Source organism: Micromonospora sp. NPDC005173 (assembly GCF_040608515.1).
Taxonomy (GTDB): Bacteria; Actinomycetota; Actinomycetes; order Mycobacteriales; family Micromonosporaceae; genus Micromonospora.
Map to the genome: position 1 here is coordinate 1 of NZ_JBEXIK010000049.1, position 49,414 is coordinate 49,414.

At 69.6% G+C, this 49,414-nt stretch carries 48 protein-coding genes and 2 pseudogenes; 25 read left to right on the plus strand and 25 right to left on the minus strand.

Annotated elements, in window-relative coordinates; genetic code table 11:
* Together ABZV00_RS31860 and ABZV00_RS31865 are read right to left on the minus strand one after the other, a co-directional pair.
* Positions 1 to 347 (minus strand): hypothetical protein (locus tag ABZV00_RS31860; protein ID WP_355613116.1); only part of this gene is annotated, 347 nt, incomplete at its 3' end.
* Positions 344 to 757: a hypothetical protein gene (locus ABZV00_RS31865; protein WP_355613118.1), complete on the minus strand. Its 414-nt coding sequence runs from the start codon at positions 755 to 757 to the stop codon at positions 344 to 346. The genes ABZV00_RS31865 and ABZV00_RS31860, both read right to left, overlap by 4 nt.
* Before the next feature lie 23 nt (positions 758 to 780).
* Between ABZV00_RS31865 and tnpA the strand changes: the two genes are divergently transcribed.
* The gene (gene tnpA / locus ABZV00_RS31870; RefSeq protein ID WP_355613120.1) at positions 781 to 1,212 is read left to right on the plus strand and encodes an IS200/IS605 family transposase; all 432 of its coding nucleotides are present in this window, start codon (positions 781 to 783) and stop codon (positions 1,210 to 1,212) included.
* A gap of 133 nt (positions 1,213 to 1,345) precedes the next feature.
* Here tnpA and ABZV00_RS31875 read toward each other — a convergent pair whose 3' ends face one another.
* The 4 genes from ABZV00_RS31875 to ABZV00_RS31890 form a co-directional block, all read right to left on the minus strand.
* Positions 1,346 to 2,080, minus strand: coding sequence for a zinc-binding dehydrogenase (locus ABZV00_RS31875; RefSeq protein ID WP_355613122.1), 735 nt, complete (start codon positions 2,078 to 2,080; stop codon positions 1,346 to 1,348).
* 166 nt (positions 2,081 to 2,246) lie between these two features.
* Positions 2,247 to 2,546 (minus strand): hypothetical protein, encoded by a 300-nt coding sequence (locus ABZV00_RS31880; protein ID WP_355613124.1) that lies wholly within the window; start codon positions 2,544 to 2,546, stop codon positions 2,247 to 2,249.
* A 30-nt stretch (positions 2,547 to 2,576) separates the two neighbouring features.
* Positions 2,577 to 3,119 carry a TetR/AcrR family transcriptional regulator gene (locus ABZV00_RS31885; protein ID WP_355613126.1) on the minus strand — a complete coding sequence of 181 codons (543 nt, stop codon included), beginning with the start codon at positions 3,117 to 3,119 and terminating at the stop codon, positions 2,577 to 2,579.
* 401 nt (positions 3,120 to 3,520) lie between these two features.
* A complete protein-coding gene (locus tag ABZV00_RS31890; protein ID WP_355613128.1) occupies positions 3,521 to 4,000 on the minus strand; it encodes a MarR family winged helix-turn-helix transcriptional regulator in 480 nt (159 codons plus the stop codon).
* A gap of 147 nt (positions 4,001 to 4,147) precedes the next feature.
* Here ABZV00_RS31890 and ABZV00_RS31895 point away from each other — a divergent pair, with 147 nt between their 5' ends.
* Positions 4,148 to 5,059 carry an NADP-dependent oxidoreductase gene (locus ABZV00_RS31895; RefSeq protein WP_355613130.1) on the plus strand — a complete coding sequence of 304 codons (912 nt, stop codon included), beginning with the start codon at positions 4,148 to 4,150 and terminating at the stop codon, positions 5,057 to 5,059.
* A gap of 117 nt (positions 5,060 to 5,176) precedes the next feature.
* Here ABZV00_RS31895 and ABZV00_RS31900 read toward each other — a convergent pair whose 3' ends face one another.
* Complete coding sequence (locus tag ABZV00_RS31900; RefSeq protein ID WP_355613132.1) at positions 5,177 to 8,011, minus strand: BTAD domain-containing putative transcriptional regulator; 2,835 nt, start codon at positions 8,009 to 8,011, stop codon at positions 5,177 to 5,179.
* A gap of 192 nt (positions 8,012 to 8,203) precedes the next feature.
* Here ABZV00_RS31900 and ABZV00_RS31905 point away from each other — a divergent pair, with 192 nt between their 5' ends.
* The 5 genes from ABZV00_RS31905 (at position 8,204) to ABZV00_RS31925 (ending at position 11,407) form a co-directional block, all read left to right on the plus strand.
* Positions 8,204 to 8,674: a PLAT/LH2 domain-containing protein gene (locus ABZV00_RS31905; protein ID WP_355613134.1), complete on the plus strand. Its 471-nt coding sequence runs from the start codon at positions 8,204 to 8,206 to the stop codon at positions 8,672 to 8,674.
* Positions 8,675 to 8,853: 179 nt separating this feature from the next.
* Positions 8,854 to 9,282 (plus strand): hypothetical protein, encoded by a 429-nt coding sequence (locus ABZV00_RS31910; protein WP_355613136.1) that lies wholly within the window; start codon positions 8,854 to 8,856, stop codon positions 9,280 to 9,282.
* Positions 9,276 to 9,509 carry a helix-turn-helix transcriptional regulator gene (locus ABZV00_RS31915; protein ID WP_355613138.1) on the plus strand — a complete coding sequence of 78 codons (234 nt, stop codon included), beginning with the start codon at positions 9,276 to 9,278 and terminating at the stop codon, positions 9,507 to 9,509. Before ABZV00_RS31910 ends, ABZV00_RS31915 begins: the two co-directional genes overlap by 7 nt.
* Complete coding sequence (locus tag ABZV00_RS31920) at positions 9,506 to 10,477, plus strand: NAD(P)-dependent alcohol dehydrogenase (RefSeq protein WP_355613140.1); 972 nt, start codon at positions 9,506 to 9,508, stop codon at positions 10,475 to 10,477. Before ABZV00_RS31915 ends, ABZV00_RS31920 begins: the two co-directional genes overlap by 4 nt.
* Before the next feature lie 78 nt (positions 10,478 to 10,555).
* Positions 10,556 to 11,407, plus strand: coding sequence for an SDR family oxidoreductase (locus ABZV00_RS31925; RefSeq protein WP_355613192.1), 852 nt, complete (start codon positions 10,556 to 10,558; stop codon positions 11,405 to 11,407).
* 147 nt (positions 11,408 to 11,554) lie between these two features.
* Here ABZV00_RS31925 and ABZV00_RS31930 read toward each other — a convergent pair whose 3' ends face one another.
* A complete protein-coding gene (locus ABZV00_RS31930; RefSeq protein WP_355613142.1) occupies positions 11,555 to 11,947 on the minus strand; it encodes a nuclear transport factor 2 family protein in 393 nt (130 codons plus the stop codon).
* Positions 11,948 to 12,202: 255 nt separating this feature from the next.
* Here ABZV00_RS31930 and ABZV00_RS31935 point away from each other — a divergent pair, with 255 nt between their 5' ends.
* Entirely contained in the window at positions 12,203 to 14,050 is a 1,848-nt protein-coding gene (locus ABZV00_RS31935) for a glycoside hydrolase family 15 protein (RefSeq protein WP_355613193.1), read from the plus strand.
* Positions 14,051 to 14,127: 77 nt separating this feature from the next.
* On the opposite strand, the gene ABZV00_RS31940 is transcribed toward ABZV00_RS31935, so the two are convergent.
* Entirely contained in the window at positions 14,128 to 14,832 is a 705-nt protein-coding gene (locus tag ABZV00_RS31940; RefSeq protein ID WP_355613144.1) for a GntR family transcriptional regulator, read from the minus strand.
* Positions 14,833 to 14,988: 156 nt separating this feature from the next.
* Here ABZV00_RS31940 and ABZV00_RS31945 point away from each other — a divergent pair, with 156 nt between their 5' ends.
* Genes ABZV00_RS31945 through ABZV00_RS31965 form a run of 5 tightly spaced genes read left to right on the plus strand, consistent with a single transcriptional unit; the run spans position 14,989 to position 21,666 of the window.
* The gene (locus ABZV00_RS31945) at positions 14,989 to 16,188 is read left to right on the plus strand and encodes a CoA transferase (RefSeq protein WP_355613146.1); all 1,200 of its coding nucleotides are present in this window, start codon (positions 14,989 to 14,991) and stop codon (positions 16,186 to 16,188) included.
* Positions 16,189 to 16,197: 9 nt separating this feature from the next.
* A complete protein-coding gene (locus tag ABZV00_RS31950) occupies positions 16,198 to 18,273 on the plus strand; it encodes a hydantoinase/oxoprolinase family protein (RefSeq protein ID WP_355613148.1) in 2,076 nt (691 codons plus the stop codon).
* 2 nt (positions 18,274 to 18,275) lie between these two features.
* Positions 18,276 to 20,147, plus strand: coding sequence for a hydantoinase B/oxoprolinase family protein (locus ABZV00_RS31955; protein WP_355613150.1), 1,872 nt, complete (start codon positions 18,276 to 18,278; stop codon positions 20,145 to 20,147).
* On the plus strand, positions 20,144 to 20,770 hold the full coding sequence (locus ABZV00_RS31960) for an isochorismatase family protein (protein WP_355613152.1): 627 nt from the start codon (positions 20,144 to 20,146) through the stop codon (positions 20,768 to 20,770). The genes ABZV00_RS31955 and ABZV00_RS31960 overlap by 4 nt, the downstream gene beginning before the upstream one ends.
* Positions 20,771 to 20,775: 5 nt before the next feature.
* Positions 20,776 to 21,666: a hydroxymethylglutaryl-CoA lyase gene (locus ABZV00_RS31965; RefSeq protein ID WP_355613154.1), complete on the plus strand. Its 891-nt coding sequence runs from the start codon at positions 20,776 to 20,778 to the stop codon at positions 21,664 to 21,666.
* 55 nt (positions 21,667 to 21,721) lie between these two features.
* Here the strand turns inward: ABZV00_RS31965 and ABZV00_RS31970 are convergent, their stop codons facing one another.
* From ABZV00_RS31970 to ABZV00_RS31995, 6 genes are all read right to left on the minus strand, one after another.
* Positions 21,722 to 24,223 carry a DUF4132 domain-containing protein gene (locus tag ABZV00_RS31970; RefSeq protein WP_355613156.1) on the minus strand — a complete coding sequence of 834 codons (2,502 nt, stop codon included), beginning with the start codon at positions 24,221 to 24,223 and terminating at the stop codon, positions 21,722 to 21,724.
* A gap of 6 nt (positions 24,224 to 24,229) precedes the next feature.
* On the minus strand, positions 24,230 to 24,658 hold the full coding sequence (locus ABZV00_RS31975) for a hypothetical protein (RefSeq protein WP_355613158.1): 429 nt from the start codon (positions 24,656 to 24,658) through the stop codon (positions 24,230 to 24,232).
* Positions 24,659 to 24,813: 155 nt separating this feature from the next.
* On the minus strand, positions 24,814 to 26,427 hold the full coding sequence (locus ABZV00_RS31980) for an FAD-binding oxidoreductase (RefSeq protein ID WP_355613160.1): 1,614 nt from the start codon (positions 26,425 to 26,427) through the stop codon (positions 24,814 to 24,816).
* Between the two features lie 137 nt (positions 26,428 to 26,564).
* Positions 26,565 to 28,070, minus strand: coding sequence for a tripartite tricarboxylate transporter permease (locus ABZV00_RS31985; protein ID WP_355613162.1), 1,506 nt, complete (start codon positions 28,068 to 28,070; stop codon positions 26,565 to 26,567).
* Positions 28,071 to 28,090: 20 nt separating this feature from the next.
* Positions 28,091 to 28,552 carry a tripartite tricarboxylate transporter TctB family protein gene (locus tag ABZV00_RS31990; protein WP_328418183.1) on the minus strand — a complete coding sequence of 154 codons (462 nt, stop codon included), beginning with the start codon at positions 28,550 to 28,552 and terminating at the stop codon, positions 28,091 to 28,093.
* A gap of 1 nt (position 28,553) precedes the next feature.
* On the minus strand, positions 28,554 to 29,576 hold the full coding sequence (locus ABZV00_RS31995; protein WP_355613164.1) for a tripartite tricarboxylate transporter substrate-binding protein: 1,023 nt from the start codon (positions 29,574 to 29,576) through the stop codon (positions 28,554 to 28,556).
* Positions 29,577 to 29,721: 145 nt separating this feature from the next.
* Here ABZV00_RS31995 and ABZV00_RS32000 point away from each other — a divergent pair, with 145 nt between their 5' ends.
* Together ABZV00_RS32000 and ABZV00_RS32005 are read left to right on the plus strand one after the other, a co-directional pair.
* The gene (locus ABZV00_RS32000) at positions 29,722 to 30,405 is read left to right on the plus strand and encodes a response regulator transcription factor (RefSeq protein ID WP_355613166.1); all 684 of its coding nucleotides are present in this window, start codon (positions 29,722 to 29,724) and stop codon (positions 30,403 to 30,405) included.
* 6 nt (positions 30,406 to 30,411) lie between these two features.
* Positions 30,412 to 31,893 (plus strand): HAMP domain-containing sensor histidine kinase, encoded by a 1,482-nt coding sequence (locus tag ABZV00_RS32005; protein ID WP_355613168.1) that lies wholly within the window; start codon positions 30,412 to 30,414, stop codon positions 31,891 to 31,893.
* Between the two features lie 26 nt (positions 31,894 to 31,919).
* On the opposite strand, the gene ABZV00_RS32010 is transcribed toward ABZV00_RS32005, so the two are convergent.
* The 4 genes from ABZV00_RS32010 to ABZV00_RS32025 all read right to left on the minus strand — a co-directional run bounded on the left by ABZV00_RS32010 (position 31,920) and on the right by ABZV00_RS32025 (position 37,066).
* The gene (locus ABZV00_RS32010; protein ID WP_355613170.1) at positions 31,920 to 32,954 is read right to left on the minus strand and encodes a TAXI family TRAP transporter solute-binding subunit; all 1,035 of its coding nucleotides are present in this window, start codon (positions 32,952 to 32,954) and stop codon (positions 31,920 to 31,922) included.
* A 115-nt stretch (positions 32,955 to 33,069) separates the two neighbouring features.
* On the minus strand, positions 33,070 to 35,103 hold the full coding sequence (locus ABZV00_RS32015; RefSeq protein WP_355613172.1) for a hypothetical protein: 2,034 nt from the start codon (positions 35,101 to 35,103) through the stop codon (positions 33,070 to 33,072).
* A 104-nt stretch (positions 35,104 to 35,207) separates the two neighbouring features.
* A complete protein-coding gene (locus ABZV00_RS32020) occupies positions 35,208 to 35,867 on the minus strand; it encodes a response regulator transcription factor (protein ID WP_355613174.1) in 660 nt (219 codons plus the stop codon).
* Positions 35,858 to 37,066, minus strand: a complete 1,209-nt coding sequence (locus ABZV00_RS32025) for a histidine kinase (RefSeq protein WP_355613176.1) — start codon at positions 37,064 to 37,066, stop codon at positions 35,858 to 35,860. The genes ABZV00_RS32020 and ABZV00_RS32025 overlap by 10 nt, the downstream gene beginning before the upstream one ends.
* A gap of 262 nt (positions 37,067 to 37,328) precedes the next feature.
* Between ABZV00_RS32025 and ABZV00_RS32030 the strand changes: the two genes are divergently transcribed.
* Positions 37,329 to 38,030: an ABC transporter ATP-binding protein gene (locus ABZV00_RS32030; RefSeq protein ID WP_355613177.1), complete on the plus strand. Its 702-nt coding sequence runs from the start codon at positions 37,329 to 37,331 to the stop codon at positions 38,028 to 38,030.
* Complete coding sequence (locus ABZV00_RS32035) at positions 38,027 to 40,585, plus strand: FtsX-like permease family protein (protein ID WP_355613179.1); 2,559 nt, start codon at positions 38,027 to 38,029, stop codon at positions 40,583 to 40,585. Before ABZV00_RS32030 ends, ABZV00_RS32035 begins: the two co-directional genes overlap by 4 nt.
* A 40-nt stretch (positions 40,586 to 40,625) precedes the next feature.
* On the opposite strand, the gene ABZV00_RS32040 is transcribed toward ABZV00_RS32035, so the two are convergent.
* Positions 40,626 to 41,069, minus strand: coding sequence for an OsmC family protein (locus ABZV00_RS32040; protein WP_355613180.1), 444 nt, complete (start codon positions 41,067 to 41,069; stop codon positions 40,626 to 40,628).
* Between the two features lie 232 nt (positions 41,070 to 41,301).
* Positions 41,302 to 41,925 carry a hypothetical protein gene (locus tag ABZV00_RS32045; RefSeq protein ID WP_355613182.1) on the minus strand — a complete coding sequence of 208 codons (624 nt, stop codon included), beginning with the start codon at positions 41,923 to 41,925 and terminating at the stop codon, positions 41,302 to 41,304.
* A gap of 261 nt (positions 41,926 to 42,186) precedes the next feature.
* On the opposite strand from ABZV00_RS32045, the gene ABZV00_RS32050 reads away from it, so the two are divergent.
* Genes ABZV00_RS32050 through ABZV00_RS32060 form a run of 3 tightly spaced genes read left to right on the plus strand, consistent with a single transcriptional unit; the run spans position 42,187 to position 43,633 of the window.
* On the plus strand, positions 42,187 to 42,537 hold the full coding sequence (locus ABZV00_RS32050) for a helix-turn-helix transcriptional regulator (protein ID WP_355613183.1): 351 nt from the start codon (positions 42,187 to 42,189) through the stop codon (positions 42,535 to 42,537).
* Positions 42,534 to 43,010 (plus strand): SRPBCC domain-containing protein, encoded by a 477-nt coding sequence (locus ABZV00_RS32055; protein WP_355613184.1) that lies wholly within the window; start codon positions 42,534 to 42,536, stop codon positions 43,008 to 43,010. Before ABZV00_RS32050 ends, ABZV00_RS32055 begins: the two co-directional genes overlap by 4 nt.
* Positions 43,007 to 43,633 (plus strand): dihydrofolate reductase family protein, encoded by a 627-nt coding sequence (locus ABZV00_RS32060; protein WP_355613185.1) that lies wholly within the window; start codon positions 43,007 to 43,009, stop codon positions 43,631 to 43,633. The genes ABZV00_RS32055 and ABZV00_RS32060 overlap by 4 nt, the downstream gene beginning before the upstream one ends.
* 9 nt (positions 43,634 to 43,642) lie before the next feature.
* Here ABZV00_RS32060 and ABZV00_RS32065 read toward each other — a convergent pair whose 3' ends face one another.
* From ABZV00_RS32065 to ABZV00_RS32075, 3 genes and pseudogenes are all read right to left on the minus strand, one after another.
* On the minus strand, positions 43,643 to 44,296 hold the full coding sequence (locus tag ABZV00_RS32065; RefSeq protein ID WP_355613186.1) for a methyltransferase domain-containing protein: 654 nt from the start codon (positions 44,294 to 44,296) through the stop codon (positions 43,643 to 43,645).
* 460 nt (positions 44,297 to 44,756) lie between these two features.
* The gene (locus tag ABZV00_RS32070; protein ID WP_355613194.1) at positions 44,757 to 45,506 is read right to left on the minus strand and encodes a TetR/AcrR family transcriptional regulator; all 750 of its coding nucleotides are present in this window, start codon (positions 45,504 to 45,506) and stop codon (positions 44,757 to 44,759) included.
* A gap of 6 nt (positions 45,507 to 45,512) precedes the next feature.
* Positions 45,513 to 45,722 (minus strand): annotated as a pseudogene (locus tag ABZV00_RS32075) (winged helix-turn-helix domain-containing protein); the annotation flags it as partial.
* A gap of 138 nt (positions 45,723 to 45,860) precedes the next feature.
* On the opposite strand from ABZV00_RS32075, the gene ABZV00_RS32080 reads away from it, so the two are divergent.
* The 5 genes from ABZV00_RS32080 (at position 45,861) to ABZV00_RS32100 (ending at position 49,098) form a co-directional block, all read left to right on the plus strand.
* Positions 45,861 to 46,472 carry a GNAT family N-acetyltransferase gene (locus ABZV00_RS32080; RefSeq protein ID WP_355613187.1) on the plus strand — a complete coding sequence of 204 codons (612 nt, stop codon included), beginning with the start codon at positions 45,861 to 45,863 and terminating at the stop codon, positions 46,470 to 46,472.
* Positions 46,473 to 46,510: 38 nt separating this feature from the next.
* On the plus strand, positions 46,511 to 47,389 hold the full coding sequence (locus tag ABZV00_RS32085; RefSeq protein WP_355613188.1) for an alpha/beta fold hydrolase: 879 nt from the start codon (positions 46,511 to 46,513) through the stop codon (positions 47,387 to 47,389).
* A 42-nt stretch (positions 47,390 to 47,431) separates the two neighbouring features.
* Complete coding sequence (locus ABZV00_RS32090; RefSeq protein ID WP_355613189.1) at positions 47,432 to 48,067, plus strand: hypothetical protein; 636 nt, start codon at positions 47,432 to 47,434, stop codon at positions 48,065 to 48,067.
* A gap of 213 nt (positions 48,068 to 48,280) precedes the next feature.
* Positions 48,281 to 48,661 carry a hypothetical protein gene (locus ABZV00_RS32095; RefSeq protein ID WP_355613190.1) on the plus strand — a complete coding sequence of 127 codons (381 nt, stop codon included), beginning with the start codon at positions 48,281 to 48,283 and terminating at the stop codon, positions 48,659 to 48,661.
* 98 nt (positions 48,662 to 48,759) lie between these two features.
* On the plus strand, positions 48,760 to 49,098 hold the full coding sequence (locus ABZV00_RS32100; RefSeq protein ID WP_355613191.1) for a MarR family winged helix-turn-helix transcriptional regulator: 339 nt from the start codon (positions 48,760 to 48,762) through the stop codon (positions 49,096 to 49,098).
* Positions 49,099 to 49,180: 82 nt separating this feature from the next.
* Here the strand turns inward: ABZV00_RS32100 and ABZV00_RS32105 are convergent.
* Positions 49,181 to 49,414, minus strand: a pseudogene (locus tag ABZV00_RS32105) (RNA polymerase subunit sigma-24); the annotation flags it as partial.

Genomic DNA, 49,414 nt, shown 5'->3' on the forward strand with positions numbered 1-49,414 from the left:
TCGAACGGCTGCGCCGCGTCGCGACGGAACCGGATCGGTTTGCCCTCGGCGGCCTGACGCCTCTTCGAGGCTGGCTTGCCGAGGTTGCCGGCCTGGATGTTGGCCTTCAGGGTGGCGTACGCGCCGGATACCTTCCGGGCGACGTGGATGGCGGGCTGCGCGGACAGACCCATGTCCTTCAACTGGCCGTAGGTGAGCCGCTGCAACGACTGCTTGGCGAACACCCGCCGCTGGTACGCCAACCCGGAAGCGACGTTCGCGGCGTCGTTGCACAGGTCCAGAGTGGCCCTCAACGCCGCCTGCGCAGCGGCGTCCGGGAACAGCCGGACCTGCACGACAATCTTCACCAGGCGTCTTCGTCGTCCGCGTAGTCCTCTTCGGCTGCCATCGACGTCGGCCAGCGGCGCCACGCGGCCCGGTCAGCTTCGTCCTCGGAGCAGCGTGTCTCGATCATCAGGTGGGTCAGGGCGCCGTCGATGTACAGCACCGCCTGGTCGACGGTGCCGAGGTCCGGCGCGTCGTACCCGAGACGTGCCAGTGCGACGTCCAGCTCCGCTGCCCGCGCCTCGCTGGCCTGCTGTACGCTGGCCGCGTGGCGGCGTCGCGCATCGGTCAGCCAGTCCGGCCTGCTGTCACGCAGCGACCGCACGTCCCGTTGGGTCCAGGGGCGGTCGAGTTTCGGCAGGTCCGCGTAGTCGATGCCGAGGACCTTGGCCGCCCATCTCGGCTTCACGACCTTGTCCAGTTTCGCAGGCACGCCCACACCATATCATCTTATCTATGTCACCACGATGGACCCCGGACCCGAATATTCGCAGAGGTAGAAGCGTTGTCTACAACCTGCACGTACACCTTGTCTTCGTCACCAAGTATCGGCGGGACGTCCTCAACGACACGATGCTCACCCACTGCGAACAGATCATGCGGCAGGTCTGCGCCGACCTGGGCGCCGAGCTGCGCGAGTTCAACGGCGAGGACGACCACGTCCACCTGCTCGTGCACTACCCACCCAAGCTGCCGATCTCCACGCTCGTCAACCGACTCAAGGCCGTCTCGACGCACTACCTACGCAAGGAGTTCACCGACCGGATCAACCGGCACATCATCCACGGGCACCTATGGTCCCCTTCGTACTTCGCCGCGTCCTGCGGCGGCGCCCCACTGGAAATGATCAAGGACTACATCAAAGGGCAGAAACATCCCGGTCCGTGACGCCATTCCTCCCGGCCCTGAAGGGCCAGGATTCCTCGCTAATCCAGTTGAACTGGAGTTGCTCGTAGGGACTGATGGCTGCGGTACGGAAGCCGGCTGCCCAGATCATGGTCGTTCCAATGGTCCGTGCCGCTCAGGCGGCGATTGGGTAGTGCAGGTCACCGGCGACCAGCGCGGCTGTCAGTTCGGTCGCGGCCGCCTCGTTCGCCGGTCCCGGGAAGTCATCGTTGCTGAGGGACCGGACCGTGATGTTCTTGAAGCCGAGCGGCCAGTACGGAATGCGTGGCTCGGCCGCACCGGTGGCGTAGGTGGCGATCACACCGCCGTACCGGAGGATTTCCAGGTTGGTCGCCAGGTTGACGTCGAACGCCAGCTCGGCCACCCGGTCGATCGGTTCCCCGCCGGTGTGTTCGAGTATTCGGGCGACCAGGTCGCCGCCAGCGGCGTCGACCGCGTGGTGCGCTCCTGCGGCCAGTGCCTGTTCGACCTGGTCCGGGGTGCGTACCGTTGCGATCACGGTGGCGCCGCCCCGGCGGGCCACCGCCAACCCGGCCCGGCCGACCGCGCCGAGGGCTCCGGTGACGAGTACCCGCTGGCCGGTCACCGGCCCGTCGGCGAAGATCGCCCGGTGGGCGGTGATGCCCGGGATGCCGAGTCCGGCCGCCTGTTCGTACGGCACGTCGGCGGGCAGCGTTACCGCGTGCCGAGCGGGCACCACGGTGTATTCGGCGGCGGTGCCGAATGGGCGGTACGACTGGGCGAGGTAGACCCACACCCGTTCGCCGATCCGGGACGGATCGACGTCCGGTCCGACGGCGTCGATCACTCCCGCACCCTCGCCGTGCGGGACGACCCGGGGGAATGCCATGGTGGATCCCCCCACCAGCCCTGCCGTTTGCCCAGGTCGCCGACGTGGATCCCGGAAACCGACACCCGGACCCGGACCTCGCCCTCACCCGGCCAGGGATCGGGCAACTGGCCGACCTGGAGCACCTCGCGCGCCGGGCCCTGTCGGTCGTACCAGGCCGCGCGCATCACGCACCTACCGGTTCGGTGGTGGTGCCCTCCTCGACGCTGATCACCTCGTCGATCAGCGAGAAGAACGCCTGGATGGCGGGCAGGTTGCCGCCCCGCCGCCGGGACTCGGCGAAGTCGTCGGGCGAGCGCCAGAAGACGATGTCCAGCCATTCGTCGGCGGTCAGCCGGATGAGTCGGGCGCCGAGGAAGCCGGTGCGATCGGTCTCGAAGTCGCGCAGCATCGCGGGCCGCGCGGCCAGGAGAGCGTCGGCGCGTGCCGCGGGCAGGCGGAACCGGGTGATTTCGACGGTGGTCATGCTCCTCGATCTTCGTTCGGGTGTTGGAAATCAGTCACTGACGCCCAGCATCAGCCTGAGCTGGGTCAGCAGGACCTCGCGGTACTCCGTCGGCGACGGCGTGGGATGGTGCTGGACGCGAGAGATGATGAGCCCGGCCAGGGCCGACAGGAGGAAATCCGTTACGGCCCCGGCGTCGTGGGCCATCGTGAACTCACCTCGCTCACTGCCTTCCCGTACGGCGGCCACAAAAGGCGCCCGGTAACGCGTCTGCACTTCCGCGCTGTAGTTACGGAGATCGTCGTCGCGCATGGCGGATCGCCAGAATTCGACGAGGATCTGCCGAGTGCTCTCCGTGTTGTGCAGACTCCGGTCCACCAGCGCGACCAGTCGTCGCCACGGATCGGCTTCGGCGGCGGCCGCCGTTCCCAGGGCATCCACTTCCCGGTCGGTGAAAACCTCCATGGCCTCGATGATCATGTCCGCGCGCGAACCGAAGTAGTTCTGCAGCGTGCTGATCGCGACGCCGCTGGCCGCCGACACGTCCGCGAACCGCGTGTTCTCGTATCCGCGAGCGGCGAGCACATCTGCCACGGCTTCCAGAACGGCAGCCCGCTTCGCCCCGCCCGCACGTCTTCTCCGAATCGCCATGGCGTTATACCCGGGCCGGGATGTTGTCGGTCCTGGTGGCGGGCGCACCGGGCGGGACGACGGCCAGCACGGACGGGATGCGTGCAGGGTGAGACATGCGAAGGCTTCCCTCGACCTGGTTACGGCGCTGGACACCGGCCGGATGCCGTCAACGGCAGCGACGTTGCCCACCGCACCCTGACGGGTCGACGGCAGCCGCTGCCCGAGTTCCACGCAGGCGGCCGGTACGGAAATACGGTACCGCCATACCGACGCGGCCGAGCAACTCTCGACCCTCAAGTGTTGGGCAGAACACCCTGCTGGGCCTTGCGACCGAGGGGTGGACCTGCGGTGGTCGGAAAGCGCTACTCGGCTGCGGGGGCCGCCAGCAGATTGCCCTCCAGCCGCTCCATGGCGCGGATAGCTTCGCGCTGTTCCTCGGCGGCCATTCCGCCGACGGTGAACTGTTCCAGGTCCGTCCAAATCTGCTCCACCTGACTGCGCAGGGCGAGGCTGGCCGGCGTGGGTTCGACCTGGGTAGCCCGGCGGTCATCAGGATCCGGCACACGGCGTACGTAGCCGGCACGTTCGAGACGCTGCACGATCCGGGTCATGCCTGCCGAGTCGGTGCCAAACTCGACGGCGAGGTCGACCTGCCGCTGCGGGCCGGACTCCCACAGTCGCATCATCAGCAACTCCTGTCCGAGGTGCAGGCCAACCTGGCGGAGCAGTTGAGCGGCGCGTATCCGGTGGATCCGGGCGAGCCGGAGGATGGCGTAGCTGACCGGCCCGCCTGCGGCAGCGCTCGGTGGCCTGCGACCGGCTGGTATGTCATCCCTGTCCACGACCGCCAGATTACCTGTCGGGGTCAGTGGTGACTGTAGTCATCGGTAGCCGGGAAATATCGGCTTTCGATAGTGCGCTTACCTGTCGCAGACAGCTAATTCTCGAAGAGGGTCGTCCAGGCCCTCAGGCAGAACAAGGAGCCGATCATGAAGGCGATCACATTCAACGCGTTCGGCGGACCTGAGGTCCTGGGTCTCACCGAGGTGCCGCTGCCGGTGCCCGGGCCGGGCCAGATCCGGGTCCAGGTCCGCGCCGCCGGGGTCAACCCAATCGACGGCAAGATCCGCAGCGGTGCGATGGAGGCGATCTTCCCGACCCCGCTGCCCGCCGTGCTCGGGTCCGACGTGGCCGGCATCGTAGACGCCCTCGGCGACGGGGTAACCGACGTCGTGGTCGGCGATCGGGTGGTCGGTTGGGCCGACTCCCCGGCCGGCGCGTACGGCGAGTCCGCGCTCGCCAGCACCTACAGCAAGCTGCCGGACGGTCTGGAGTTCTCGGCGGCCGCGGCGCTGCCGGTCGCTGTGGAGACCGCGACCCGCGCCCTCAACCTGCTCGGCGTCGGCGCCGGGGACACCCTGCTCATCCACGGCGCGAGCGGCGGGGTCGGCCAACTCGCCGTTCAGCTCGCGGCTGACCGCGGTGCCACCGTGATCGGCACGGCCAGCGAAGCGAACCAGGATCGAGTCCGTAACCTCGGCGCCACCCCCACCACCTATGGCCCGGGGCTGGTCGACCGGGTACGCGCCCTCGCCCCCAACGGCGTCGACGCCGTGCTGGACGTGGCGGGCAAGGACGCGCTGCCAGCTTCCATCGAACTGCGCGGCGGCACCGACCGCATCGTCACCATCGCCGACGGCGCAGCTCAGCAGCTCGGCGTTGTGTTCACCGCCGGCCCGGAGCAGCGATCCGCAGCCGACCTCGCGGCGGCCGTCGACCGGCTCGTCCGCGGTGAGCTGACCGCCACCGTCGCCGCCATCTTCCCGTTCGCGGAGGCCGCGGCGGCGCATCGGCTCAGCGACGGCGGTCACGCCGGCGGCAAGGTGGTGCTGGTTCCCTGAGCCCGCGCCCGGCCGCGCCTGCCGGGTGAGTGACCACACCTGCCGCGACGCCGCCTGGCTGCGGCGCTCGCCTGGCCGGCTCGCGATGGCCAAAGTCGCATCTGCACGATCGGCGGGTCAGGCGCAGGGTGACGGGGTTGTGGAGCGTACGAGGGGGTGGGTGCGGTGGCGGCGGAGGATGGCGCGGAGCCGGTCGGCGTCGGGATGGCCCAGCGCGCCGAGAATGTCCAACGCCCGCATCCAGGCGAGCCGGGCGGCCTCCGGGTCGCCCGCCGCCTGGTGGCTCTCCCCCGCGTGGGTGAGCGTGTCGGCCTCGTAGTAGCGGTCACCAAGGTCGCGGAACAGCTCCACCGCCCGCTGGTAACAGGCGGTGGCCTGCTGGTAGTCGCCGAGGTGGTGGTGGGCATAGCCGAGGCTGTCCCAGGTGTTGGCCTCGCCGAACCGGTCGCCCACCTCGCGCACCAGACGCAGCGCCCGCCGACAGTGGTGCAGGGCCGCACCGTGGTCGCCGAGCTGGGCGAACTGCCAGCCGACCGAGTTGAGGGCGCGGGCCTGCAGGGCGCGGTCGCCGACGGCTTCGAACAGCTCGAGTGCGTGCTGGGCGTGGGCCAACGCCTCCCGATGACGCCCCTGCCGGGAACAGACCCAGGCGATGCTCCGGGCAACGTGCGCCTGGCCGGTCACGTCGCCCAGTAGGGCGTACAGGTGGGCCGCCTGCCGGAGCTGGGCGTGCGCCTCGGCGAACTGGCCCAGTTGGGCGCGGGCACGGCCGAGGCCACGGCGTACGCTCGCGGCAGCCCGACGGTCGACCAGCAGGTCGGCGGCGGTGAGCGCGGTCTCGTGAGTCGCCGCCCAGTCTTGCCAGTGACCCTTGCGGTCGAAGAAGTCGGCCATGGTCCAGGCCAGCCGCCAGGCGTGCGCGTACAGCCCGTCGTCGGCCGCGCGAGTGACGGCGTTGAGCAGCACCGGATGCTCCGCGATGAACCAGGCCATCGCCTGCTCGGCATCGACCGGCGCCACCGCTGCGACGCCACGGCGGGCTGGCTCCAGGTCGATCGGATCGCGAAACGGTTGGAGTAGCCGGGCACCGGCATACGCGACGTGCAGGTAGGAGTCGAGCACCCGGCGCACAGCAACCTGACGCTCACTGTCGCTGTCGAGGTCGTGGGTCAGCTCGGTCGCGTAGACGCGTAACAGATCGTGGATCGCGTGCCGGCCGGGCGCGTGCTCGTAGAGCAGGTGGGCGCGGGCCAGCTCGGCCAGCAGCATCCGGGCCTGGCGCAGCGAAATGCCGGCCAGGCTGGCCGCCGCGGGTACCGCGATGTCCGGACCGGGGTGCAACCCCAGCAGCCGGAACAACCTGCCGGCCGCCGGGCTCAGCGCCTGGTAGGACCAGGAGAAGACGGCGCGTACGTCGGTGGCCGGGTCGCCGCCGTCGAAGGCGTCCAACGCGTCGGCCGCGTCGCGTAGCTCGCTGGCCAGTGCCGCCAGCGGGAAGCCGGGGCGGGTGGCGGCCCGCGAGGTGGCGACGGCCAGCGCGAGGGGCAGCCGGGCGCAGCTCGCGATGATCTGGTCGACGGCGGTCGGCTCGCCGGCCACCCGGTCGCTGCCCAGCCGGCTGGCCAGCAGGTCCCGGGCCTCGGCCGCGGGCAGCAGGTCGAGAGCGAGCGGCTGGGCGCCTTCGCTGGCGACCAGGGAGGTGAGCTGGTTGCGGCTGGTCACCACGGCAAGGCAGCAGGCCGAGCCGGGTAGCAGTGGGCGGACCTGCTCAGCGTCGCGGGCGTTGTCGATCAGGACGAGGACCCGCCGGCCGGCCAGCAGGCTGCGGTACAGCGCGGCCTGGGCGGGCAGGCCAGCCGGAATGCACTCCACCGGTACGCCGAGAGCGTCCAGGAATCCGCGGATCGCGTCGGCGGGATCCAGCACCGCCCCACCGGCGTCGAAGCCGCGCAGGTTGACATAGAGCTGGCCGTCCGGAAAGCGGTCGGCGACCTGGTGAGCCCAGTGCACGGCCAGCGTGGTCTTGCCCACCCCCGGCGTGCCGGAGACGGCCGAGATGACCATCGCCTGCGGATCGGGCTCACCCGGCCGGCCGAGTCGTTCGTCGAGCCAGCGCAGTTCGTCGCGACGACCTGCGAAGGCGCGTACCGCCGGGGGTAGTTGGGCTGGCGCGGACGCCCGGACCGCGACCGCGACCACCTCGCCGGCCGGCGCGGACCAGGCGAGCGCCGGGTCCTGCGACAGGATGGCGCTCTCCCGGTTGCGCAACGCCGGGCTCGGCTCGATGCCCAGGTCGTCGCGGAGCGTGCGGCGCAACCGCCGGTACGTCGCGAGTGCGTCGGACTGCCGGCCGGCCCGGTAGAGCGCCACCATGAGTTGGTCGTGGATGTGCTCGTCGAGGGGATGTTCCTGGGTCAACAGCTCCAGCTCCGGTACGAGCTGCGCGTGCTCACCGAGCGCCAGTCGGCTGTCGACCAGTGCCCGGACCGCGACCAGCCGCAGGTGTTCCAGGCGTTCGGCCTGCTCGTGCAGCCAGTCGAAGCTGGCGACGTCGACCAACGATCGACCCCGCCACAGCTCAAGGGCGCTGGCCAGCACCGTGCGGGCGTGCCCGTGGTCGGTCGACCGGGTGCCTTCGCGGATGAGCCGCTCGGCCACCTCCACGTCGGTGGCCTCGCCCGGCAGATCCAGCACGTACCCCGGAGAGCGACCCACGATCGCGCTCCGGGCGCCGATGATGCGCCGTAGGTAGGAAACGTGGCTCTGCAGGCTGTTCGGCGCGGTCGCGGGAGCCTGGTCGCCCCAGATCACGTCGATCAGGCGGTCGGTGCTGACGATCACGCCCGGGTGCAGGGCGAGCACCGCGAGGACGCCTTTGCGCCGGATTCCGGAGACCGAACCGGCCGTGGTGCCTTCGGCCACGTCGACCGGTCCGAGAAGCCTGACTCGCATTGGTCCGCCCCCGCCTCAACCACTGTATTCGGCTCAGGTTATCGACGGGACAAGTGCTCTGGACGGCTCAGTCGGACACCGGACGGTGCCGGCATTTCAGCGCCACGTCAGCCGCGCAACAGCGGCCGCTGTCAGAGTTCGTCAACTGCAACAGCAGAAATCATCCACACTTTTCAGCAGGAGGAAGTCAGCATGAGATTTCGGATCCCAATCGCGGTCGGGGGCGCGCTCGTCATGATGATGATGGCGCTGGGTGGCGGTACCGCCGCCAGCGCGGCCCCGGCCGCCAAGGCCGGCGGCATCGGCATCAACGCTGTTCAGAAGTACACGATCTTCGTGCACACCGCGAACATCGACGGGGCCGGCACCGACGCCACCGTGCGGATGAAGGTGTACGGCACGCTCGCCGAGTCTCCCGGCTACGTCAACCTCGACAACTCGGCGGACAACTTCGAGCGCAACAGCAACGACTATTTCGGGCCATTCTCGTGGTTCGACATCGGACGCCCTGATTTCATCGGCGTCTACAAGGGCAGTAATGGTTCCGAGTGGTACCCGGAGTACGCGCAGATCTACGCGCACGCCACCGGGACCTGGTACCGCTGCCCGATGAACGCCTACTACGGCGACGGCGAGGAAACCCGCTGGTTCGACTGCCCGTGAGGTCGAATCCGATCCAGTGATCGCGGTGCAACCTCAGCTACGAAGGTGTCCCCGGCCGACTGACGGCCGGGGACGCCGCCGTGCTCCTGCCCGAGATTGATGTAAAGCTCTCTAGACACGAAGTCAAAGATTCGCTACCTTGCTGGTGTCAAAGATTCTAGACACCGAAGGGGCTGATCATGACGCACGACGAGAAACGCGCGTGGATCGGGCTGTTCGTCGCCGTGCTCGGCTACTCCGCCTACGTGGCCGTCATCGCGAGCCGCGCGGACGGACGCTCGCTGCCTGATGTGCCGTACGCGAGCACCCTGTTGTGGACGGTCGGCGCGGCCATCGTCGCGTCGATCGTGGCCGAGATCGGCATGGCCATCGTGAATCCAGGCGCGTCCCGCACCAGGGACGTGCGGGACCGCGACATCGGGCGGCTCGGCGACCACGTCGGCCAGTCGTTCGTCGTCGTCGGCGCGGTCGCGGCGATGCTCATGGCGATGGCGGACTGGGACCGGTTCTGGATCGCCAACGTGGTCTACCTCTGCTTCGTGCTGTCGGCGGTACTCGGCGGCATCACGAAGGTCATCGTGTACCGCAGGGGCTTCCCCCAGTGGTGAAGCCGACGCAGGTGACCAACTGCATCCGCGCGCTGCGCTTCGCGCACGGCGAGATGACCCAGGCCGAACTCGCCGAGAGCATCGGCGTCACCCGACAGACCCTCATCGCCATCGAGCAGGGCCGCTACTCGCCTTCGCTGGAGATGGCCTTCCGGATCGCCCGGGTGTTCCGCGTTCCGCTCGACGACGTGTTCCAGTACCCCGACTCCCCCGAGGAGAAGTCATGAAAGCGATCGCCCGCGACCGGTACGGCCCGGCCGACGTGCTCGACCTCCGCGACATCGACACGCCCTCGATCGGCGAGGACGAGGTGCTCGTCAAGGTGCGCGCCGCCGGCGTGGACCCGGGCGTGTGGATCCTCATGACCGGCCGACCCATGGCCGTGCGCCTCGCGGTCGGGCTGCGCCGACCCAAGGTGGCGGTGCTCGGCCGGGACGTCGCCGGTGTGGTGGCGGCGGTCGGCGCCGGCGTGACCCGCCTGCGTCCCGGCGACGAGGTGTTCGGCACCTGCGGGAGCGGCTCGTTCGCCGAGTACGCGACGGCGCGGCAGCACCGGCTGGCGCCCAAGCCGGCCAACCTCACCTTCGTGCAGGCGGCGGCGACGCCCATCTCCGCGGTGACGGCGCTGCAGAGCGTCCGCGACGCCCGGGTGCAGCCCGGGCAGCGGGTGCTGGTCACCGGCGCGGCCGGAGGGGTCGGGTCGTTCGCCGTCCAGCTTGTCAAGGTGTACGGGGCACGCGTGACCGGCGTCTGCAGCACCTCGAAGATCGAGCTGGTGCGTTCCATCGGTGCCGAGGACGTCATCGACTACACCCAGCACGAGATCGACCGCGGCGGTGCGCAGTACGACATCATCATCGACACCGCGGGCAACCGGCCGTTGTCGTTGCTCCGGCGCGCACTCACGCCGCGTGGGACGATCGCCCTCGTCGGCGGCGGACACGCCAAGGGCTGGCTGCTCGGCGGCTTCCAGCGCCAGATGGCTGCGCCGTTGCTCTCACTGTTCGGCGGTCAGCGGGTATGTGGCGTGACCGCTCGGGAGCGCTACGAGGACCTCGAGGAACTGACCCCGCTCATCGAGTCGGGCTCGGTCACCCCGGTCATCGACCGCACCTACGCTCTCGCCGACGCGCCCGACGCGATCCGTTACCTCGCCCAGGGTCACCCGGCGGGCAAGGTCGTCGTCACCGTGTAGCGCGCCGGCCGCCCGCCGATGGTGGATGCTGTCGGTGTTCTGCTCTTGAATGTCCTGTATGGAGATCGTGTGAGGACGATGTCGGGCAAGACCTGCCTGGTAACCGGCGCGACCAGCGGGATCGGCAAGGAGACGGCGCTGCGGTTGGCCATGCTCGGCGCTACCGTGATCATTGTCGCCCGCGACGCGGCACGCGGTGAGACGACCCGCGACGAGATCCGCCGGTACGTACCGCTCGCGCAGATCGAGACCGTGACCGCGGACCTGTCGAGCCTGGCGCAGGTACGCCGGCTGGCCGACGAGGTCATGGCTCGGTACGACCGGCTCGATGTCCTGGTCAACAACGCTGGCGTGATCTCGATGCGCCGGCAGCTGACCGCCGATGGGTTGGAGACTACGTTCGCGACCAACCATCTGGGGCCGTTCCTGCTCACCAACCTGGTGCGTGGGCTGTTGGAGCGCAGCGCTCCCGCACGGGTGGTCACGGTCTCGTCCGCCGCCCACAAGCAGGCCCGGACAATCCCGTGGGATGACCTGCCCCACGGCGCGCAGGCCGGGCATGCGCAGACCTATCCCCTCTCGAAACTGCTGAACATCCTGTTCACCGTCGAGTTGGCCAGGCGTCTGACCGGCACCGGAGTCACCGCAAACTGTCTGCATCCCGGCTTCGTGCGTACCGCCCTCGGCCGCGACGTCACCGGCGCGCTCGGCGCGGTTGTGCGGCTCGTCCTGCGTATTCAGCCCGGCCCCGCAACCGGTGCCGAGACCTCGGTATACCTTGCCAGTTCGCCGGAGATCGCCGACGTAACCGGCGGCTACTTCGTCAAGTGCAAGCCTGCCGAGCCGAGCGCTCTGGCCAGAGACGCCCGGGCTGCCGCGAGGTTGTGGGCGCTCAGCGAAGAACTTGCTGGCCTTGGCCCAGGCCGGTAACCAACAAAGACGACCGGAAGCCGGACCAAGGGACGGGCCGCGACGTCAACGGTGCACGACCGGGTCGGTGCGCCTTGGCTGGCCAGCCCTCTGATGATCGAGCCGTGGAGCACAGCGGCCGTCGCCCGGCGTAGCAAGTTCCTCGGGTCACGATCCATCCGGCGGGTTGGCCGGCTGTTGTCCCGGCCAGAACGGCCACTCCTCGAACGACCGGCAACGTCCGTCGTCGGCGAATCGCATGATCCACAGGTCGCGGTACTCCTGGTCGACCGGGTCGCCGTAGCGGACCTCCTGGCGTGACACCGCGGTGTCGCCGTCAACCGCGACTATCTCGCTGGTCATCTGGAACACCTCGTCGGGACCTTTGCGCTGCTGTTCCCACATCCGGGCGATGGCCGGCAGGCCGACGACGGGCGTCCAGTACGGCCCCTGCTGGTAGCTCGCGTCCTCGGTGAAGATCGTTGCCAGCGCGTCCGTGCCCGGCGTCCGCCAAATCTGCTCATAGGCGGCGAGCCAATCGGCGACGTGCTTCCTGTCCATGGACATCCACCTTGCCATCGGCGGGGCGGGCAGGCGGCGAGAACCGGCTAGCTGCGGGCATGCACTCGTCAACCAGCCGCCGGTGTCAAGCGTGACGGCCGCGGAGCGGACCTGCGCGCCGCAGTGGATCTCAGCACGCCCCGTGGGGTAATAGTGCGGAACGCGCGAGAGGGTGGCTGACCACGAATCGGCCCAAACTTGACAATTCCTCGCTTAGGTTACTGCGCAGGAGGTGTGTCGAGACCTGGGGGCGACGTGGAGAGCTATCCGGCGATCGAGGATCACGGGCTCATCGGAGACCTGCAGACCGCCGCGCTGGTGACGTGCGACGGGACGATCGACTGGTTCTGCGCGCCGCGCTTCGACTCGCCGAGCATCTTCGCCGCGCTGCTGGACCACGAGCGGGGTGGCTACTTTCGCATCGCCCCGCACGATGTCCGGTACGTCACCAAGCAGCTCTACCTGCCTGGCACTCCGATCCTGATCACCCGATTCATCAGCGCGGACGGCGTCGCCGAGGTGATGGACTTCATGCCGGTCACCGGCGATCAGGCCGTTGACGCGCACCGCCTGGTCCGCATGGTCAACATGGTCCGGGGCAGCATGCGGTTTCGGGTGGAGTGCCGGCCCCGGTTCGACTACGCCCGGGAGAAGCACCAACTGGAGCGCCACCGCAATGGGTACGTCTTCCGCAGCCGGTCGGCGGTGCTCACCTTCAACCCGGTTGACCCGGTGCGGCAGTTGATGTCGCAGGGAGGCGACATCCACCTGGAGGACGACGACCTGGTCGTGTACGGCACCCTGAACGAGGGTGACACCGGTGGGGTGGTCCTGGAGACGGCCGGCACGGAGCCACGGATCATCGCGCCGGCAGAGGTCCAGGGGATGTTCGAGTGGACCCGGGACTACTGGCGGCGCTGGGTCGAGCGCTCCCGCTACACCGGGCGGTGGCGGGAGATGGTCGAGCGCTCGGCCATCACGCTGAAGCTCATGACGTACGCGCCGACCGGCGCGATGATCGCCGCGCCCACCGCCGCGCTGCCCGAGCTGGTCGGCGGCACCCGCAACTGGGACTACCGCTACACGTGGGTACGCGACACGTCGTTCTCGGTGCACGCGCTGCTCGGCCTCGGCTTCACCGAAGAGGTCAGCCGGTACATGAACTGGCTGGACGAGCGGATCCGCGAGGCCGGTGACCACCAGGACCCACTGAAGATCATGTATCGGGTGGACGGCTCCTCCGATCTGCACGAGGAGATCCTCGACCACCTGGAGGGCTACCGCGGCTCCCGACCGGTGCGGATCGGCAACGGCGCCGCCGACCAGCTCCAACTCGACATCCACGGCGAGGCCCTCTACGCCATGCATCTCGCCGACGAGCAGGGCATCCGCGTCTCGCACCAGGTGTGGAAGAGCACCGTCCGGCTCGTCGACTGGCTGTGCCAACACTGGGACCAGGCCGACGCCGGCATCTGGGAGAGCCGCCACCACCCCCGCAACTACACCTTCGGCCGGGTCATGTCCTGGGTGGCGCTGGACCGGGCCATCCGCCTCGCCACCCGCACCGGCCGCCCCGGCGACATCACCGGCTGGGCCGAGCAACGCAACCGGATCTACAACCAGGTCATGGCCCGCGGATACAACCGGGAACGGGGCAGCTTCGTGCAGGCGTACGACGAGAACGTGCTGGACGCGGCGCTGCTCTCCATGCCGGCGGTCGGCTTCGTGACGCCGAGCGACCCCCTCTGGCAGTCCACCCTGAACGCGATCGAGCGCGAACTGGTCTCCGACAGCCTGGTCCACCGGTACGACCCGATCCACTCCCCCGACGGCCTTCCCGGCCACGAGGGCACCTTCAACATGTGCACGTTCTGGTATGTCGAGGCGCTGGCCCGCTCCGGCCGTCTGGACGACGCCCGGCTCACCTTCGAGAAGATGTTCACCTTCAGCAACCATCTCGGCCTGTACGCCGAGGAGATCGCCGCGACCGGTGAGCAGATCGGCAACTACCCGCAGGCGTTCAGCCACCTCTCCCTGATCAACTCGGCGCTGGCGCTGAACGACCTGCTCGACGCCCAGGCCGACGCCCGGCGCCGCCAGTAGAGCGTCCTCAGCCCCAGACGCGCTCGCCCCCGAAAGAGGGCTGATCAGAGTGGCGGGTGACCTGCGGTCGTGCTGACCTACTTCGGCAGTTCCGGGTCAGGTGCCTGGTCGCCGCCGTCTCGCAGGCGGATGGAATGCCACGCCGCGCGCACGTGACTGCGCATGACCGACTCCGCCCAGTCGGGGTCGGGCGCGGCCAGGGCTGCCACCAGTTCGTGGTGGTGAGCCAGGCTACGGCGCAGCGCGTCCGGGGTGTACCGGGAGAAGGTGCGCCAGACGAGCGGCATCTGGATCACCGAGGAGACGACGCCGGCCAGTCGGCTGTTGTCGGACGCCTCGAGGATCATCCGGTGGAACCGGTTGTTCAGCTCGGTGAGCTCGTCCACGTCGGTCGGTCGTCCGTCCGGCGCGACCTCGTCCATCCGGTGGGCCAGCGCGTCTAGCGCGTCCACGTCGATGGTGCCCCTGGTGGCCGCCAGTCGGCAGCCCCACGGCTCGAGCACGGACCGCAGGCTGAAGATCTCGTCGAGATCGTGGATGCTCCATGCCTGGACCTGCACGCCGCGGTTGCGTTCGTGGCGGACCAGTCCCTCCGCGGTCAGGCGTCTGAGCGCCTCCCGGACGGGCGTCCGGCTCACCCCGATCGACTCGGCCAGCTCGCCCTCACGGAGCCACTCACCGGCCGACCGCTGCCCGGACAGGATCTGTTCCCGGATCAGCCGATAGGCATCGTCGGCTGCGTGGCCGTTGTCGGCCTCCCGCAGCTGCGTGTGGTCACTCATGATGCTCGGCACCGTAGCAACACGGCTGGTTGTATGCAATCAACCCGCCAGGCATTGACACCGGATGAGCAGAAGCCTACTTTCCCAGCACAACGTGCTGTAACGACAGTCACAGACCTGCTGATTGCATGCAAAGAGACGCTGATTGAGGGGCGCATGACCACTCCACTGCCGCTTGACGACATCCGGGTGATCGAACTCGGCCAGCTGCTGGCGGGGCCGTTCTGCGGTCAACTCCTGGGTGATTTCGGCGCCGAGGTGATCAAGGTCGAGGACCCGGGTCAGGGTGACCCCATGCGGCAATGGGGGCGCGAGAAGCCGTACGGCAAGTCGCTCTGGTGGCCGGTGGTGGCGCGGAACAAGAAGTCCGTGACCGCGAACCTGCGGACCGAGCAGGGTCAGGACCTGGTACGCCGGCTCATCGCGCGGGCGGACGTGCTGATCGAGAACTTCCGGCCCGGCACGCTGGAGCGCTGGGGGTTGGCCCCGGAACAGCTGTGGGAGATCAACCCCGGCCTGATCGTCACCCGCGTGACCGGCTTCGGGCAGACGGGCCCGTACTCGTCACGTGCCGGATACGGATCGATCGGTGAGGCGATGGGCGGAATCCGGTACGTGACCGGCGACCCCGACCGCCCCCCGGCCCGGGCCGGCGTCTCCCTGGGCGACTCGCTGGCGGCGACGTTCGCCTGCCTGGGCACCCTGGTGGCGCTGCACCAGCGCGGACGTACCGGTCGAGGCCAGGTGGTGGACTCGGCCATCTACGAGGCCGTGCTGGCGATGATGGAGTCGCTCATCCCCGAATACCAGATCGCCGGCTACCAGCGGGAGCGGACCGGAACGACCCTTCCGAACGTGTCCCCGAGCAACGTCTACCCGACGGCCGACGGCGAGATGGTGCTGATCGCGGCGAACCAGGACACGGTGTTCCGCCGGCTCGCCGAGGCGATGGGGCGAGCGGAGCTGGCCACCGACGAGAAGTACGCCACCCACAGCGCCCGAGGGCGGTGGATGGAGCAATTGGACGGCCTGATCGCCGAATGGAGCTCGACGTGCGCGTCCGACGAGCTGCTCGAGCGGCTGCACGCCCATGGCGTTCCGGCAGGCCGCATCTTCAGGGCCAGGGACATGCTCGAGGACCCACACTTCGCCTCGCGCGAGGCGATCGTCCGACTGACCCACCCCGGTCTGGGGGAGTTCGCCATGCACAACGTCGTACCCAAGCTTTCTGACAGCCCTGGACGGGTCCGGCACGTCGGCCCCGAGCTCGGCGAGCACAACGACGACATCTATCGCGACCTGCTGGAGCTCGACGACGACGCGATGGCGTCGCTGCGTTCTGCCGGCGTCATCTGAGGAGGAACCATGACCTACCGACTCGGCGTGGACGTGGGGGGAACGTTCACCGACATCCTGCTGATCGACGAGGCGACCGGAGAGACCTACCGCGCCAAGACCTCCTCCACGCCCGAGGACCAGTCCATCGGGGTGCTGCGTGGCATCGAGCGGGCCTGCGAGGCCGCCGGCGTGCCCATGTCGGAGATCACTGAAGTGTTCCACGGCACCACGGTCGCCACGAACGCGATCCTTGAGGGCAAGGGCGCCCGGGTCGGGCTGGTCACCACCGACGGCTTCCGGCAGGTGCTGCAGATCGCCCGGTCCTTCGTGCCGGGTGGCCTGGCCGGCTGGATCATCTGGCCGAAGCCGGAGCCGCTGGCGGCCCTGGAGGACACCGTGGAGGTCGTCGGCAGGATCGGCGCCGACGGCGCGGTGGTGACCGAACTCGACGAGGCTGACGTCCGTGCGAAGTTGCGCAAGCTACGCGCGCAGGGCATCGAGGCATTGAGCGTCAGCCTGATCAACTCCTACGCCAATCCGCAGCACGAGCGCCGCGTGGCCGAACTGTCCGCCGAGGAGCTTCCGGGCGTACCGGTGTCGCTGTCGACCTCGGTGTTGCCGGAGCTTCGCGAGTACGAGCGGACCATCACCACCGTGGCGAACGCGGCCGTGCAGCCGCAGGTGGCGCGCTACGTGGCGAACCTCGAGGCGCAGTTGCGCGAGTCCGGGGTGGACGGCCGGCTGTGCATCCTGCGCAGTGACGGTGGTCTGGTCTCCGCGGCCGTCGCCGCGGACAACCCGGTGAACCTGCTGCTGTCCGGTCCCGCCGGCGGGGTGACCGGCGCGACCTGGGTGGCGGAGCAGGCCGGCTACCCGGACTTCCTGACCTTCGACATGGGCGGCACCTCCACCGACGTCGCCCTTGTTCAGGGGCTCACGCCGCGGGTGGGTCGGGAGACCACCGTCGGGAGCCTCAAGGTCCGCGCCACCTCCGTCGACGTACGAACCGTGGGTGCCGGGGGCGGATCCATCGCCCACGTACCACCGCTGACCCAGGCGCTGCGGGTAGGGCCGCAGTCGGCCGGCGCCGCACCCGGTCCGGCCGCGTACGCGGCGGGCGGTGACCAGCCGACGGTGACCGACGCGAACGTGGTGCTCGGCTACCTGCCCACCGACCTGGCCGGAGGCGAGATCAGGCTGGACCGTGCGGCGGCACGAGCCGCGGTGAAGTCGATCGCTGACGCCACCGGGCTGGAGTCGGTCGAGGCCGCCGCCGCAGGCATCGTCGACATCGTCAACGAGAACATGTTCGGGGCGTTGCGGCTGGTGTCGGTGCAGCAGGGCTTCGACCCGCGCGACTACGCGCTGGTGGCCTTCGGTGGGGCCGGCCCGCTCCATGCCAACGCGCTCGGCAAACTGACCGGGGCCTGGCCGGTGATCATCCCGCCGTCGCCGGGAGTGCTGTGCGCCTACGGCGACGCGACGACCAACCTGCGCGACGAGTCGGTGCGGACGTTGGTGCGCCGCTTCAACGACCTCACCGACGAGCGCCTGCACGCGATACTCACCGAACTCGCGAGCAAGGCGTGCTCCACACTCACCGAGCAGGGCGTCCCCGAGCATGAGCAGCGCGTGGTCTACTCCGCCGACCTGCGGTACCACGGACAGGGCTTCGAGATCCCGGTGGCCATCGACATCGACACCTTCGACGGGACCGGCGGTGGGCTCGCGGCCCTGCGGTCGGCGTTCGACGCCGATCACCAGCGACTGTTCTCCTTCGTTCTCGATGCCGAACACGAGCTGGTGACCGTCCGGGCCACCGCTCACGGTCCCCGACCCGAGGTCGCCGCGCCCGAACTGGAGCACGGTGACGCGGACCCGAGCCCCGCGCTGCGGGCCCACCACCGCATCTGGGTCGAGGGCGCCGAAGTGGAGGCCGGGGGCTACGACCGGGCCCTGCTGCGAGCGGGCAACGTCGTGCCCGGTCCGGCGATCATCACCGAGATGGACTCCACCACCCTCGTGCTGCCCGGACACACGGCGGCGGTGCACCCGAGCGGCAGCCTCCTCATCCGCCCCGTCGACAGCCACAGGGAGAACTGACCATGGCACGCCTCATCGAGACCGCTACCGGACCACTTCGCTCCGTGGATGTCGACGTCGTCACCCTCGACCTGATCGAGAACGGGCTGCGCAACGCCCGCTACGAGATGGACGAGGTGCTCTTCCGGACCGCGCTGTCACCGGGGATCCGTGAACAGCACGACGAGTTCCCGCTGATCGCCAACCCCGAAGGCAAGATGATGGTGGGACAGTTCGGGCTGTCCATCCCCGACTTCCTGGAGAACTTCGATGGCGACATCGAGGAGGGCGACGTCCTGCTGACGTCGGACCCGTACTCTTGCGGCGCGGCGATCAGCCACGCGAACGACTGGCTCGTGGTGCTGCCCATCTTCTTCGAGGGCCGGATCGTGGGCTGGGCGGCGATGTTCGGGCACATGTCCGACGTCGGCGGCAAGTCGCCGGCGTCGATGCCGACCGACGCCCGCACCATCTTCGAGGAGGGCGTGGTGATCCCGCCCTTCAAGCTGTACAAGAAGGGCGAGCTCGCCGAGGACGCCCTGCGGATCATCCTCAACCAGGTGCGTAAGCCCGACTGGAACCGCGCCGACCTGAACGGAATCGTCGCGGCGTGCCGGACCGCTTCCCGGCGGGTCCAGGAGATGTGCGCCCGGTTCGGGGTGGACACCTACAACTCCGCGCTCGACCAGCTCCTGGACCGCAACTACCGGGCGATGAAGACCCTGCTCGGGGCGGTCTTCAAGGAGGGCGAGACGCTGTCGTTCACCGACTACATCTGCGACGACGGCCTCGGCTACGGCCCCTACGAGCTCAAGCTCAGCCTGACCCGTACCGGTGACAAGGTGCTGCTGGACTTCACCGGCAGCAGCCCACAGGCGCAGGGTCCGATCAACTACTACATCAACGAGAACCTCGTCCGGATGTTCTTCGGGATCTACATGATCACCGTCGCCGACCCGCAGATCCTCTGGAACGACGGCTTCTACCCGCTGGTCGACGTCACGATCCCCGACGACTCGTTTTGGAAGCCCAAGTACCCCGCCGCCCTCAACGCGCGAAACCACGGCATCGGTCGCGTCTTCGACCTGTTCGGCGGCCTGCTCGGTCAGACGAACCCGGGGCTGCTCAACGCGGCCGGCTTCTCGTCATCGCCGCACTTCATGTATTCGGGCACCTACGGGCCCGGTGAGCGCAAGGGCGAGTGGTTCCAGCTGTACTCGATCGGATTCGGCGGGATTCCCGGCCGGCCGGTGGGAGACGGCCCGGACGGCCACTCGCTGTGGCCGTCGTTCGTCAACATCCCGTGCGAGTACCTGGAGTCGTACTACCCCCTACGGATCGAACGCTGGGAGACCATCGCTGACACCGGCGGTGCTGGGCTCCATCGCGGCGGGAACGGCGTCGACGTGGCCTACCGGTTCCTGGAGGCCGGCACGATCGCGATCCACGACGACCGCTGGCTCACCTATCCGTGGGGGGTCAACGGTGGCGAGCCCGGTGCCCGCGGCCGTAAGTGGCTCGTACGCGCCGACGGCGGCACCGAGATCCTGGGCAGCAAGGTGCACGACGTGCCCGTGGCTCCCGGAGACGTGCTGCACTTCGTCACCTGGGGTGGCGGCGGCTGGGGTGACCCACTCGCCCGCGACCCGGAACTCGTCGGCCTCGAGGTCCGCCGGGGCCTGGTCACCCCCTCGGGTGCCCGCCGCTTCGGCGTGGTCTGCGACGAGGCCGGCACCGTCGACGTCGCGGCCACCGAGGAGGTACGGGCCGAACGGCGCCACGGACGCCCGGACCCACTGCCCACCTTCGACATGGGGCCGCCGATGGAGACCATCCTGGACCGGTGCCTGGAGGAGACCGGTCTTCCTGCTCCTCGGCCGCCTGTCGCCCGATGAGCCCCGTGCCGGACAGCAGCGACGACGGATTCGGGGGCGCGCTCCTGCCCGGGGCCCGTCCCGCCGTGCTCGTCATCGACCTGATGCGGGCCTACTTCGACCCGGCCAGCCCACTGTGCCTGCCGTCAGCGGACTGCCTGCAGTCGGCTGGCCGGGTCATCGCCGCGGCCCGCGACCACCGGCTTCCCGTGCTGCACACCCGCGTCGCGTACGGGCCCGGCGGTGTCGACGGAGGCCTGTTCGTCCGGAAGGTCACCGCCCTTCGGCAGCTCTTCTCCGGCGGTGGCGCGATGGGAGAGCTGATGCCGCAGGTCTCCCCCGCCGAGGATGAACTGGTGCTGGTCAAGCAGTACGCCAGCGCCTTCTTCGGCACGTCGCTGGCTTCCACCCTGCGGGCGGAGCGCATCGACACCGTCGTGCTGGTCGGCGTGAGCACGAGCGGTTGTGTCCGCGCTACCGCGGTGGACGCGATGCAGCACGGGCTCGTCCCGCTGGTGGTCCGGGAGGCGGTGGCGGACCGCGCCACCGGCCCGCACGAGGCGAGCCTGTCCGACCTGCAGGCCAAGTACGCCGAGGTGATCAGCGAGGCCAGTGCCGTCGCGTACCTGTCGGAGGAACGATGACAGCCATGATCGACATTATCGAGGTCTCGCCCCGCGACGGCCTGCAGAACGAGGCGACGCTACTCACCACCGCCGACAAGATCGAGCTCATCGAGCGGGCGGTACGAGCGGGTGCCCGGCGAGTGGAGGTGACCAGCTTCGTCAACCCCGCCCGCGTTCCGCAGATGGCGGACGCGGACGAGCTGATGGCCGCGGTTCCCCGCCACGACGGCGTCCGGTACGCGGGCCTGGTGATGAACCGCCGCGGCCTGGACCGAGCTCTGGCCGCGGGCGTCGACGAGATCAACGTCGTCGTCGTGGCCACGGACACCTTCTGTGGCCGCAACCAGGGCATGACCACGGCACAGGCCTGTGACACGGCGGCGGCGCTGGTGCAGGCGGCCCGCGTGGCAGGGGTGTTCGCGACGGTGACCATCGGCGCCTCGTTCGGATGCCCGTTCGAAGGTGAGGTCCCGCTGAGCCGGCTGCGGGAGGTGCTCACCCGGGTGCGGGACGCAGGCCCGGATGAGCTGGCTCTCGCCGACACCATCGGGGTGGCCGTACCCTCCGATGTCACCGATCGGCTGGCGCTCGCCCGGGAGGTCACGGAATCCCGGACACCGCTGCGGTTGCACCTGCACGACACCCGGCACACCGGCGTGGCCAACGCGGTCGCGGCGGTCCAGGCAGGCGTCACGACCCTCGACGCCAGCATCGGCGGAGCAGGCGGTTGCCCGTTCGCGCCGGCGGCGACCGGAAACGTCGCCACCGAGGACCTCGTCTACCTCTTCGACCGGATGGGGCAGCCCACCGGCCTGAACCTGGAGGAGGTCACCTCGGCCGCGTCCTGGCTGGAACGGAGGCTCGGCAATCAACTCCCGGGCGCTCTGCTCCGGGCGGGCGGTTTTCCCGCCTGAGCCTGCGCCGAGGGCACCTGCCCGACGAGGTCTGACCATCCAGCGTCACCTACGGTCAGGCCCGTGGACCAAGCTGGGCCAGGATCGTCGGGTCGGTGATCTTCTCGTCCTCGTTGAGCAGAAGCACCTTGCTGAGAATGATGCTGGTGATCCGGTCCTCGTCGGCGAACGGCAGGAACAGGCTGGGATGGGCCGTACCGCCGAACGAGGCTGGTACCACGCACAGGTAGCCACCGGGCTCGACGTGAATGCTGCCGCTGTTGAGGTGCACTCGATAGGTGGCCCGGGAGCCACGGACCACGGCCGACGTGCCGTCGACGGTCACCCGGGCCAGCCCGATATCATCGACCAGGCTGGCCAGCAAATGGGCCCGGCTCGCCCCGTGTAGCGGTGAGGCGTACCCGGCCGGGTCGATCCCGGCGACCGACACGACGAGGTCCAGATCCCGCATGACCTCGGAGAACGCCACCGGCGGCACGTCGGCCAGGGGGACGACCGAGCCTGCGGCCAGGAAACGCAACTCGCCGACGACCACCTCTCCCCCACCGAAATAGCCGGGCAGGTCGCAGACCAGCGCGGCGGTGATCTCGGTGGTGACCGGCCGGGTTGCCTGGTGCTCCTGATACTGGCCATGAGTCGACCAGCCGCGCCCGGACAGCAGCTGACCCGACACCTTGCCGTCGACCGTGTGTCCGGCGAACCGTCGCGACACGTCGACAGCGTCGCGTTCGGCCGGAGTCAACAGATACAGCTCCCGGAAGGCCTGCTTCACGGGTTGTCGGATCCGGTGCCGGACGACCTCCGCCTGCCAGTGGGCGAGCAGGCCCCGCTCGTACAACAGCGACGGATGCACCACGGTGACCGGACCGTCGAGGTCGACCTGGTCGAGCAAGCCAATCGTGCCCACCTGGTCCTGCCAGATCAGCGCGGGGAGCATCACCGCGCCGGCTGGCAGGCTCCGCAGGCGGGCGAGCTCGTCAGGCGCGAGGGTGCCGCCGGTGGCGACGAGTCGCTCGATCAGCCCGGTACGTATGCGGCGGGCCTGATCGCGCAGCCGTTCCTGGTGTTCGCGGACCTCGGCGTACCGCGGGTCGGTGCGTACGGCAGCCGGCACCGACGTCAGCTGCCTGCCTGCCTTGCTGATGGTGATGAGCGGCTCGGCATCGGACAGCCGCAGCGCGACGGTGTAGTCGCCGAGGTGCCACTCGCCGGGCGTCTCAGTGGCGATGCGGGCCTCGCAGTCCCACTCCAGGCGCTCAGCGTTTGGGAAAGCGGTCACCTGGGCGAGATGGTCGAGGGCGACGGCGACCGCGGCGGCGTGGCTGTGCCTGCGGTTCGGACCCAGCTTCGGACCCCGCTTCGCCACCTCCCGCAACGCCATGTAGCGGTCGAGCACCGTCTCCCCGTCGGCCAGCGGCAGCAGGCCGAAAGCGGCGATGCCCGCCAGCGCGTTGTGTTTGACGCGCTTGGAGACGGCTGCGCGGTTCCAGCCCAGCGCAGCGGAGACGATCTCGCTCGGGCAGATCCGCAGCAGCCGGCGCGCACCGTCGACGCCGGCCTGCCGCACGGCAGCGAGGATGGCGATCCTGTCCTGCCGCACAGCCTCCGTTGTGGAGGTCGCCCGCACCAGCCGCAGCAGCGGCTCCGCGCCGGGCAGCCCGAGCAGTGGCAGCAGCACCCCGGCGTCACCCGCCGGCAGCCGTAGGTCGAAGGCGTACCGCCGCTCCTCTGCCGGCCGATCGCGCAGGTGTTCCACCAGCGCCGTCCGCTCGCCATCGGTCAGCTCGGCGGCGCCGAGGCGCACGGCCATCCGGCGATCCGTTGGTCGCTCCATGGCCCGGAGCACGAACCGCAGGCCTCGTGGCACCAGCACCTCGGGTAGCGCGGCCCACTCGGGCTCGGGTGGCGAGGTCAGGCGCCAGGCCACCTCGTCGAAGTAGTCGCGCACAGCGGGCGTGCACGCGTGGGGCATCGACCGTTCGGCGCCGTCCGCCGGGGAGCGTCCGACGATGGCGTTGCCCAGGTACTCGTCGTCGGTGAACGCCTGCTCGATGATCTCGACATCGAGCGCGCCCACCTCGTGCAGAGCGTCCAGGACCCGGACCACGGTCTCCCGACTCGCGCGGCCCAGCGGAGTGAGGACCAGCAGCCGCAGCAGGTGAACGTCGTTGGCGGCGATTGCGCGGTCGGCCAGGGGCTCAAGCGGTGGTTTCGGCCAGCCCACGTGATCCACGATGGAGGCGAGCAGGGCCGTACGGCTGGCGGTCGGCCACGACGTTTCCAGGACGTCTGCCGGATCGTCGGGGTTCTGCACCGGAAACGCCGCATCGTAGATGCCGTCCAGCGCCGCGTAGATGTCACCGACGTTCGAGTCCAGATGTCCACCGGTACGGTCAATGCTGTTGCCGGCTTCCAACCCACGCCGGATCTCCTTGGCGTGGGCCCCCAGACCCGGCAGGTCATCGGCCTTCGCCAAGGCCGAGGCCTCGTCGACCATCCCCCACAGGGCGTCTCGCTGGCGACGGACCTCGTCGGCGTACATCTCCGGTACGTCCACCACGGGTCACCCACCGACCAGCGCGGTCAGCCGCAGGAACACGACCGGCTCGTCGGGGCGGAGCACGATCTCCTCGTCGAGCCGCTCGACCTGGCGTCCTCCCACGAACAACACGAACACGCTCCGCTCGAACGCCCGACACGCCCGAGCCACATGCTCGGCGACATCCGGCGAATCGAGCTGCGGTGAGGGCATCCGGACCATGCCGGTGGATGCCTGTGCCCGGATCTCCGCCGCGGAAAGATACTGGCGATCGAGCACGGTCTGGCAACGCGTGGCGTCGACGCCCAACGACCGGATCTGCTCCTCAACCGCCCTGCGAATCAGCTCCCGCACCGTCGCACGCTCGCTCGCGAGCTCGACCAGCACGTCCGGCATGCCGGACCGATCCGCGCCGGACACCACTGCACGCACCTTCACCTGCAACACCGACATGCGTCCATCCTGTCAGCCGCAACTCAGCAGTGGCGCATCGTGCCGGCGCTGCTGCCACACCGGTGTCCAGGGACCATCGACTGTGAGCGATAACATCCCGTACGTCAAGTCGTAATGTTCGGGGTTCACCAGCCGGTGGCGCACCGCAGCCGACGTCAGCGGGCGGGATCGACGAGGACGCCGGGGTTGAGGATCCAGGACGGGTCGAGGGCGCTCTTGGCGGCGCGCAGTGCGAGCGCGATCGGGTCCGGACGCTGCCGGTCGTACCACGGTCGGTGGTCGCGGCCGACGGCGTGGTGGTGGGTGATGGTCCCGCCGGCGGCGAGCAGCGCGTCGGAGACGGCATGCTTGACCTGGTCCCACTGTGCGAGGGTGGCGCCCCAGCGGCCGGTGGCGTACACACCAAAGTAGGGAGCGGGGCCGTCCGGGTATACATGCGTGAAGCGGCAGGTGACCACACCGGTCGCGGCGACGGCGCGCAGCGCCTCGCCGGCCGCGGCGAGCACGGCGGCGCGCAAGGCGGGGAATCGGTCCCAGGTGCAGGCGGTCTCGAACGTCTCCACGATCATCGACCGGGCGGCGAGCGCGTCACGCTGGTACGGCATCCGCAGGAACGCTGACCGCCAGGCGTCGGCGGCGGCGGTCCGCTGCCGTGGGCCGGACGAGTCGTCGCTGCGGGATGGCTCCGGCAGGGTTCCGCCGTGGTCGCGGCACAGCTCGACGGCGCGGTCCAACCATGGTGTGACCGGATGGTCCGCGGACTCGAATCCCAGAACGAGCACGCCGCCGGTGGTGGCGGCGCCCGCGTTGAGGAGCGCCTCCACCGGGTCGAGCAGTCGGCAGTTGCTCGGGTGCAGACCGGACTGGGCGATGGCCCGGGTGGCGGTGACCGCCCCGTCGTAGTCGGTGAAGTGCACCGAGGCGCCCGCCCGCCAGCGGGGCCGGTCCTGCAGCCGCATCCACGCCTCGGTGATGACGCCGAGCGCGCCCTCGGAGCCGAGGAACAGACGGTCCGGGGACGGCCCGGCACCGGAGCCGGGCAGCCGGCGCGACTGGCTGGTGCCCGCCGGGGTGACCACCCGCATCGACTCCACCAGGTCGTCGAGGTGGGTGAGGACGGTGGCGTAGTGACCGCCGGCGCGGGTGGCTAACCAGCCGCCCAGGGTGGAGAACTCGAACGACTGCGGGAAGTGCCGCAGGGTGAGGTCGTACCGCCGGAGTTGGTCCTCCAGCGCCGGGCCGAACACTCCGGCCTGGATGCGGGCCGCCCGGCTGGTCGGGTCCACCTCCAGCACCCGGTCGAGGCGCCCAAGGTCGAGACTGACTGCCGCCGGATACGCGTCACCCAGCCGCGCCTCCACACCGCCGACCACTGACGAGCCGCCGCCGTAGGGGATTACCGCGATGTCCCGGCCCGCGCACCAGTCCAGCACGTCGACGACGTCCTGCTCGGTCACCGGCCGGACCACCAGGTCCGGCGGGTCGTGGACATCCCCGTGCAGGTTGCGGACGACGTCCCGGAACGCCTTGCCATGGGTGTGCGCCGCCCTGTCGGCCGGGTCCGTCGAACACAGCCGGGCGAGTGACGTCGGCGGATCGACCCGCGCCGGGCGCAGGCCGAGTTCGTCCACCGGCGGCGCAACGTGCTCGGTCAGGTCGACGTCGGGCAGCAGGATACGCACCCGGGCTGCCAACGCCGTGGCCTCCGCGCCGGTCACTGCGTCCTCGACGTTCCCCCAACCCCACCACGAACGGCCTTTCCCGGCCATGCGGCCTCCCCGCCGTCCACCATCGCCAGATCGACTCGCCGGTAACGTACATCGACGGCCAGCACCGCGTCGATGCTGTCGTGCTGGTCAACGCCGCCTTCCAGCCCCGGATCGCCCGGTTGCCACCGCCGCTGCCCCTACTCCTCCTCGGCGAACACGACCTCGCGGCGCTTGCGAATCGTCGGGAGGACGGCGACGACGAGCGCTGCCACGGCCAGGGCCAGGAGCACTGCGGAGATCGGTCGGGTCAGGAAGACCGACGGGTCGCCGCGGGAGATGATGAGCGCCCGCCGCAGGTTCTCCTCAAGCAAGGGACCGAGGACGAAGCCGAGCAGCAGTGGCGCCGGCTCGCAGCCACACTTGATCAGGATGTAGCCCAGGATCCCGAAGAACGCGATGGAGTAGACGTCGTACGCGTTGAAGGCCAGGGAGTACGTGCCGATCGCGGCGAACAGGATGATCATCGGGAACAGCACCTGGTACGGGATGCGCAGCATGCGCACCCACAAGCCGATCAGCGGCAGGTTCAGCAGCAGGAGCAGCACGTTGCCGATCCACATCGACGCGATCAGGCCCCAGAACAGCGCCGGTTCGTCATTGATGACGTTCGGGCCGGGGGTGATGCCGTGGACGATGAACGCGCCGACCATCAGTGCCATGACCGGGTGGGCGGGCAGACCCAGGGTGAGCAGCGGGATGAACGACGTCTGTGCGGCGGCGTTGTTCGCCGACTCGGGGCCGGCGACGCCCTCGATCGCACCACGCCCGAACTCCTGCGGCCGCTTCGAGATCCGCTTCTCGACGGCGTACGAGGTGAACGAGGCCAGCACGTGGCCACCGCCGGGCAGGACGCCGAGCGCGGCGCCGAGACCGGTGCCCCGCAGAATCGGGGCGACGATCCGGCGCCGGTCCTCGCGGGTCGGCCAGAGGTTCTTCACCTTGCTGACGACCGCCGTTCGGGTCTGCTCGTTCTCCAGGTTGCGCAGGATCTCGGCCACCCCGAACATGCCGACGGCGACCGACACGAAGTCGATGCCGCCGTACAGCTCGCGCTGCTCGAACACGAACCGGGGCGTGCCGGTGTAGATGTCCTGGCCGACCGTGCCGAGCAGCACGCCGAGCGCGATCATCGCCAGCGCCTTGAGCGCCGTGCCACGCGCCAGCGCGATCGACACGATCAGGCCGAACAGCACGAGCGAGAAGTATTCGGCCGGGCCGAACTTCAACGCGACGCTGGCCAGCGGTGGGGCCGCCACGGCCAGCGCGACGGTGGCCACCGTACCCGCGATGAAGGACCCGACCGCAGCGGTGGCCAGGGCAGGGCCGGCCCTGCCCTGGCGGGCCATCTCGTGCCCGTCCAGCGCGGTGACCGCCGCCGACGACTCACCGGGCAGGTTGATCAGGATGGCGGTCGTCGAGCCGCCGTACTGTGCGCCGTAATAGATACCGGCCAGCATGATCAACGCCGTCACCGGCTCGAAGCTGAACGTGATCGGCAGCAGCATCGCCACCGTCGCCGTTGGCCCGATGCCGGGCAGCACGCCGACCGCGGTCCCGAGCAGCACTCCCACGAAGCAGTAGAGGACGTTCTGGACCAGGAAGGCGGTCGAGAAGCCCAGCGCGAGGTTGTCGAGAAGTTCCATGCCTCAATCCGGATGCCGCGTCAGAACCCCAGCCAAGGGCCCCATAGCGGGATCCGCAGCTGAAGTCCGACGACGAAGATGAGCGTGCTGGCCACGGTCAGCCCGGCGGCCACGGCCAAGGCCGTGAGCAGCCGTACGCGTGAGCTGGCCAGCGTGGTGAGCAGGGCGGTCACCGCCGACGTCGGTACGAATCCGAGGCGCCGGACGGTGAATCCGAAGAACACGACCGCGAGCACGATGGCGGCGACCGCACGCCACGGGATCGGTCCGAACGAGATCACCTCGCCGGCGATCAGTCCCTTGATGACGATCGCCAGGCCCAGGACGGCCACCGTCGCGCCGACCAGCAGCGGGAAGGCGCCGGGGCCCATCCGCAGTGGGGTGCCCAGCTCATAGCCGAGCGACCCCACCACGAATGCACCACCGATCAGGACGAAGACTCCCCCGGCGAGGACGTCCGGAAACGACCGACGGCGCTCCACCTCAGGAGACCTTGACCCCGGCGTCCGCGATGATCTTCCCCCAGGTGCCGAGCTGCTCCTCGAGCTTGGCCCGGTGCGCCTGCGGGGTCGCGTCCTGGGCCGGGACCGGCGCGGTGCCGAGCTTGGCCATCTGGTCGATGACCCCTTGGTCGGCCAGTGCCACCTTCAGCGCCTCGGACAGCTTCTCGACGATCTCCTGCGGCGTGTCGGCCGGGACGTAGAGACCGTGCCACACGCTGACCTGAAGCTGGGGCAGCCCGGCCTCGACCGTGGTGGGCAGGTCGGGAAGGCTCTTCACCCGCTTGGGCGTGGTGACCGCGTACGCCTTCACCTTCCCCGCGGCGATCTGGCCGCTGGTGTTGGTCGTCTGGTCACACATGAAGTCGACCTGGCCACCGACGAGGTCGGTCAGCGCGGGGCCGGTGCCCTGGTACGGAACCTCTTGGAGCTTCACACCAGTGGCGGTCTGGAACAGTAGGCCGCACAGGTGGGACGCGGCGCCGATGCCGGCGTTGGCCAGCGTGACCTTGTTGGCGTTCGCCTTCACGTGGGTCACGAGGTCCTGGAGTGTCGTGGGCGCGAAGTCCTTCCGGGCGACGACCGTCATCGGCACCTCGGTGACGAGCCCGACCATCTCGAAGTCCTCGAGCGGCTTGTAGCCCAGGTCCTTGTACAGGGCGGGTGCCGTCGACATGCCGATGTGGTGCATGAGCACGGTGTAGCCGTCCGGTTCGGCCCGCGCGACCTCGCCGGCGCCGACCGTACCGCCCGCGCCCTCGACGTTCTGGACGACGACCTTGCCACCGAGTTTGGCGGCCATCGGGTCGGCGATCATTCGGGTGACCGTGTCCGTCGGGCCGCCCGCACTGAACGGCACGACGATCGTGATGTTCTGGTCCGGGTAGCCTGCGGCGTCGCCTCCGCCGTTGGCGCCTCCGTTGCCGGAACAGGCGGCTACGAGCGTGACGACGCCGATCGCGGCGATCATCCGCGCGGCGGCCCGGTACCTGCTGGTCTCTCTCACAGCGGCCTCCTCATCAGCGCATGCACATACCTCGGTGAATGAGCGGTCCCCAGTCTCGACTGGCCGGGGCGCGGATGGTGTCAGAGAAATCCCAAGAACTCGCGGGCTGACACGAGGGCCGGCCCGGGCCGTAGAATCCGCTGGTATGCGGATAACCGTCATCGAGGATGACGACCGCGTGGCGCTGGGTCTGGTGACCGTCCTGACCCAGGCGGGCTTCGAGGTCCACCGCATCGCCACCGCCGCGGAGGCCGCGCGTGCCGCACCGGCCGACGTGGTCCTCGTCGACCTGGGTCTGCCCGACGGCGACGGGCTCGACGTGATCCGGAAGCTGCGTGACCACCCGGAGACCGCCGTCATCGCGGTCACCGCACGGTCCGAGGAGCACGAGCGGGTCCGTGGGCTGCGCGCCGGCGCCGACGACTACATCGTCAAGCCGTTCGGCATCGCCGAGTTGCTCGCCCGGATCGACGCCGTCCTGCGGCGTACCCGGGCGGCTCGTGCCCTGAGCCACTCGGACGAGCCGCTCCTGCTCGGCCCGATGCGGATCGGCGTCGGCACCCGCGAGGTCACCGTCGACGGCACGCCCGTGGCGTTGACCCGCAAGGAGTTCGAACTACTCCTGCTGCTGGCCCGGCGGGCACCCAACGTGGTCAGCCGTGACATCATCCTCGACCAGATCTGGGGCGCGACGTGGGAGTCGTCGAGTCGCACCCTGGACACCCACATCGCGGCGTTACGGCACAAGCTCGGGACAGACGTGGTCATCCGCACGATCCACGGCGTCGGCTATCGGCTCCTGGCCGACCAGCCGGAGCTGATCGGCTGACGCGCCGTGCACCGCCGCCTGCTCGTCGTCCTGGTTCCCCTCGCGGTGCTGCTCGTCGCGGCGCTCGGGGTGCCGCTCAGCATCACTGTGGCCGAGCGGGAGATGCAGGAGACCTACGTCAACCGGCTCAACGACGTCGGGCGGTTCGCCTCGCTGGCCGAGACCGCGCTGGCGACCGGGCGGACCGAGGCGCTGCAACAGGAGCTGACGCGCTACCACGAGCTCTACGACATCCCGGTCGCGCTGGTCGACACGTCGGGCAATGTGTTGCTCGGACCGGCCGATGCGTACCGGGAGGCGGCGCGGACCGAGCCGACGTTGCCCCGGATCGTGACCGCGGCGCTGGCCGGGGCGCGGTCCGAACCGTCCTGGGAATGGGCGCCGTGGGACGACTCCGCACTCGTTGTGGCCGAGCCGGTGGGCCGGGACAGCGAGGTCGTCGGCGCCGTCGTGACGATCTCCGACCTGTCCAAGACCCGTGAACTCATCCTCGTCCGCTGGGCCCGGCTCGCCGGGCTCGGGCTGCTGCCGTTGATCGCATTGGCGGCCGTCGCCTGGCCGGTATCGGCGTGGGTGCTGCGGCCGGTGCGGAAGCTGGATGCGGCGACCTCGCGGATCTCGGAGGGCGACCTGACGATCCGCGCCGGCGCCGAGGCCGGCCCGATCGAGCTGCGGCGGCTGGCGGCGTCGTTCAACACGATGATGGACGCCGTCGAGAACGCCGCGCAGCGGCAGCGGGCGTTTGTGTCCGACGCGTCGCACCAGTTGCGCAACCCGTTGACCAGCCTCCGGCTCGCGGTGGAGAGCCTCGCGCCGCACCTGCGGCCGGAAGGCAACGGGCACCAGGTGTACGACGTCGCCGTCGACGAGCTGAAGGCGATGCAGCGGATGCTGAACTCGCTGCAGGCCAGTGCGCGGATGGAGAGCCTGCGGACGGCGTCGCCGGTGGATCTCGACGAGGTGCTGGCGACCCGGGTGGACCGGTGGCGGGCGTTGACGGCGACGGCGGGGCAGACACTGGCGGTCGACGTGCCGTCGGGGCTGCGGCTGCTGGAGCCGCCGGGCGGACTGGGCAGCATCCTGGACGAGCTGATCAGCAACGCGTTACGGCTGTCGGGCGCGCAGGCGGTGGAGGTGACCGCCCGCGTTGTTCCCGCTGGTGCGAGCGCCGGAAACCGCAACGGCTCCGCGGCCGGAGGCGTGGTCACCGTCGCTGTCCGCGACGACGGGCAGGGGATCGACGTTTCCGAGCGTGCCCAGGCGCTACGACGGTTCTGGCGGTCGCCGCGGCACCAGAACGTGTCCGGAACCGGCCTGGGACTGGCGATCTGCGCCGACCTGGTCGGGGCTGCCGGGGGCGAGCTGCGGCTGGAGGAGGGCCTGCCGCGTCCAGACGGGTCCGGGCACGGGTTCGCCGCGGTGGTCGCGTTGCCGGTCGTTCCGCAGGTGGCGTCGTCGTCCGGTGCCCCGACTCCGTCGCCGGTCTGAGGACCCGGTCGCGTCGCTGGCTCTGGTCAGCGTTTGCGGTCGCGGAACCAGGCCGCCGCGCCCGGATGGAGTGGAACCGATGCGGTGGAGATCCCGGTACGTACGTTGATCTGCCACGCTTCGGGAACGGCCGCGGCGTCACCGCGACTGGCGGAGGTGATCGTGCCGGTGTGCGTGAAGATCGTGTCGGTGATCGCGTAGACCAGGTCGTCGGGCAGGTCGTTGCGCGCTAGCAGCACGTTCGGTACGGCGACGGTGCGGGTGGCCGGGACGCCGGCGTAGGCCGTCGCGTGGATCATGGCGGGAGCGTAGGGACCCGGGTACGCCCCGAAGAGCGCGTCCGCCTGTGCGTCCAACGGGATCAGCCGGATCGGGTGCCGCTGCGCCAGCTCCGTGATGGCGGGTGTCGGGACGCCGGTCAGGGAGAACATCGCGTCGATCTTGCCGTCGCGCAGTGCCGCCGCCGATTCCGCCTGGCTGAGGTACCGACCGTCGGCGTTCACCGGGCCCAGCTGCAGAACCCGCAGCGACGTGAACTCGGTGCCCGAATTGCGGGCACCGAGGGATATGCGCTTGCCCTCAAGATCCCGGAACTCTTCGATCGCTGAACCGGCCATGACCACGAGATGCAGATGACTGTCGTAGAGCCGGCATACCGCCGAGAGCCCTTCGGGCGCGCTGCCGTCGGTCGTGATCAGCGCATCCAGGCTCGTCAGTCCGAGGTGCGCCTCGCCGGCCCGCAGCATCCGGATGTTGTCGGTGGAAGCCCCGCTCGGCACGGTGGTCACCGTGGCACCCGGCACCTGCTCGGAGATGTGTTCGGCCAGCGCACCGCCGATGCGCCGGTATACCGCACCCGCCGGCCCGGTGGCCAGTCGCAGGTGGACCTCGTCGGCCTCGGGCTGCGGGGAGCAACCGACGAGCAACCCTCCGGCGGCCAGGAGCACCGCCCGTCGGCTGATCCGTGGCTCCAGGTTCAGCACCATGCCGAGATGATACGGACGGTGACCGTCGGTCGCCGATGATCTCAGGGCGTCATCAATGCATCGCAGCCACGTCACCCTGCGCCGCCCTCCGGCAAGGTCTCATCGCCGTCAATCCGGCGCACTGGTGCAGCCCGCCGGGACTCCCCCAGCTCGCCTCCCGACGGGCATTCCGGCGCGACCGGTTACCGCGTCACGGGCAGGGCGTCCGTGCGCAGACGTCGATGACCTTGCCAGTGAGTAGGAACATCGCCTTCTGTTTCTGGGCTCCGGCCTGGGCGCGCGGGAACTCGTGCGGATCGTCGCCGTACTCCGGCCCGGCCGGGGCGAGGTTGGTCGGCGGTGGCGCGTAGGCCGCGCCGCTGTTCCAGATCACGATCGCCGAGCCGGTGTACGGGTACCTGCGGATGGGCGTGATGCCCCAGTACGGGCGCACGTCCAGTGACCAGCCGTCGGCGAGCGCGGGGGTGTGCAGGCGGGCGCCGATGGTGCGCGCCTGGACCTCCGCCGCGGCGGGCGACACCTGCTGGTCGCCGAAGGCCACGTGCATCAGCACCTGGTGCGCTGGGGTGCCCGGCAACGGCCGGTCGGTCATGTGCTGGGCGTACCCGTTGGCCTCGGACCGGTCCCACAGCATCTGCAGCAGCGCGAGGATCAGCTGCTGGTCGACCTTGTCCGGGTAGTAGCCGTCCATGATGGTCTGGAACGGGGCGAAGTCCACGCTGCGTTGCAGCAGCGTGGAGTAGTTCATCGCCGGTACGCCGAGCACCGACCGGGTCCAGTCCTGGGCGATGGCGGTGAGCGCGCCGCCGTTGATGCCGCCCTGGCTGTTGCCGTCGTAGTGCAGCCCGCCGGCCACGTTGATCAGCGGCCGTGTGCTGGCGTCCCGGAACGCCGGGTGGGCGGCGAACCCGCCCGGGTGGATCATCGCGCGGCCCAGGAAGAGGAAGTTCAGGTAGCTCTGCTGCAACCGGTCCGCCACTGCGGGGAAGGCACTGAGGTCGGTGAAGGCGCCTGCCACGTAGGGGACGTCGGCGGCGGCCATGCCGATCCAACTGGTCGCGCAGAAGGTGAAGTCGTACGTGTTCGACATCGTCTTGACGTTGCCGGCGTTGATCTCGGTCGGCCTGCCGAGCAGGCCGTGGCCGTAGAGCGAGAGGTGCGCCGGCTTCGCGGCCGAGGCACTGCGCGGGATGTTGCAGACGAAGTCCGCCGCCACCGTCGCACCGGACGGCGTGGGCAGGGCGTTCGGCGTCAGCGGCGTCCCACCGCCGCCGGCCGGCCCGTAGTGCAGCCGGGAGCCGGGCCCGCCGTCGCCGGTCAGATAGGACGGTACGCCGATGGTGCCGGTCACCTGCCGAGCGATCAGCGGATCCTGCTCGGGCGAATAGTCGGTCACCTGGGTGACGGTGAACGACGGTGCGGCCCGGCGGAGGGCGGCGAACGCGCCGTCCCGGACCGCCAGCATCCGCCCGGTCAGACCGTGCCGGCTGGCCACGGTGAAGTCCCAGGCGAGGTAGAGGCTGTGCCGCTTGACGCCGGTCCTGGACAGGTCGGCGATGATCCGCTTCATCTGCGGGACGCGACTGTCCCGATGGCCGAGGCCGGCACCGGTCACGTACGACGTGAACGCCTTCGGCGCCGGGATCAGCGCCCCGTTGCCGTCGCGCAGGCCGCGCAGGCCGACGACGTACCGGGTGCCCTCGGTCAGCGCCACCGCCGGCCGGATGATCAGCAGCTGCCGGTCCGGCTGGCCGGCAGCGTGCGCGTCCAGCTCGGCCCAGTACGGCGTGCGCTTGCCGGTCCGGGCGTCGAGCAGCACGATCGGCGCGTCCGGCGCCAGCGAGCGGCCGATGTCGGTGACCGGCGCGATCCCGGTCGCCGCAGCGTCGAGGCCGGGTACGCGCACCAGGATCGGTGAGCCGGGGCTGAACCCGTCCTGCCGGTTCCATTCCGTCGGGTCGATCGGCGTCCCCTGCACGTTGGCGGGCATCGCGGAGGCCGCGATCCGCACCCGCTTGCCGGTGGGGCTGGTCCGATCCGGCACGGTGAAGTAGTCGTTCGGGAACGGCAGCAGGCAGGCCGTCGGGTCGATCGGGTCGCAGCTCCGGTGCCCGGCCGATGCGGGAGTCGCGGGCGGCGCCGCGGCGGCGGCCGGGCTGAGCAGGACGGCGCCTGCGGTCACCAGCACGGACACGGCGAGACGGAACCGTCTGGGTGTGGTCACGCGCATCTCCCTCGACACAGGACGGTGATTCGACGCAGGGGTCGACGGTGGTGGGTGGATCGTCGTGTTCTTCCTACGCTCGTGAAACGATCTCGGCAAGAGGGTCACGGAGAGGACCGAGCACCCGCCGCGTTGAGGTAGGTGAGGACGGCGAGGACGCGGCGGTGGCCGCTGTCGGTCACGGCGAGGCCGAGCTTGGCGAAGATGTTGCCGATGTGCTTGTGTACGGCGTTGTCGGTGATGACAAGCTGCTGAGCGATCGTGTCGTTGTCGTGTCCCTGTGCCATCAACGCGAGTACCTCGCGTTCGCGGGGGGTGAGCGCGGCGATCGGGTCGCCGGCGCGTTGGACGAGCTGCGCGATGACCTCGGGGTCCATGGCGGTGCCACCGGCGGCGACGCGGCGCAGCGCGTCGACGAACTCGTCCACTCGGCTGACGCGGTCCTTGAGGAGGTAGCCGACGCCGCCGCCGGTGGTGGAGAGTAGTTCGGCGGCGTACTGCTGCTCGACGTACTGGGACAGCACCAGGACCGGCAGGCCGCGTTGTTCTCGTCGAGCCTGCAGGGCGGCTCGGATGCCCTCGTCGCGAAACGATGGCGGCAGCCGGACGTCGACGATGGTGACGTCGGGTTGGTGGTCCCGCACGGCGGTGAGGAAGCCCGCCGCATTGTCAGCGATGGCGGCGATGTGGAATCCCACGCGGTTGAGCAGCAGTTCCAGTCCGGTGGACAGCAGCACGTTGTCTTCGGCGATCACTACCCGCACAGCAGCTCCATGGTGATGGTCGTCGGCCCGCCGGCCGGGCTGTCGACGTCGACGGTGCCGTCGAGCGCGAGCACCCGACGACGGATCCCGGCCAGGCCGGTGCCCCGCCGATCGTCGGCGCCGCCGGTGCCGTTGTCAGTGATCATTACCGACAACCGGTCTGCCGTGCGGCTGACCCCGACGCCGGCCGCGGTCGCGTGGCTGTGCCTGACGACGTTGGTCAGTGCCTCGGCGACGGCGAAGTAGACGACGGCCTCCACTGCCGCCGGGACCCTTCCCAGGTCACCGATGTCCAGTCGGGTCGGCACGCCGCAGCGGGCTGTCACGGCGGTCAGAGCGCCGTCGAGGCCCCGGTCGGCGAGAATCGGCGGATAGACGGTGCGGATCACCTCGCGTAGCTCTGTCATCGCCTCTTCGGTTCCCTCATGTGCGTCCCGCAGAAGTCCTTCCACGAACTGCTCGTCCCGCGGATTGTCGGACAGCGCCTGCCGGGCCACGGCCAGCCGCATCGCGATGGCCACCAGCCGGGCCTGGGTACCGTCGTGCAGGTCGCGCTCGATCCGGCGCAGCTCCGCACCGTGTGCGTCGAGCACGTCCGCCCGGGTGCGGGTCAACACGGCGACCCGGTCGGCGAGCTGTTCGACCGTCGAGTGCGACAGCACTCCCAGGCAGATCCGGGCGTGCGCGCGAGCGATCGGCGGGAAGACCAGGTACGCCAGCGCGGCGAGCAGCAGGATCTGCAGTGGCCCGAGGGTGAGCGCCGTCGCCCAGCCGGTCACCGGAATATCGATGAACAGCCGTGGCCGGTCCTCCAGCCGGAAAGCCCACCAGAGTGGTGTCGCGATCGTGGCGAGCAGGACGTTGCCCGCGCACAGCAGCGCGGGCAGGCCGAGCGCCACCCCGGTCATGGCGTTAACTGGTAGCCAGAGCAGGTCGCGGCGCGTGGTCGGATCGGCCCAGGCCCGGCGTCCCGTCGCGCGCAGGGCGGGACGCGATGCCGACGGCGTACCGAGCAGCCGGCCGGCGCGGTCACGGTGCCGATCCGCCCAACGCCGGGCGAACCGCGGATGGCACAGCAGCGGCAGCACGAGCACCGTGGCGATCCCGGAGGCCAGCGATCCCAGCAGGTAGACCCCGCCGCGCCACACCTGCACCCACCGCCGACCCGACGTCACAGGATGCCCTTTCTGCGCACCCACGGAGGCAGCGTCCCTTCGAGTTCCCGACACGGCGTGAAGTCTGCCCTGTGGCCGCCGCCCGCGGCACTACAGCCAGCTGTACCTCAGATCCGGTGGTAAGGGGTAGCGGTTCGCGCCGACATGACTCGTAGCGTCGGACGGCATGAGGTTGAACAGCAGAAACCCATCGAGACGACGCGTGGCACTGGCCGAGGCCACCGCGACCGACTCGCTACACCCGGGTGCAAGGACATCGTGTACGTACGCGGTGCAGTTGGATTCGGTGTCCAAAACATACGGGTCGGGGAAGAACGAGGTACGCGCTCTCGACGGGGTGACGGTCGGATTCCGGCGCGGTACGTTCACCGCCGTCATGGGCCCGTCCGGCTCCGGCAAGAGCACGTTTCTGAACTGCGCGGCCGGTCTGGACCAGCCGACGTCGGGCCGGGTCGTGCTGGGTGACACGGAGCTGTCCGGCCGGTCGGAGACAGAGCTGACCGAGCTGCGCAGGGACCGGATCGGGTTCGTCTTCCAGGCGTACAACCTGCTCGGTGCACTGACCGTGGCGGACAACGTCACGTTGCCCGTCCGGTTGGCCGAGAAACCGGTCGATCCCGAGCAACTGGCGAGCGTCCTCGCCGCGGTCGGGCTCGCCGAGCATCACGACCGCCGCCCGAGCCAGCTCTCCGGTGGACAGCAACAGCGGGTGGCGATCGCCAGGGCGCTCATCAACCGGCCCGACCTGGTGTGCGCCGACGAGCCGACGGGCGCGCTGGACAGCCGCAGCGGTCGCCAGGTCCTGGCACTGCTCAGGAAGATCGTCGACGACCTGGGGCAGACCGTGCTGATGGTGACGCACGATCCGGTCGCGGCCGCGCAGGCCGACACCGTGGTGTTCCTCGCGGACGGCCGGTTGGCTGGCGAGATGCCCCGACCGTCCGCCGAGCAGATCGCCGAGCGGATGACTCACCTGGGGGAGGCGTGAACCGCCGAATGCTGGCATTGGCCTGGAGCACGATCAAGGGACGGAAGGGCGGGTTCGTCGCGGCGTTCGTCGCGGTGCTGTTCGGCTCGGCGGTGATCACGGCCTGCGGGATCCTGCTGGAGAGCAGCGAGCGCTCGGGCGTGCCGACCGAGCGCTACCAGGCTGCCGACCTGGTGGTGGGCGCCCCGCAGGCACTGCCGGTGGCCGACGACGTGGATCCCAGGTTCGGCGAGCGGGCCACCCTACCGGCCGACCGGGTCGGCGACATCGCGCGAGTGCCTGGCGTCCGGGCGGCGATCGCCGACGTCAACGTCCCGGTCAGCCTCGTGACGGCGGACGCCGAGGTGCTCGCCGGCACCCCCGCGCTGGGGCATGGCTGGCAGTCGGCCGCGCTCGGCCCGTTCACGACGAGCGCCGGCCAGGCCCCGACCGGGCCGGACGACGTGGTGCTGGACTCCGCGCTGGCCGAGCGGGCCGGCGTCACCGTCGGCGCGTCGGTTCGGCTCGCGGTCGGCTCGAACACGTCGATCTACCGGGTGACCGGCATCGCGGGTCTGCCTGGAGGCAAACTCGCCCGGCAGCCCACACTGTTCTTCACCGAAGACCGGGCCCGGGAGTTGACCGGCCAACCGGACCGGGTGGACGTGATCGGTGTGCTGGCTGCACCTGGCGTCAGTGCCGACGAGCTGGCAGGCGCCATCGAGGTGGCAGTCTCCGACGTGGTCGTGTACACCGGCAGTGACCGCAGCGAGGCCGAGTTCCTCGACATCGGCAGCACGCGTTCGTTCATCAGCGAGCTGTCCCTGGCGTTCGGCGGGACCATGGTTGTGGTGATCATGATCGTCGTGGCGAGCACACTCGCTTTGTCCGTTCGGCAGCGGCTGCGGGAGCTGGCGCTGTTGAGGGCGATCGGCGCGACCCCGAAGCAGATGCTTGGCATGATCGCCGCCGAGACCATGGTGGTGGGCACGCTCGGGGCGGTGCTCGGGGTGATTCCGGGCATCGGGCTGAGCTTCCTCCTCCGCGAAACCTTCACCCTGGTCGGCGCGATACCGGACGACTTCGAGCTGTCGATCAGTCCGCTGCCGGTACTCGTGGCGGTGGTGCTGTGCCTGGTCGGCGCCCGTCTGGGCGGTTGGATAGCCGCACGGCGCGCGGCCAGGCTCAGGCCGGTGGACGCGCTCGGCGAGGCCGCGTTGGAGCCGCCCAAACTCGGATGGCTCCGGTTGACCGTCGGCTTGCTGCTGGTCCCCGCCGGTCTGGCCATGGCGTTCGTGCTGCCGCTGGTGCTGCCCGGTGAAGGGGCCGCTGAAAGCGCGGCCTTCTCGGCGTTCCTGCTCATCTTCGCCATCGCGCTGCTGGGGCCGCGGTTGCTCAGCGGCGCCGTCACCGTGCTGGGTCCCTGGCTGAACCGCAGGTCGGGCGTCAGCGGGTTCCTCGCGACAGCGAACGCGCACGCCAACTCCCGGCGGCTCGCCGCAGCGACCACTCCGCTGATCATGGGCATCATCCTGGCCGCCGGGCAGCTCTTCAGCGGGACGACCGCGAGCGTGGCCGCGCAGGATCAGGCCGAGGACGGCCTGCGCGCGGATTACGTCGTCACGTCCACGTCCGCCGGAGTGTCGCCCGAGGTCGCGGAGGTGCTCCGGGACGTGCCCGGCGTCTCGGCGGTGACCCCGGTCGTCCGTACGCGGACGCTGGCGACCTTCGCCTCGGGAGACAGCCTTCAGATCAGGACCTACTCGGCACAGGGGGTCATCGGCGACCGGCTCGCCGAGACCATGGATCTCGCCGTTCTCGAGGGCGATGTCGCGGAGGTCCGGGGCAACACGGTCGCGTTGAGCCGGATCGCGGCGGGCACCCTCGGCGCCGCTCTCGGCGACACCGTCGACCTCCGACTGGGTGACGGCACGCCGATCAAACCCAGGGTGGTCGCGCTCTATGAGAGAGGACTCGGCCTCGGTGACGTCACGCTGCCGCACGACCTCGTACTGGAGCACACCACCGACCGCCTGGACTTCGCGGTGCTGATCGCGGCGGCAACGGGTACCGACGTCGGGGCACTCGGCGATGCGTTGCGATCCGCTGTCCAACACCTCCCGACCGTTCAGGTCAACAACCGCGAGTCGTTCGTCGCCGCGCAGCGCGATGCCGCCGCCGGAGAGTCGGCGGTCGGCCTCATCCTCAACGCGGTCCTGCTCGGCTACCTCGCGATCGCCGTGGTGAACACCCTGGTGATGGCGACCGCCGCACGCTTCCGCGAGTTCGCCCTGCTCCAACTGGTCGGCGCCACCCGTCGCCAGGTGTTCGCGATGATGCGCAGCGAGACGAGGATCATCATCGTCGCCGCTGTTCTCATCGGCACCCTGGCCGCGATCCCGTCGTTGATCGGCACGAGCCTCGGGCTGACCAGGACACTGATTCCGTCCATTCCACCGCTCATCTACCTGGGAATCGTCGCGGTCGCCGCGCTGCTCGGCTGGGCCGCCATCATGACCTCGACCCGGACCGCCATGCGGTCGCAGCCGGTCGACGCGATTGGCGTTCGCGAGTGACGCCGGCGGCACCGGTGACCCCGGGTGACGCCCGAAGACCTCAGTCTCCGGTGGATCCGGCAGCCTCGACGACCGAGACGGGAGTGCCAAGTTCGACGGTACGGGAGACGGTGCACAGTCGTTCGTGCGACTGCTGCAGCGACCGGGGCAGCGCCTCGCGTGCCCGGTCGCCGTCCGCGCCCACCGGGAACGTCACGGTGAACTCGACCTTGAGGTTCTGCATCCGGTTTCCTCCGGCCTCATCCCGGATTTTGTCGCCACTGACCTCGACGGAGAACTGGGTCGGCTCGGCGCGGCGGCTGGTGATGTAGTCCACGTCTACCGCAGTGCAGCCGCCGATGGCAGCCAGAAGCAGTTCCACCGGCGTAAAGCTGGCGTCCTCGCCTGTGCCCATCGACATCGACCCGCCGCGGACATTCCGCGCGACGTAGTTCCCCACGCTGGTGCGCTCGATCTCCACCGAGCGGAAGGTGTCCTCACTCATGACAGGGAAACTACCCTGGGCCTCCTGGTCCTCGAGCCACCGGCCTGCCGGCCGATCGTCATCCCGACAGGAATCAAACCTCGGCTTCGAGGGCAAAGGATTGCCGCGTGGTCAATGCCTTGCCCGCCCGCGCCTCACCGGCAGCAGATCCGAACACGTGACCTTTGGCAACTCCACACGGCCGCGGTGGCAGCAGCCGTCACGGTGACATTCGGGTCGTGGATCAGGCCGGTCAGGTGGCCGGTTCGATGGTGGGCGACCGGTGGCCTCCGTGGCACGCGACCAACGCGTCTGCCACGAGTTCAGCGTCAGCTTCTGCGACGTCCGCTGGATACTCCGGCAGCAGGTCGTCCCAGACGACCAGCCACGACCCGTACAACTGGGCCTGCCCCTCGGGCCGGGCGAAGAACCAGACGTGCAGGTGGGCGCCACCATCTCCGATGCGGTAGACGTGGGCCCGCGAGACGTGCGGCAGCGCCTGCATGTGGCGGACGATGCGAGTGCTCAACAGCCCCAGTTCGGCGGCCAGTTCGTCAGGTAGATCCGCCATGTCGTAGTGATCGCGCGGATACAACATGAGCACCAGCGGGACGCCCACTCCCGGAATCCGGACCAGCCGCCAGTGATCGTTGAACCAGATCCCCTCGTCCCGATCGCGGCAGGCGTTGCAGTCCGACGGATCCTCGCCGTGCCGCGCGGGCTCCGGGAGCACCGGCGGGCGCAACGGCGCTACGCGCAGCCCGTCCGGCTCGAACGGGCTGATCTCCCATCCCGTCATGCGTGCCAACGGGAGTCGGCGCTCGCTGTCCGCGACGGCGACTGCGTGGTCATAGAACTCGTCCGGTCGCAAGGCCATGCGGCGAAGACTAGTACGACAAGATTCCAAATGATCAATAGCCCCGTTGTGGCTGCCAGGCACCAGGGCTCGCCGAAGAGGTCGGGACGCAGCACCGACTTTGACCTGAGAAACGGGAACCTGCTGGCGGTGGTATGACGCTCACGCTTCGAACAGCACCTGCACCGCCCGGGCGAGCCTGACCAACCCCGGTTCGGCGTCGGCGCCCAACGGACCGGAACCGTCAATACTTTGCCCTTGCGCTAAGTATCGCGGCGAGCAATGCTTAGCCGCGTGGCACAGTATTGGGAGCAGCTCGACGGCGTGTTCATCGCCCTCGCCGACCCGACGCGGCGCCGTGTCATCCGACGCCTCGGCCGCGGTCCGACGAGCGTCGGCGATCTCGCCCGCGAGTTTCCGATGACCCTTCCGTCGTTCATGAAGCACGTACGGACGCTCGAGTCGAACGGGCTGATCCGCACGGTCAAGTCCGGCCGGGTGCGCACCTGCGTGCTCAACCGTGAGCGCCTCGCCCTCGTCGAGGGCTGGCTCGCGGAGCAGCGCCAGATCTGGGAAGAGCGCACCGATCGCCTCGAACGCCTCGTCACCGATCCGAAGGAGAGCCAACAGTGAATCCCGACCTGGACCTGGCCTTGGAGCGGGTCATTCGCGCCCCCCGCGCCGCCGTGTGGAGCGCATGGACCGACCCGTCCCGCTTCGAGAAGTGGTGGGTCCCAGCTCCGACCCTGTGCCGCGTTGACCGCTTGGACGTCCGGCCCGGCGGTGCGCTCGTGACCCGACTCAGCAACGACGGAGTGCAGTTCGTCCCGCACGTCGACGCAACCTTCCTCGTCGTTGACGAGCTCGAGCGGATCGTGTTCACGAACGCGATCGACAGCTCTTGGCGCCCCACTAACCCTGCACCGGTTCCCATGACCGCCGAGATCACCCTGAGCGATCATCCCCACGGCACGGACTACCGGATCATCGTCCGACATGGTGATCCCGCCGCACGCGCCCGTCACGAGGAACTCGGCTTCGTCGAAGGCTGGGGCTCGGTCACCAAGCAACTCGCCGGGGTCGCCGAAGGCCAGGGCGTGGAATGAAGATCGTCCTTACCGAGTTCGTAACCCTCGACGGGGTCAGCCAGGGTCCCGGGTCTCCGACCGAGGATACGAGCGATGGCTTCACCCAGGGCGGCTGGCTCGTGCCCTACCTGGACGAGCTCTTCGTCCGGCGTACGTCTGAGTGGCTGGGTCTCGCCGACGGTCTGCTGCTCGGGCGGCGGACCTATGAGGCGTTCGCTCGCGACTGGCCGCAGATCACCGACCCGGACGACCCGTTCACAGAGCGGATGAACTCACTACCGAAGTACGTCGTGACGAACACCCTCACGGAGGGTAGTTGGCACCCGACGACGGTGCTCCGCGGCGACCCGATCCAGACTGTCGGGAAGCTCAAGGCGCAGCCGGGACGGGAACTCCAGATCCACGGGAGTGCGCGACTCGGCAAGGCCCTGTTGTCGGCCGGCCTCGTCGACAAACTCCGGCTCGTCGTCGCCCCCACTGTGACCGGTTCCGGGCGGCGGCTGCTCGACCACCCGAGCGCACCCGTCGGCCTCCGGCTCGTTCACCACGAGGTGACGGCGAACGGCCTGCTGTTGCTCGAGTACGAGTGTGTCGGCGCCGCCCCGGTGGCGGAATACGAGGGCGTCACGGCCTTCGTATAGTCACCACGCTCACAATATGACCGGCCACCGACTGATCCTCGGCGGCGCTGTCCTCTCCCCCGGCAACGCGGGCCGCCCCGGTGCCGGTGATGTGGGCGGCGGACGGCCGACCCGAGCGCCCCCACGACGCGCCTCGATCCAAGTTGGGCGCCATCCCTGAGCGGCGACGAGGAACATCGGCACGACGACGAAGATCCGGTTCGCGCGGGCGCGCTCGGCCTGCTCGGCGAGCCAGCTTTCCTCGTCGGTGATCCGTTGCAGCAGGGCGTACGCGGTGTAGTCGGTGAACACAGCGGTGTGCACCTCAGCGACCGGGTCAGTGAACCCGGCGTCGAGCAGCAGGTTGCGATACCTACGGGCAACGCGCGGCGACGGAAGCGAGTCCGCCTTGGCGTGGACCAGCCGACGCGTGGTCTCCGGCTCGTCCGAGTCGATGGCGATCGTGTCCCAGTCCTGGCCGAGCAGCACGGCCCGGCCGCCCGGCGCGAGCACCCGGCGGGCCTCGGCCACGGCTCGCGCCGGGTCGTCGAGCATGTGCAACACCTTGTCCGCGCGATAGTAGGTAACCGAGCCGGTCTCGAGCGGCAGCTCGTAGGCGTCGCCGACATGGAACTCGCCGGCCGGCCAGCGCTCCCGGGCCACGGTCGCCGTCCGGCCGATCATGGCCCGCCACTTCACCGACGGTGCGCCCTCGCCACGAAGGCCGCCAGCACGAGCACCGTCGCTGTGGCGTTGGAACTCTCGCCGCGGGAATGCTCCACCGTCACCAGCCATCCCGCAACGGGGTCGGCGCGCGGCAGGCGGTGACCGGGCGCAAGACGGTCGCCGATGGACCGCCCAGCTACGCGGTCGCACTGAGATCGCCATCCTGGCCGGTCGACTCGGGCAGAGGCAATCCGGCGCTGAGCTGCTGAAGCGTGAATGGCTTTACTGCCTGGTCAGCTGGCACTTCGACCCGACGTCCGGGACATGCGGCTTCCGCACCACCGGCCACAGCAACCTGAGCAGGTAACCGACAGACCGAAGGCGCGGGGGCGGGACTTCGACGAGTCCCGCGCCTGCGGCATGTCCGGCACCGTGCGGGTGGGACGCCGACGCCATCGCCGCCGGCCCCGCCGCGCCCTCATGACTGTGTTCGGGCCTGATCCTCCAGCAGGGTGGCGAAACCGTCGAGATGGCGTGCGAGACCGTACTCGAACAGTCCACCCAGGTCCGACGCCAGTTCCGTCGGGACCGTCGCCAGCAGTGGAAATCTTCCACTGTCGAGGAGCTGGTCGGCTCGCTTCTGCTGTGCCAGCCGCCACCCATCGAGCGTGACACCGGTTTCCTGCTCCGATTCGACCTCGGCCGCCATGGACAGCGCGACGGTGACGACCAGGCCGTGAAGCGTGAGCGCCTCGCGGATCCGTGTCGTCACGGGCAGCCCGAGCCCGTCGAGCGCGCGCAGGGTCCACTCGGTGTGCGCCATCACGTTGGGCACGAGCGCCGGACGGGTGAACGAGACGGCCCTGGGCAGCCAGAGGTGTCGCCGGCACAGTTCCCACTGTTGGCGGGCGATCAGTTCGAGTTTCGCCCGCCAACCGGGCGGTCCCGGGTCGGGCAGTTCGGATTCGCCGAAGACCTCGTCGGCCATTTGCGTCACCAGCTCGTCCTTGGTCGCCACGTGCCGGTAAAGCGACATCGGGCCGGCTCCGAGGTCGGCCGCGAGACGTCGCATCGACACTGCGTCGAGTCCCTCGACGTCGGCGATCGCGATGGCGGCGCGGAGAACGTGCTTCCGGCTCAGCGGCTGCTTGCGGGTGCCAGCCTGCCGCGGCCTGTGCGATTCGGCCGGGCTGACAGGGTGCTTGCGGCGGGCGTGGTTGCTGACCACCGTGCCGGACCCGACCGTCGCTTCGACCAGCCCGTTGTCGCGGAGAGTCGCCATCGCTCTGGTCGCGGTCGCGACCGCGACGCCCCATCGCTGGGCGATTTGCCGGACTGAGGGTATGCGGTCCCCCGGCCGCAGGTCGCCGGTCAGGATTCGGCCCCGGATCTCCTCGACGATCCGCCGGTATGGCGGATCTGGGCGCGGCGTCGGCGAAGGCATGGGTGCCCTCCGATCTACTGGTGAGGTTGTCTCGCGCCTGGAATGTACTAGTTCAATTATCGTCTGGTTAGTACACTTCCGCTGCTCAGCCAGGCGACATTGACTCGACTTCGCCTGAGGCGGGGATACGGTGTACGCATGGCGAAAGATACACCGTACGCACTCGTGCGGCAGGCGGATGAGGCAGACCGGCCGGCGGTATCGGACATCCTCACCGAGGCGTTCATGGACGATCCGGTCACCTGTTGGCTCTTCCCCGCATCGGGTGAACGCGGTCGTCTCCAGTCGCACTTCTACGGCCACCTGCTGGATCAGGCCTCCGCCGAGGCATACCTGGTCGGCCGTGGTGAGGGTGCCTCGGTGTGGCTGGCGTTGGCCGCTGGCCAGGCGCCCGACGAGGAACGTCCGGACGCGCCCGACGTGGACCGGAACTCGGTCTTCGGCGAGAACGGCGCGCGGTTGCGGACTCTGGGGCTGGCACTGGCCGAGCGGCATCCCCGTCGCGAACCGCACCTCTACCTCTCGTGCATGGGCGTGGTGGGCGGGCGGCAGGGCGCCGGACTCGGCTCGGCGATGTTGCGCCACCGGTTGGAGCGAGCGGACGCCGACGGGCTCGCCGCGTACCTGGAGGCGAGTTCACCCCGGAGCCACGCCCTCTACCTTCGGTACGGCTTCGAGGACCTCGGCGAACCGGTTCGCGTGGCGGACAGCCCACTCCTGTGGCCGATGTGGCGCCAACCGCGCGCTTGACCACCCCACCACTTCCCCAACCACAAGGGAGAACCTCGATGACGACGAAAGACACCACCGGCGACCGCCGACCGCCGACCCTGGTCTTCGTACACGGCACCAACTCCTCGTCGCACTTCTGCTCGGGACTGATCACCGAACTCACCTTGCGGGGGCACCGGTGCGTGGCCGTCGACCTTCCGGGACACGGCGCTGAAGGGTTCTTCCCCCGCTCGTACCAGGCCCCGCAGGACCGCGAAGGGCTGGCAACCGAGCCGTCGCCGCTCGCCAAGATCACCATCGACGACTACGTCGAGCGCGTCGTGGACGTGGTGCGCCGCGCTCGCCGCCACGGGCCCGTGATCCTGGCCGGCGCCAGCCAGGGCGGCGTCACCGTGAACAGGGTCGGCAACGCCATCCCCGAACTGCTCGACCGGGTCGTCTACATGGCGGCGTACTGCTGCGTCGACCTCCCGAACGTGGCCGCCTACCTTGCCACGCCAGAGAACAGCGACAGCCTGCTCCCCCTGGTGACCCGGGCAGTGGTCGCCGATCCGGCGATCCTCGGAGTGGCCCGGATCAACTGGCGCTCGGCCGATCCGTCGGTGTTCGACGGCATCAAGCAGTGCCTCGCCGGCGACTTCACCGACGAGGCGGTGAGCCGGCTGCTCAACATGCTCGAGCCTGACGAGCCCGTCAGCATCCCGCTGGCCGACGCCCGCGCCGAAGCAGGCACCTGGGGCCGGATTCCCCGAACGTACGTGCGCTTCACCCACGACCGGCTGATCCCACCTGCGCTACAGGACAGGTTCATCACCGAGGCCGACCGTCTCACCCCGGACAACCCGACCGACGTTCGAAGCGTCGCGGCACCCCACGTCGGCCCGTTCGACCGACCCGAACTGGTGGAGATCTTCGCCGAACTCGCCGGCCGCTGACTCTGGTCGCTGCCCAACGCGGCCGGTCTGATGGCCGGCGCCATGACGGCCCCGGCCCTCGCCGCGAAGATCCGCCCCGGTTTCGTCATCGCGGGCGGCCTGGTCGTCGCGGCCATCGGACTGGGAATGCTCACACTGGTCAGCGCGACAGCGGGTCTGGGCATCCTGGTGACGGCGTCCGCGATCATGGGTGCGGGTCTGGGGCCGATGGCGGCTCTCAGCACCGACCTGATCGTCGGGCCGGCTCCGCCCGAGCGTGCCGGTGCGGCCTCGGCCATCTCCGAGACGGGCACCGAGCTGGGCGCCGGTCTGGGCATCGCGGTCCTCGGCAGCATCGGCTTCGGTGTCTACCGCAGCCAGATCGCGGACACCATGCCGGCAGGCGTCGACTCCGAGGCGGCGCACGAGTCGCTCGGTGGCGCGGTGGCGGTGGCCCAAGACCTCTCCGGGAAGGCCGGTGACGAACTGCTCACCGTCGCCCGTGAGGCGTTCACCCACGGGCTGCATGTCACGGCCCTCGTCGGCGCCGGCGTCGCGCTCGTCCTGGCACTGCTGGCAACGGTGCTGCTGCGCGGCGTCAAGCCGGGCGTCAGCGGTCACGACGAGGCCGCGGAGGGCACCCCGCAGGCCGGAACCCCCGAAGCGGTGAAGACAGAGACCGCGGTCGGAAGCATCTGAACCACCCGGACCGGCTGACGGCCCGACCGCACGGACCGGAGCACGGAGAGTGCGGTGGTCCGCTTCCGGCACCCTCGGCCGGACCAACCGGCGTCGCGGGAAACACCCACCGCGTCGTCGCCGCAGGACACCGGCACAAGATGGTGCGAAGCAGGAGATTGCTGACGCTCCTGGGATGACAAAGATACATGCGTTTCGCATATAGTTGCTGACATGGAGTCGAGCCTTGAAGCAGCAGTCAACGAGTGGCACGCGAGTGTGAATGACGGGGATCTGCAGCGGTCGGCAAGGGCGGTGGGTGATCCGATGGTCGCCTTGGGGCCGAAGGGGGCTGGGTCGATCACGCCTGAGCAGTTCGCGGAGTGGGTCGAGCGTTCCGGGATCAAGCTGACCCCGCGGTCATGGCACCCGATCAGCGAGCGACTCATGGTGGTCGAGGAGGACGCCACCTGGCCTGAGAGCAAGACACCGACGCGGGTGGCGACGGTTTTCCGTGCTTCCGGTGGCAAGGTGACCGCTTCGCTGCGGTTGCCCGACCTCAAGTCGGCACTCGAACTGGCCTATGTCTGCCGTGAAATGGCGGCATCCGAGTGACCAGCCAGGGGCCGGGCCAGGTCTTGTTCGGCTTCGTCCGGCACTGGTCACGCCGATCGGCGACTGGTGATCCGGGATCCGCCGAGCAAGGGCGACTCGTGCTTGTCAGCGAGGCAGTCCACTGCCTCACTGAGCGCGGGATCTCCGCAACCGTCAACGCGGTCGCGCACGAGATCGGGATCGACCAGAGCGGAGCCTCACGCCTGATCAAGAGCGCCACCTCGGCCGGCTACCTGGTCATGGAGGCTTCCGCGGCTGATGGCCGACGACGCGAAGCGTCACTCACACCCGCGGGCCGATCAACGCTGAACCAGGCTCATCGCTGGCAGGAGGAGGTCTTCGACCAGCTGGCCGCAGGTTGGAGTGAGCAACGGCGCCGCGAATTCCAGCAGGCCATGACCGACCTCATGGACCGGTCTTATGCGACGGAAGCATGAGCCACGCGATCGAGACCTGGCGTGGCTGTGGCAATGGCCGCGTGCGATTAGCGGGCGCTGCGGGCTGTAGGTCGTTGCGGCCTCAGCGGCCCACGGCGGTCTCCCGCTCCACACGCGACAGCTTTTCGGGATTGCGCACGTGGTAGGCGCCGGTGACGTAGCCGTTCTCGACCCGCACGGCCAGCACGCCGTCGATCTCCCCGTTGACTCGGACGAGCAGCCCAGGGCCACCATTGATCTGTGCCACCTCGACCGATCGTTGGGCGTCGCGTTTCCACCAGCCGACGGCCAGCAAGCGAGCCACGTTGCCGGCCCC

Bases quoted from the DNA above. Each gene is read 5' to 3' on its own strand.
- ABZV00_RS31945 (WP_355613146.1), top strand. From the start codon at position 14,989: ATGACCACTCCACTGCCGCTTGACGACATCCGGGTGATCGAACTCGGC.
- ABZV00_RS31895 (WP_355613130.1), top strand. From the start codon at position 4,148: ATGAAGGCGATCACATTCAACGCGTTCGGCGGACCTGAGGTCCTGGGT.
- ABZV00_RS31955 (WP_355613150.1), top strand. From the start codon at position 18,276: ATGGCACGCCTCATCGAGACCGCTACCGGACCACTTCGCTCCGTGGAT.
- ABZV00_RS31940 (WP_355613144.1), bottom strand. From the start codon at position 14,832: ATGAGTGACCACACGCAGCTGCGGGAGGCCGACAACGGCCACGCAGCC.
- ABZV00_RS31910 (WP_355613136.1), top strand. From the start codon at position 8,854: ATGACGCACGACGAGAAACGCGCGTGGATCGGGCTGTTCGTCGCCGTG.
- ABZV00_RS31965 (WP_355613154.1), top strand. From the start codon at position 20,776: ATGATCGACATTATCGAGGTCTCGCCCCGCGACGGCCTGCAGAACGAG.
- ABZV00_RS32080 (WP_355613187.1), top strand. From the start codon at position 45,861: ATGGCGAAAGATACACCGTACGCACTCGTGCGGCAGGCGGATGAGGCA.
- ABZV00_RS31930 (WP_355613142.1), bottom strand. From the start codon at position 11,947: ATGGACAGGAAGCACGTCGCCGATTGGCTCGCCGCCTATGAGCAGATT.
- ABZV00_RS32090 (WP_355613189.1), top strand. From the start codon at position 47,432: ATGACGGCCCCGGCCCTCGCCGCGAAGATCCGCCCCGGTTTCGTCATC.
- ABZV00_RS31925 (WP_355613192.1), top strand. From the start codon at position 10,556: ATGTCGGGCAAGACCTGCCTGGTAACCGGCGCGACCAGCGGGATCGGC.
- ABZV00_RS31950 (WP_355613148.1), top strand. From the start codon at position 16,198: ATGACCTACCGACTCGGCGTGGACGTGGGGGGAACGTTCACCGACATC.
- ABZV00_RS31960 (WP_355613152.1), top strand. From the start codon at position 20,144: ATGAGCCCCGTGCCGGACAGCAGCGACGACGGATTCGGGGGCGCGCTC.
- ABZV00_RS31985 (WP_355613162.1), bottom strand. From the start codon at position 28,070: ATGGAACTTCTCGACAACCTCGCGCTGGGCTTCTCGACCGCCTTCCTG.
- ABZV00_RS31980 (WP_355613160.1), bottom strand. From the start codon at position 26,427: ATGGCCGGGAAAGGCCGTTCGTGGTGGGGTTGGGGGAACGTCGAGGAC.
- ABZV00_RS32085 (WP_355613188.1), top strand. From the start codon at position 46,511: ATGACGACGAAAGACACCACCGGCGACCGCCGACCGCCGACCCTGGTC.
- ABZV00_RS31880 (WP_355613124.1), bottom strand. From the start codon at position 2,546: ATGACCACCGTCGAAATCACCCGGTTCCGCCTGCCCGCGGCACGCGCC.
- ABZV00_RS32050 (WP_355613183.1), top strand. From the start codon at position 42,187: ATGCTTAGCCGCGTGGCACAGTATTGGGAGCAGCTCGACGGCGTGTTC.
- ABZV00_RS32000 (WP_355613166.1), top strand. From the start codon at position 29,722: ATGCGGATAACCGTCATCGAGGATGACGACCGCGTGGCGCTGGGTCTG.
- ABZV00_RS31875 (WP_355613122.1), bottom strand. From the start codon at position 2,080: ATGGCATTCCCCCGGGTCGTCCCGCACGGCGAGGGTGCGGGAGTGATC.
- ABZV00_RS31920 (WP_355613140.1), top strand. From the start codon at position 9,506: ATGAAAGCGATCGCCCGCGACCGGTACGGCCCGGCCGACGTGCTCGAC.
- ABZV00_RS32040 (WP_355613180.1), bottom strand. From the start codon at position 41,069: ATGAGTGAGGACACCTTCCGCTCGGTGGAGATCGAGCGCACCAGCGTG.
- ABZV00_RS32095 (WP_355613190.1), top strand. From the start codon at position 48,281: ATGGAGTCGAGCCTTGAAGCAGCAGTCAACGAGTGGCACGCGAGTGTG.
- tnpA (WP_355613120.1), top strand. From the start codon at position 781: ATGTCACCACGATGGACCCCGGACCCGAATATTCGCAGAGGTAGAAGC.
- ABZV00_RS31975 (WP_355613158.1), bottom strand. From the start codon at position 24,658: ATGTCGGTGTTGCAGGTGAAGGTGCGTGCAGTGGTGTCCGGCGCGGAT.
- ABZV00_RS32060 (WP_355613185.1), top strand. From the start codon at position 43,007: ATGAAGATCGTCCTTACCGAGTTCGTAACCCTCGACGGGGTCAGCCAG.
- ABZV00_RS31900 (WP_355613132.1), bottom strand. From the start codon at position 8,011: ATGCGAGTCAGGCTTCTCGGACCGGTCGACGTGGCCGAAGGCACCACG.
- ABZV00_RS32065 (WP_355613186.1), bottom strand. From the start codon at position 44,296: ATGATCGGCCGGACGGCGACCGTGGCCCGGGAGCGCTGGCCGGCCGGC.
- ABZV00_RS32045 (WP_355613182.1), bottom strand. From the start codon at position 41,925: ATGGCCTTGCGACCGGACGAGTTCTATGACCACGCAGTCGCCGTCGCG.
- ABZV00_RS31905 (WP_355613134.1), top strand. From the start codon at position 8,204: ATGAGATTTCGGATCCCAATCGCGGTCGGGGGCGCGCTCGTCATGATG.